Source organism: Stieleria varia, assembly GCF_038443385.1.
In the GTDB taxonomy this organism is placed as follows: Bacteria; Planctomycetota; Planctomycetia; order Pirellulales; family Pirellulaceae; genus Stieleria; species Stieleria varia.
The window spans coordinates 1211103-1268773 of the sequence record NZ_CP151726.1; the positions used below are offsets into that span (position 1 = coordinate 1211103).

General features: G+C 56.5%; 42 protein-coding genes (2 of these 42 cut by a window edge). 19 read left to right on the forward strand and 23 right to left on the reverse strand.

What is annotated here, in order from left to right; genetic code table 11:
- Positions 1-30: the beginning of a leucine-rich repeat domain-containing protein gene (locus Pla52nx_RS04205; RefSeq protein WP_231741977.1), read on the reverse strand. 1329 nt of this gene lie to the left of the window's left edge; only the first 30 of its 1359 coding nucleotides appear in the window; its start codon is at positions 28-30; its stop codon lies off the left edge, out of view.
- 469 nt (positions 31-499) lie between these two features.
- On the opposite strand from Pla52nx_RS04205, the gene Pla52nx_RS04210 reads away from it, so the two are divergent.
- The 3 genes from Pla52nx_RS04210 to Pla52nx_RS04220 all read left to right on the forward strand — a co-directional run bounded on the left by Pla52nx_RS04210 (position 500) and on the right by Pla52nx_RS04220 (position 3683).
- Positions 500-1915: a Gfo/Idh/MocA family protein gene (locus Pla52nx_RS04210; protein WP_146520080.1), complete on the forward strand. Its 1416-nt coding sequence runs from the start codon at positions 500-502 to the stop codon at positions 1913-1915.
- Between the two features lie 386 nt (positions 1916-2301).
- Positions 2302-2868 (forward strand): sigma-70 family RNA polymerase sigma factor, encoded by a 567-nt coding sequence (locus tag Pla52nx_RS04215; RefSeq protein WP_197454583.1) that lies wholly within the window; start codon positions 2302-2304, stop codon positions 2866-2868.
- Positions 2868-3683, forward strand: a complete 816-nt coding sequence (locus Pla52nx_RS04220; RefSeq protein WP_146520078.1) for an anti-sigma factor — start codon at positions 2868-2870, stop codon at positions 3681-3683. The genes Pla52nx_RS04215 and Pla52nx_RS04220 overlap by 1 nt, the downstream gene beginning before the upstream one ends.
- Positions 3684-3730: 47 nt before the next feature.
- Here Pla52nx_RS04220 and Pla52nx_RS04225 read toward each other — a convergent pair whose 3' ends face one another.
- Entirely contained in the window at positions 3731-4765 is a 1035-nt protein-coding gene (locus tag Pla52nx_RS04225) for a nucleoside hydrolase (RefSeq protein WP_146520077.1), read from the reverse strand.
- A gap of 147 nt (positions 4766-4912) precedes the next feature.
- Positions 4913-6493, reverse strand: coding sequence for a serine/threonine-protein kinase (locus Pla52nx_RS04230; protein WP_146520076.1), 1581 nt, complete (start codon positions 6491-6493; stop codon positions 4913-4915).
- A gap of 759 nt (positions 6494-7252) precedes the next feature.
- On the opposite strand from Pla52nx_RS04230, the gene Pla52nx_RS04235 reads away from it, so the two are divergent.
- The 4 genes from Pla52nx_RS04235 to Pla52nx_RS04250 all read left to right on the forward strand — a co-directional run bounded on the left by Pla52nx_RS04235 (position 7253) and on the right by Pla52nx_RS04250 (position 13437).
- Positions 7253-8290 carry a hypothetical protein gene (locus tag Pla52nx_RS04235; protein ID WP_146520075.1) on the forward strand — a complete coding sequence of 346 codons (1038 nt, stop codon included), beginning with the start codon at positions 7253-7255 and terminating at the stop codon, positions 8288-8290.
- A 59-nt stretch (positions 8291-8349) separates the two neighbouring features.
- Entirely contained in the window at positions 8350-9810 is a 1461-nt protein-coding gene (locus Pla52nx_RS04240; RefSeq protein WP_197454581.1) for an aldehyde dehydrogenase family protein, read from the forward strand.
- A 40-nt stretch (positions 9811-9850) separates the two neighbouring features.
- Positions 9851-12100 carry a ribonuclease R gene (gene rnr / locus Pla52nx_RS04245; protein ID WP_146520074.1) on the forward strand — a complete coding sequence of 750 codons (2250 nt, stop codon included), beginning with the start codon at positions 9851-9853 and terminating at the stop codon, positions 12098-12100.
- A 146-nt stretch (positions 12101-12246) separates the two neighbouring features.
- A complete protein-coding gene (locus tag Pla52nx_RS04250) occupies positions 12247-13437 on the forward strand; it encodes a hypothetical protein (protein WP_146520073.1) in 1191 nt (396 codons plus the stop codon).
- On the opposite strand, the gene Pla52nx_RS04255 is transcribed toward Pla52nx_RS04250, so the two are convergent.
- The 3 genes from Pla52nx_RS04255 to Pla52nx_RS04265 form a co-directional block, all read right to left on the reverse strand.
- Positions 13412-13831 carry a zf-TFIIB domain-containing protein gene (locus Pla52nx_RS04255; RefSeq protein ID WP_146520072.1) on the reverse strand — a complete coding sequence of 140 codons (420 nt, stop codon included), beginning with the start codon at positions 13829-13831 and terminating at the stop codon, positions 13412-13414. The genes Pla52nx_RS04250 and Pla52nx_RS04255 overlap by 26 nt on opposite strands.
- A gap of 245 nt (positions 13832-14076) precedes the next feature.
- Positions 14077-15702 (reverse strand): LPXTG cell wall anchor domain-containing protein, encoded by a 1626-nt coding sequence (locus Pla52nx_RS04260; RefSeq protein ID WP_146520071.1) that lies wholly within the window; start codon positions 15700-15702, stop codon positions 14077-14079.
- Between the two features lie 139 nt (positions 15703-15841).
- Positions 15842-16261, reverse strand: a complete 420-nt coding sequence (locus Pla52nx_RS04265; RefSeq protein WP_231741976.1) for an ATPase — start codon at positions 16259-16261, stop codon at positions 15842-15844.
- Between the two features lie 322 nt (positions 16262-16583).
- Between Pla52nx_RS04265 and Pla52nx_RS04270 the strand changes: the two genes are divergently transcribed.
- Positions 16584-18155: a PDZ domain-containing protein gene (locus Pla52nx_RS04270; RefSeq protein ID WP_146520069.1), complete on the forward strand. Its 1572-nt coding sequence runs from the start codon at positions 16584-16586 to the stop codon at positions 18153-18155.
- Positions 18156-18161: 6 nt separating this feature from the next.
- On the opposite strand, the gene Pla52nx_RS04275 is transcribed toward Pla52nx_RS04270, so the two are convergent.
- Both Pla52nx_RS04275 and Pla52nx_RS04280 read right to left on the reverse strand, forming a co-directional pair.
- The gene (locus tag Pla52nx_RS04275; protein WP_146520068.1) at positions 18162-20246 is read right to left on the reverse strand and encodes an NAD(P)-binding protein; all 2085 of its coding nucleotides are present in this window, start codon (positions 20244-20246) and stop codon (positions 18162-18164) included.
- Positions 20247-20357: 111 nt separating this feature from the next.
- The gene (locus Pla52nx_RS04280) at positions 20358-21335 is read right to left on the reverse strand and encodes a LysR family transcriptional regulator (RefSeq protein WP_146520067.1); all 978 of its coding nucleotides are present in this window, start codon (positions 21333-21335) and stop codon (positions 20358-20360) included.
- Positions 21336-21438: 103 nt separating this feature from the next.
- Here Pla52nx_RS04280 and Pla52nx_RS04285 point away from each other — a divergent pair, with 103 nt between their 5' ends.
- Positions 21439-23748, forward strand: a complete 2310-nt coding sequence (locus tag Pla52nx_RS04285) for a tetratricopeptide repeat-containing protein (RefSeq protein WP_146520066.1) — start codon at positions 21439-21441, stop codon at positions 23746-23748.
- Between the two features lie 214 nt (positions 23749-23962).
- Here the strand turns inward: Pla52nx_RS04285 and Pla52nx_RS04290 are convergent, their stop codons facing one another.
- The 4 genes from Pla52nx_RS04290 to Pla52nx_RS04305 all read right to left on the reverse strand — a co-directional run bounded on the left by Pla52nx_RS04290 (position 23963) and on the right by Pla52nx_RS04305 (position 28599).
- Complete coding sequence (locus tag Pla52nx_RS04290; protein ID WP_146520065.1) at positions 23963-25417, reverse strand: sulfatase; 1455 nt, start codon at positions 25415-25417, stop codon at positions 23963-23965.
- Positions 25418-25480: 63 nt separating this feature from the next.
- Positions 25481-26152, reverse strand: a complete 672-nt coding sequence (locus tag Pla52nx_RS04295; RefSeq protein WP_146520064.1) for a phosphonatase-like hydrolase — start codon at positions 26150-26152, stop codon at positions 25481-25483.
- Complete coding sequence (locus Pla52nx_RS04300; protein ID WP_231741975.1) at positions 26145-27317, reverse strand: TIGR03364 family FAD-dependent oxidoreductase; 1173 nt, start codon at positions 27315-27317, stop codon at positions 26145-26147. The genes Pla52nx_RS04295 and Pla52nx_RS04300 overlap by 8 nt, the downstream gene beginning before the upstream one ends.
- Complete coding sequence (locus Pla52nx_RS04305; protein WP_146520062.1) at positions 27307-28599, reverse strand: DUF5690 family protein; 1293 nt, start codon at positions 28597-28599, stop codon at positions 27307-27309. The genes Pla52nx_RS04300 and Pla52nx_RS04305 overlap by 11 nt, the downstream gene beginning before the upstream one ends.
- 200 nt (positions 28600-28799) lie before the next feature.
- On the opposite strand from Pla52nx_RS04305, the gene Pla52nx_RS04310 reads away from it, so the two are divergent.
- On the forward strand, positions 28800-29927 hold the full coding sequence (locus Pla52nx_RS04310; RefSeq protein ID WP_146520061.1) for a zinc-binding dehydrogenase: 1128 nt from the start codon (positions 28800-28802) through the stop codon (positions 29925-29927).
- An 8-nt stretch (positions 29928-29935) separates the two neighbouring features.
- Here the strand turns inward: Pla52nx_RS04310 and Pla52nx_RS04315 are convergent, their stop codons facing one another.
- Positions 29936-30319 (reverse strand): hypothetical protein, encoded by a 384-nt coding sequence (locus Pla52nx_RS04315; protein ID WP_146520060.1) that lies wholly within the window; start codon positions 30317-30319, stop codon positions 29936-29938.
- Between the two features lie 380 nt (positions 30320-30699).
- Between Pla52nx_RS04315 and Pla52nx_RS04320 the strand changes: the two genes are divergently transcribed.
- Entirely contained in the window at positions 30700-31914 is a 1215-nt protein-coding gene (locus Pla52nx_RS04320; RefSeq protein ID WP_146520059.1) for a two-component system sensor histidine kinase NtrB, read from the forward strand.
- Between the two features lie 78 nt (positions 31915-31992).
- On the forward strand, positions 31993-33387 hold the full coding sequence (locus Pla52nx_RS04325; protein WP_146520058.1) for a sigma-54-dependent transcriptional regulator: 1395 nt from the start codon (positions 31993-31995) through the stop codon (positions 33385-33387).
- A 276-nt stretch (positions 33388-33663) separates the two neighbouring features.
- Here the strand turns inward: Pla52nx_RS04325 and Pla52nx_RS04330 are convergent, their stop codons facing one another.
- From Pla52nx_RS04330 to Pla52nx_RS04340, 3 genes are all read right to left on the reverse strand, one after another.
- Positions 33664-35118 carry a sulfatase family protein gene (locus Pla52nx_RS04330; RefSeq protein WP_146520057.1) on the reverse strand — a complete coding sequence of 485 codons (1455 nt, stop codon included), beginning with the start codon at positions 35116-35118 and terminating at the stop codon, positions 33664-33666.
- Between the two features lie 46 nt (positions 35119-35164).
- The gene (locus Pla52nx_RS04335) at positions 35165-36625 is read right to left on the reverse strand and encodes a DUF1501 domain-containing protein (RefSeq protein WP_146520056.1); all 1461 of its coding nucleotides are present in this window, start codon (positions 36623-36625) and stop codon (positions 35165-35167) included.
- 69 nt (positions 36626-36694) lie between these two features.
- Positions 36695-39139 carry a PSD1 and planctomycete cytochrome C domain-containing protein gene (locus tag Pla52nx_RS04340; RefSeq protein WP_146520055.1) on the reverse strand — a complete coding sequence of 815 codons (2445 nt, stop codon included), beginning with the start codon at positions 39137-39139 and terminating at the stop codon, positions 36695-36697.
- Between the two features lie 479 nt (positions 39140-39618).
- Here Pla52nx_RS04340 and Pla52nx_RS04345 point away from each other — a divergent pair, with 479 nt between their 5' ends.
- Complete coding sequence (locus Pla52nx_RS04345) at positions 39619-40743, forward strand: XylR family transcriptional regulator (protein WP_231741974.1); 1125 nt, start codon at positions 39619-39621, stop codon at positions 40741-40743.
- Positions 40744-40755: 12 nt separating this feature from the next.
- Here the strand turns inward: Pla52nx_RS04345 and Pla52nx_RS04350 are convergent, their stop codons facing one another.
- Together Pla52nx_RS04350 and Pla52nx_RS04355 are read right to left on the reverse strand one after the other, a co-directional pair.
- The gene (locus tag Pla52nx_RS04350; protein ID WP_146520053.1) at positions 40756-42423 is read right to left on the reverse strand and encodes a hypothetical protein; all 1668 of its coding nucleotides are present in this window, start codon (positions 42421-42423) and stop codon (positions 40756-40758) included.
- A gap of 58 nt (positions 42424-42481) precedes the next feature.
- Positions 42482-43252, reverse strand: a complete 771-nt coding sequence (locus Pla52nx_RS04355) for an ABC transporter ATP-binding protein (protein ID WP_146520052.1) — start codon at positions 43250-43252, stop codon at positions 42482-42484.
- A 324-nt stretch (positions 43253-43576) separates the two neighbouring features.
- Between Pla52nx_RS04355 and Pla52nx_RS04360 the strand changes: the two genes are divergently transcribed.
- Entirely contained in the window at positions 43577-44833 is a 1257-nt protein-coding gene (locus Pla52nx_RS04360; protein WP_146520051.1) for an MFS transporter, read from the forward strand.
- On the opposite strand, the gene Pla52nx_RS04365 is transcribed toward Pla52nx_RS04360, so the two are convergent.
- Positions 44830-46350, reverse strand: a complete 1521-nt coding sequence (locus Pla52nx_RS04365; protein WP_146520472.1) for an ammonium transporter — start codon at positions 46348-46350, stop codon at positions 44830-44832. The two genes, Pla52nx_RS04360 and Pla52nx_RS04365, sit on opposite strands and share 4 nt — an antisense overlap.
- A gap of 516 nt (positions 46351-46866) precedes the next feature.
- Here Pla52nx_RS04365 and Pla52nx_RS04370 point away from each other — a divergent pair.
- The 5 genes from Pla52nx_RS04370 (at position 46867) to Pla52nx_RS04390 (ending at position 51557) form a co-directional block, all read left to right on the forward strand.
- Positions 46867-48897: a hypothetical protein gene (locus tag Pla52nx_RS04370; protein ID WP_146520050.1), complete on the forward strand. Its 2031-nt coding sequence runs from the start codon at positions 46867-46869 to the stop codon at positions 48895-48897.
- 235 nt (positions 48898-49132) lie between these two features.
- Positions 49133-49597, forward strand: coding sequence for a hypothetical protein (locus Pla52nx_RS04375; protein ID WP_146520049.1), 465 nt, complete (start codon positions 49133-49135; stop codon positions 49595-49597).
- Positions 49594-50034, forward strand: coding sequence for a TadE/TadG family type IV pilus assembly protein (locus tag Pla52nx_RS04380; RefSeq protein ID WP_146520048.1), 441 nt, complete (start codon positions 49594-49596; stop codon positions 50032-50034). The genes Pla52nx_RS04375 and Pla52nx_RS04380 overlap by 4 nt, the downstream gene beginning before the upstream one ends.
- A gap of 14 nt (positions 50035-50048) precedes the next feature.
- Positions 50049-51113 (forward strand): vWA domain-containing protein, encoded by a 1065-nt coding sequence (locus Pla52nx_RS04385; RefSeq protein WP_231741971.1) that lies wholly within the window; start codon positions 50049-50051, stop codon positions 51111-51113.
- A 24-nt stretch (positions 51114-51137) separates the two neighbouring features.
- The gene (locus Pla52nx_RS04390) at positions 51138-51557 is read left to right on the forward strand and encodes a TadE/TadG family type IV pilus assembly protein (RefSeq protein ID WP_231741970.1); all 420 of its coding nucleotides are present in this window, start codon (positions 51138-51140) and stop codon (positions 51555-51557) included.
- Between the two features lie 6 nt (positions 51558-51563).
- On the opposite strand, the gene Pla52nx_RS04395 is transcribed toward Pla52nx_RS04390, so the two are convergent.
- The 4 genes from Pla52nx_RS04395 to Pla52nx_RS04410 form a co-directional block, all read right to left on the reverse strand.
- On the reverse strand, positions 51564-53168 hold the full coding sequence (locus tag Pla52nx_RS04395; protein ID WP_146520047.1) for a tetratricopeptide repeat protein: 1605 nt from the start codon (positions 53166-53168) through the stop codon (positions 51564-51566).
- Positions 53165-54886, reverse strand: a complete 1722-nt coding sequence (xrtU, locus tag Pla52nx_RS04400; RefSeq protein ID WP_146520046.1) for an exosortase U — start codon at positions 54884-54886, stop codon at positions 53165-53167. The genes Pla52nx_RS04395 and xrtU overlap by 4 nt, the downstream gene beginning before the upstream one ends.
- 32 nt (positions 54887-54918) lie before the next feature.
- Positions 54919-57420 (reverse strand): redoxin domain-containing protein, encoded by a 2502-nt coding sequence (locus Pla52nx_RS04405; protein ID WP_197454579.1) that lies wholly within the window; start codon positions 57418-57420, stop codon positions 54919-54921.
- 148 nt (positions 57421-57568) lie between these two features.
- Positions 57569-57671, reverse strand: the 3' end of a protein-coding gene (locus tag Pla52nx_RS04410; protein ID WP_146520044.1) for a hypothetical protein. The gene runs 299 nt beyond the window's last position; 103 of the gene's 402 nt are visible here — the last part of the coding sequence; its start codon lies off the right edge, out of view — the gene reads right to left on this strand; the stop codon is at positions 57569-57571.

Sequence of the window (57671 nt, forward strand, 5' to 3'; positions counted from 1 at the left end):
CAATAGTGACGGCAAGAAACGGGCGAGCATGGAATCTCAGGTGCGAAAGGAACGGGGGAAAATGCGGGAGTCGAGGCGACAATGGGCCGGAATGGGGGCCCGTGTGTCAAGGTTTAAGTGTAACGTCCATGCCGAAGCTGGCAACGAAAGGACTTTTTCCCGGCACCGGCCCATCAGGCGAATCGGCACCCTGTTTCGACGATTTCCTTGTCAACTCCACCATTTTGCTTGTCCCTCCGCTGGATTCCCGTTGGCAGAGAACACGGCGTATGCCGGGTTAGGCACCCCAAAACGTTGTTTAATGAAGCCGACTTTGCTATGTTAATGGGCGACGGGGACTTGTTCCCAACCTACCACTCCAATCGTCGCCGGCTGACCGTCTATCGTTTCTGAGCAAACGGTTCCGTTTAGACCATTCATGCTAAGAAATCCCTTTGCCTGAAACCGTTGCTGCGGCGATCACCCCCCACTTACCTTACTGCTAGAGGAATCAACGTTCATGGCAAATAAATCTACTCGTCGTCGTTTCATCGGCCAAACCGCCGCGTTGGGCGTTGCCGGTGTCGGCTATTGGGCGGGAACCAGCCCGGTATTGAAGGCTCAAGAGTCGGCATTGCAAGGCCTCAGCGCTGCATGCATCGGTGTCGGCGGCAAGGGTGGCAGCGATACCAGCCACATCGCAGAACAAGGCGTGAACATCGTCGGACTCTGTGACGTCGACGGCGGCTCATTGCAAAAGAAAGGTCGCGAGTTCACTTCGGCTGAGCAGTTCAATGATTTCCGCGAGATGCTCGACAAGATCGGTGAGAAAGTCGACATCGTCACCGTCAGCACGCCTGACCATAACCACGCCGCAGCAGCCATTCGCGCGATGCGGATGAAGAAACACATCTACTGTCAAAAACCACTGACGTGGTCGATCCGTGAAGCACGGATGATGCGTGAAACGGCTGAGGAGATGGGCGTCATCACTCAGATGGGCAACCAAGGAACCAGCGAAGACGGATTGCGAACGGCTGTCGAAGTCATCCAGAGCGGTGCGATCGGTGATGTCGCCGAAGTTCACGTTTGGTCCAACCGTCCCATTTGGCCACAAGGTAAGGGACGCCCCGCAGGCAGCGATCCGGTACCAGAAGATTTGAACTGGGATGCATGGATCGGCCCCGCCCCGATGCGTCCCTTCAAAAAGGGTGAGTACCACGCATTCAATTGGCGCGGTTGGGCCGACTTCGGAACGGGAGCTCTCGGTGACATGGCGTGCCACACAACCAACATGCCCGTCATGGCGTTGAAACTGTGGGACCCGGTCGCCGTCACCGCCGTCAAGAACCCCGGCATCTTCGAAGGCGAAACGTATCCGGCCAGCAGCGCCCTGTTGTTCGAGTTCCCCGAACGCGAAGGCTTGTGCGCCTGCAAGTTCTACTGGTACGACGGAGGCGAATTGCCCAGCAGCGAACTCATCAGCCAGTTGCCCCGCCGTCAGCGTCAAGCTCTGGAGGAGCAACTCAAAGGCACCTCGCAGAACAAACAAAGCGGCGCGTTGGTCGTCGGCAGCAAGGGCATGGTGTTCTCGCCCGATGATTACGGTGCCAAGTTCTACTTGTTGCCCGAAGACAAGTTCGTCGACTACAAAGAACCCGAGCAAACGCTGCCTCGGATCCCCGCCAAACTTTCGGGCGACCAACGCCAAAAGTGGGAATTCGTCAGCACCGTCAAAGGCGAGTACGAGCCGGGCACCATGTCCAACTTCGGCTACGCAGGCCGCCTGACCGAAACCATCCTGGTCGGCAACTTGGCGTTGCGTGCAGGCGAAGGACAACGCATCGAGTGGGATGCAAAGACACTGACCAGTGCCAACGTCCCCGCCGTCAACGAGTTCGTGCAACGCGAGTACCGTAAAGGCTGGGAAATCTGATTTCCTCAACCACTCGAGTCGCAACACTCGGGCATTCTCACAATCGAAACGGCGTGCCCTCAACGGTCACGCCGTTTTTTTATGCCCCATATGACCGAAATCGACGGCTTGGCCTAGCCTGGGCTGTTCAACATTTGGGGTCGCGTCCCGATTACCCCCCCCTTTTCCGTATTGCTCGTTGCGTATTGCTCGTTGTTTGAGTACTCCCCGACATGGTTGCATCCGCTCGCGTCTGGGCTGCGAATGGTGTTCTGTTGGGCCGACCACGCCGAAAACCCATTGCAGTCACGGCCGATCAGGAGAATCGATAGGATGAACGTACAGCCGACTGCGAAACACTGAGTGGGCGAGGGATGTCAACAACGCAAAAGGTGGAAGACGTTTTGATGAGTGACAACATGGATACAGACAATCCGATCTTGCCTCGGATCGCCGCGGGGGATGAGTACGCCGTCAGCGAATGCTTGGAACAGTTCGGCGGCCTGGTCTGGTCGCTCGCTAAACGGATGTGCCCGGCCGACGCGGAGGATGCGACGCAGGAGATATTCATTGAAATCTGGCAAAAGGCTTCCACGTTCGACCCGTCGCGTTGCAGCGAAGCAGGTTTCATTGGGATGATTGCCCGTCGACGGCTGATCGATCGGCTTCGACGCCTGGGACGAAACCATGTGACCTCGGCGTCGGATGAGATCATCGAGGTCGCGTCGCTGGAGAACGTTGATCGAGTGGAGCTTGCCGACGAAGCAGCCAAGGCGGTCGACTGTATGGAAAAATTATCAGAGCGACAGCAAGAAATATTGACGCTTTCGATTCATCACGGAGTCTCACAGGCTCAGATTTCAGGCCGATTGGGTATCCCACTTGGCACAGTGAAATCATATGGCAGACGTGCGTTGATTCAACTGCGTGACTGCATGCGTCGTCCTGCCGCCCAGGTCGAAGGAGGTGTGTGATGAGCGATACGCTAAACCCATTGAATCCAGATCAACTTGAACTCATCGCCGGTCATGTGCTGGATGATCTTTCCGACACCGAAAAGCAGCAGATTGGCGAGATCTGGAATGATGCCGTCGAAGCCGAGTCTGACAGCCTGCACCTCACGGCCGCGAGCATTCAAATGATTTTTGACAATCCGCCCGAGATGCCGGACGATCTCAGACGCATCATCTTGACCGATGCGCAGGCATTTTTTGCGGAACAGAGAGTGTCGCCAGCGGAGCATGGAGGCGAAACACCCGCTGCCACACTGGCCCTCCCAACGCCGAAGGTGTTGCGTCGTGAGTGGGTTGCATGGCTGGCTGCTGCAGCGGCGATTCTGCTGGCCGTCGGCAGCTGGATCGGCAATCGCCCCTCCCAAGTCACCGATGCTGTTGGTCTACGTCGTGCGCTAGTGGCCGAGGCATCGGATCTGATTGAAGTCGCTTGGTCTCCCGGAAAAACTCCGTTTCCAAGACCCGTTCAAGGCGACGTCGTCTGGAGCAACGAGGCTCAGGAGGGCTACATGCGGTTTGTCGACATGCCAGTCAATGATCCGACCCAGCGTCAGTACCAGCTTTGGATCATCGATCCGGCGAGGGACGATGAACCGATCGATGGCGGCGTGTTCGATATTTCCTCCACGGGTGAACTTGTGATTCCGATTCACGCGAAGCTGAAAGTGTTGCAGCCGGTGGCGTTTGCCATCACTATCGAAAAGCCTGGCGGGGTCGTGGTTTCAACGCAAGACGACCTGCCGCTGCTTGCGGCGGTTCCATCCACCGAAGCGTGATCAGGATTGGAGATGACCAGGATTGGAGATAGGTTGCGTCGGTCGGCTCAATCGCCTGAAGTTGGCGGTTGACTCGACAACAGTGTCAGGGCTTCGACCACTCGCGGCTTTTGATCTTCGCGGATGATCAGGTGGCGATCGCGACCTCCCGGCATGGCGTTGAATGTCGTCAGGCCGTCCGCTCCCACAGAGACGTTGCCGTCAGCAGAGAGGTCAAAGTATCCCGCTTCGGGACGAACCGCATAGAGCACCGAGGTCAAATCCCAAGTCGGGCGATCGTGCGGCGGCGGAATGTACAGCGTGTAGGCTTCCGGCAGCGGGTGATGCTTGACGTAACGGTAGTCGGATAAAATGCTTTGGTGTGGATACCGCAAGTTGCGGCCGATTTCAAAACCACTCCAAACGATCGGCGTCGGCCATTTTTCGCAGAGCTTCGTCGCCGCCGGCAAGTCCTTCACCACGTTGTACTCTTTGTGGTCGTACAACTCTCCTTTGTCGTTCTCGATTTGCGTGAACGCACCGGCCATGATCGACAACAGCCGAACCTTTTGCTTGACCAAATCCGTCCCGGCCAACGGGCTGTGTTTGTCGGCTGGTGAAGTCAACAAGTTGGCAAGGTTCGTTGAAAAGCCGACTTGGCAGATGACGACGGATCCATCGTCCGCACCTGCCAGCACATCGCGAAGCAGAGCGACCGCGTCGGGGGCGTCTTTGCCCGACATCAGATCGTGCGGATAACGCAGCTTGCCATTATCCATTGCTTCGGCCAACACATTGAACTTACCAGGTTCAGGAGTCACGCCGCTGCGGCACACGCCGATCGGGATTCCGCCACGACCATAAAACGTGTTGACGCAATCGACGAACGGCGCGGCCAGTTCGTGATCCTTGGTCGTCGTCACCGCCAAGAGTTCGCACTCGCCGCGAGATTGCAGGGCGTGAATCATCCCCAAAGCCAAGACGTCATCGCAATCATTGCCGATGTCGGTGTCGAAAATCAACGGCACAGGTGCCGAGCCGTCTTGCGCGATCACGTGCAGGCAAACGAAAAAACAAAGCGACAAAGCGAGAAGGCATCTCATGTGATAAACCGGCTCCAAACAATGGTGATAAACATGGCGGAGGAATACGTCTTGCAGAATCGATCCACCGACTGAGAGGAACTCCCGCAAAACTCACGAGCAGACATTCTATCATCGCTCACCAACCGAGTGATCGTTCCTAGTGCGTCAGTCTTCCTCAGGAGCCAGATACTGGATCCCATAAAGTTGACGTTCCGTTTCACTCAGCGGCGTGCCCCACCGTTGTTTTGCCATTTGCACCAGTTCATCGGTTGTCTCTGGCAGCGAATCGGAGGGAGCCGCTGTCGTTGGGTTTGTGTCCGAGTTCGCATCCGACGAAGCCGCTCCAGAGAATCCAGCGCGGAGGCGTTCTCTGAGCAGATCAATCATCTCCGCCGGCGGTGCAAGGCCGCGTTGGCCGGCCAGATCGATGGCAGCCAGTGCCAGTTGAATCGACAACTCCGGTTTGGAGTCTTGTAGTCCACTCGCCGAGGTCGCCAGACGATTGATCTCAAATTCGGCCAGCTCATTGGGTCGATCCGTTGATGCGGAAATGTATTTAGACGTCAGTCTGCGTTCGGTCGTCAACAGAAGGGTCGCTCTGTCCAGTTGGTCCTGTAGTTCCAGGACATCGTTTCGAGCACGAAACAAAGCGACCAAGACGGCGGCCGTCATCAGCACCAGCAGCATCGCTGCGCTGCCCGAGACGCTGGCGAACAGCACGTGTGTTCTCAACATCATTCGCGCTTGACGTATCCATCCGGGCGGTTTTGCCAAGATCGGCTCGCCGGCGATGAATCGACGCAGATCTTCGGACAGTTCGTCCGCCGACGCGTAGCGATCCGCCACGCTTTTGCTCAAACATTTCAACGTGATCACTTCCAAATCCGCTGGCACGCTGGCGTTGAGGGCTGACGGTGGCACCGGCTCGCGCGAGATCACTTGCATCACCACGTCGACGGGCGAAGCCGCTTGAAAGGGCGGGCGTCCCGTCACCATTGCATACAGCACGGCTCCGATGGAATACACGTCCGCTGCGGGACCGATCGACTGCGTCGAACCACCAGCCTGCTCGGGCGGCATGTAGTGCGGTGTGCCGATCAGTTCGCCCTGCTGGGTGACTTCACTGCCACCGCCGATCAACTTGCTGACGCCAAAGTCGGTCACGCGAACGGAGTGGGTGCGATCGATCAATATGTTCGCCGGTTTCAGATCGCGATGAATGATCTGATGTTCGTGTGCGTGCCCGATTGCATCGGTCAATTCCTTGGCAATCCGTGCGGCTTCGGCGGACGTCAAGGGACCGTCACGCAACCGCTCCGCCAAACTTTCTCCGTCCACGAGCGCCATGGCAAAGTACGGACGCTGATGCCATTGCCCGACGCTGAAAACCGGCACGATCCCGGGGTGGTCCAATGCCGCAGCCGCACGAGCTTCGTTGGCAAAGCGTTCACGATACTCGGCGCTGACGTCGTCCCCCGCCAGCATCATCTTGATCGCGACATCGCGTCCCAAAGCGGCGTGCTTGGCTCGAAACACCACCCCCATCGCGCCCCGAGCAACTTCACCCACGATCTCGTACTGGTCGATCACCGTGCCACGCTCGGGCAACGCCAACTTCGAGTCATTCTCAGCAGCGGCTCGCTCGATCGGCGCTGACATTGGCGCAATGGTGACCGCATCCAAATCGGCGACGCCGTCGGGGTCTATGGATTCTACGAAGCTTTTGTCACGTGAGTCCTGATTCAATTCAAACGCCTGTGAACAGTCCGCCTAGTGAAAAATGCCGCCTAGTGCATCGTCCAGTCTTAGAACGTGGGTTCGGTAGATGAGCCGTTTTGGCGTTAGCCACGGTTTTCGTGCCACAACCGTGGCTAACGCCAAAACGGCTAACCCCAAAATCAAGACCGGACGATGCACTAGTGAAAAATGCTGCCTAGTGCATCGTCCAGTCTTAGAACGTGGGTTCGGTAGATGAGCCGTTTTGGCGTTAGCCACGGTTTTCGTGCCACAACCGTGGCTAACGCCAAAACGGCTAACCCCAAAATCAAGACCGGACGATGCACTAGTGAAAAATGCCGCCTAGTGCATCGTCCAGTCTTAGAACGTGGGTTCGGTAGATGAGCCGTTTTGGCGTTAGCCACGGTTTTCGTGACACAACCGTGGCTAACGCCAAAACGGCTAACCCCAAAATCAAGACCGGACGATGCACTAGTGAAAAATGCCGCCTATCGAAATGTGTACCGAGTGGGCAAGCATTTAGACGTTAACGAGCATGCGGCATTGCGGCAACATGCGTGACCGCCCGCTTTATCGAATCACAGACAGATATTCATGAAAACTTCCACGACACGCTTCTCGACATGCTGGCGCATCCACGCCAGCATGTCGAACCGCTACGCGTCACCTGAATCTCGATGAGAACATCGGGTTAAGTTCTGTTGATTCGCTATCGAGGTCACTGCACGATCTCTCCTCTGAAAAGTACAACCCTGCATTGAGAGAATCATGGGAGGAAAATACGAGACAACATCCATGCAGGTTAGCAAGTCCAAGTCTGGGATCACGCGCGACGGCACACGATTCGTCGTTGTCTACAAGTTGCAGGATGGCGGTTATTCCGAGCCCATCAAGCTGCGAATCGATGATGCGATCGGAATCGCAAAACGATTTCGCGATCACCGCAAAGGAGATCGCTCACGAAGCATCAGTGCATCGGCGGCCAAGTACGTCTACAAGAAAATCAGTGAGAAAGGATTGCTGACAGACGAGGTATCTGCGAATAGCGAAGACCCCGCGCCATTGCCATCTCACGACACGCCTGATGCCAAGTCAAATCTGAAATCGGATTCAATGTTGGCTCCCGTTTACCTGCCCTACTTGGAGGTGAACCGTGAGCCTCAGGTGAGTGATGAAATGGTGGATCAATTGGCATTCTTGCTCAGCGGAATCGATCCCGCTGCGCGAAATGATCCGAAGTTCGCCCGCTCGGGAGTGACGATGCGAGATCTAATCCAACAAACTGAGGTCCGAGTCAGCACGAGCAGATTGCTGTACACAGATCATCGCTATGTGCTGATCCATTTGCGGAATCTCGACGACGACGCGTTTCGAGCCAAATGGAATGAGGCGAAGGAACAACCGGGGGGACAGGACGCAACGGACCTGATCAAGTTGACGCGGCGATTGGAGAAACTCGATCTGGAAAACGCGAGCGAGATCGCCAAGAATAGCGAAGAAGCGGAGCTGATTTTGCAGATTCAGTCGCGTGCGGTCGACCTTTTGGTGCGCCGTTATCGACGTACGCAGCGAAAGCTTGATGAAATCAATCGGTCGGATTCCAAACCCGCCGTCGATACACGGTCTCAAGGTGGATGGCTCTCTCGCTTGAATTTTTTCAACAAGAAGGAATCGGAGGTTCACAACAAGCCGGTCCCAGTTGACGAGGCAGCGCACATGGCTGCGAGGGCCTATCTGGACCACTGCGTGCAACTGGGGCGAGTCCTACGGACCGACGTTGCCAAACGCGCGGTCGCCGATCAATAGCAGCGAGCGTTCGGTGTATAGTTTGCCAATGATGGTGGAGCGGACGATGTACGCCGCACATGAGCAACTGGCAACGCAGAGAATTCTTTATGCAACGCGTCGGACACTGGATCAACGGTACGCTGCGCCCCGCGACGCAGAGCAGTTCGTTTGAGGTTCGCAATCCGCTGGATGACAGTGTCTATGCAATCGCTGCTCGTGGCGATCTGTCGGATGTCGCCGACGCCGCTGGATCCGCCAGCGAGTTTGCAGCCGAATATGCGAGATCAACGCCCAGCGATCGCGAGCAATGGTTGATCACGGCAGCCGGGCTGCTGCAGCAACGTGCCGACGCATTCAGCGAAGTGCTGATTGACGAGATCGGCTCCTCGATTTCCAAGGCACGAATGGAGATCGGAATTGCGGTGCGAAACCTGACGGCGACGGCCGCGATGGCTCGCCAAGTCGGCGGCAAGATTTATCCGACCGACGGCATCGGCCGCTGGAGTCTTGGATTTCGAAAACCGATCGGCGTTGTCGCGGGCATCACCCCCTTTAACGTTCCCCTGATCAAAGGGGTCAAACACAGCAGCATGGCGTTGGCCACCGGCAACCCCTTTGTCTGGTTGCCGTCGGACCAGGCTCCGGTCACAGCCAGCATGTTGACTCAGTTGTATTGCGATGCCGGAGTGCCGCCCAACGCATTGCAGTTGGTGTTGGGGCACGGAGTGGAGATCGGCGATGCGTTGGTCACCGATCCGCGTGTTGCCGCCGTCGGCTTCACCGGCTCCCACCGTGTCGGACGTCATGTTCAGCGTCTCTGTGGCGAGAACGGCAAACGCGTGACGTTGGAACTGGGGGGAATCAATCCGTTGGTGGTCTGGGAAGATGCCAACATGGAGGCGGCCGTGAAAGCCGCACTGTTGGGTGGATTCTTATACCAGGGCCAGATCTGCATGGCGTCCAGCCGCGTGATCGTCCACCGCAGTCGGCACGACGAGTTTGTGAAGCGGCTCTGTGGGGCCGCCCGAGGGTTGCCGATGGGTGATTTGCGAGATCCGACGACGGTGATCGGGCCGATCATTTCGGAAAAACAACGCCAGCGGATTCGGGAATTGGTCGCTGATGCAACACAAAAAGGGGCCAGAATCTTCTGCGGTGGCCGTTGGCACGAAAATAAACTCGAACCTACCGTGCTGTGCGGTGTCACTGATGACATGCGTCTGCATGCCGAAGAAGTATTCGGCCCTGTCGTGACGGTCTCTGCCGCCGACGATTTTTCCGACGCGCTCTCCCAAGCCAACGCGACTCCGTTCGGGCTGGTCGCCTCGGTTTTTACCGAGAATCTGGATTTGGCCATGCGTTTCGCGGACCAAATCGACGCGGGGATGGTCCACATCAACGCGATGACGATCCAACAAGAACCCCAGGTTCCCTTCGGCGGAAACGGCGAAAGCGGATTTGGACGCGAAGGCTTGGAAACGGGCTTGGACGATATGACCCAATGGAAATGGGTGACTCTCGGCCCCTCAAATCCCTAGTGCCGGTGTTGAAACGGCGACGGCACGCTATGTTTTATCAATGGAAATATCACAAGAAATCGCCGATCGCGTCATGCGATTGGTCGTCTCGCCCGACTACCGACCGTCCAAACCCAAACAGATCGCAGCGATGCTGGATCTGGATGCCGACGGTTATCGTGAAGTCAGGCGGGTCATCAAACAGTTGGTCCTAGAAGGCCGATTGCTCTACGGATCGAACCACCTCGTCATCAGCACCGGCGCGGTCGGCGGCCCACAAGACCGCGTGCGAGGCATCTTTCGCACCGCAATGGGCGGCGGATTCGGATTCGTACGTCTCTCCGACAGCGGTGGCGAGAAAGTCGAAGAGGATCTCTTCGTACCGCCGGGTGAAACCGGTGGCGCACTGGAAGGTGACCTCGTCGAAGTCAAAGTGCGTCCGGGACGGCAAGGCAACGAAGCATCGGTCGCCAAAATCCTGCAACGCGCTCGCCGCCAATTTACCGGAACGTTCCGCGTGCAAAACGGCGAGTCGGTTGTCTTCCTGGACGGCACGCCTTACGACAAACCGGTCAGCGTCGGCGACGTCCGTGGACTACCCATCAAAGACGATGACAAAGTGTTCGTCGAACTGGTGCAGTTTCCCGATGACAGCGGTGCCGGCGGTGAAGCAGTCATCCTGGAACGTTTGGGCAGCAGCAGCAATCCGGCGATCGACACGCTGACCATCATGCGTCAGTACGGTCTGCCCGATGAGTTCTCCGAAGAAGTCCTGCAGAACGCGCGAGAGCAATCCGACGCGTTCAACGATGACGTGGTCCCCGAAGGCCGGCGGGATTTCACAGAGATGCTGACCATCACCATCGATCCGTTCGACGCCCGTGACTTTGACGATGCGATCTCGCTGCAACGCGAAGACGGACGCTGGCGTTTGTGGGTTCACATCGCCGACGTCAGTCACTTCGTCCAGCCAGGCAGCAAGCTCGATATCGAAGCCCGTGCCAGGGCGACCAGCGTCTATCTGCCCGACCGTGTCGTTCCGATGATCCCCGAGATCATCAGCAACCACTTGGCCAGTTTGCAGCCTGATCGCATTCGATTGGTCAAGACCGCGGAGATCGAATTTCAAGACGATCTGACGATCACGCACAGCGAAGTTCACAACGGGGCAATCCGCAGTGACATGCGGCTGAACTACGAACAAGTCGATCAGTTCCTGGCAGCGCCGGAGGAGCATCGCGAAAAGTGGGGTGACGCGATCTGCGACTTGCTGACCGACATGCACAAGCTGGCGATGCAGATTCGCAAAAAGCGATTCAAAGGCGGTTCGCTGTCGATGGACATGCCGGAGATCAAGCTCGATTTGGACAAGGCTGGCAAGGTCAAAGGCGCCTACCGAACACAGCACACCGAGAGCCATCAGATCATCGAAGAGTTCATGTTGGCGGCCAATCAAGCCGTCGCGACTTGGCTCGATGATCTGGAGTTGAACTTCTTGCACCGTATTCACCCGCCGCCCGAGCGACGTAAACTGCGGCAGCTCAGCATGTTTGTCAAGGATTTGAATCTTGGCATCGAGAGCGTCGAAAGCCGTTTCGAAATCCAACGCGTGCTGGACAAGGTCGCCGGAACGCCGCTGGAGGATGCGGTCAACTTTGCCGTGCTCAAGAGCATGAACAAAGCGGTCTACGGCCCTCAACGCGAAGGTCACTACGCGTTGGACATGGAGCACTACTGTCACTTCACCAGCCCGATTCGTCGCTACCCCGATTTGACCGTCCATCGCTTGATCCAAAACCTGTTGGACCAAAAAAAGACACCGGACGACTCCTATCCCACGATGCTGAAACTGGGGCATCACTGCAGCGACATGGAACGCAACGCGCAGCAAGCGGAGCGGGAACTGATCCAGTTGAAACTGCTGCACTTTCTCAACAAACACATCGGCGAGACGATGAAAGCGGTGATCAGCCGCGTTTTCGCTGACGGGTTGCACGCTCGCTGCATCAAGTTGCCGGTGGACGGTTTCATCCCCGTCACGACCCTGCCCGACGACAAGTATCGTTTCGAAAGACGAGGTCAGATTCTGTCGGGATTCCGTGAAGGCAATCGTTTTCGTTTGGGCGACGAAGTCACCATACGCGTTGCCAAAGTCGACTTGCAATCGCGACAATTGTTCTTTGAGATGGTGACAAACCACTCCGCAAAATCACATTCCTCCAGCCACAAATCGAGCAAGTCGCCCAAAGGCACTTACAAGGGTAAGCGGAAAGTCGAACGTCGCGAAAAAAAGAAACGCCGTAAACGCTAGTGCCAAAATCATTGTTACCAGCACGAAACGCAAGCGAGTGATTCATGCCGCTTTGTTCACGCGCTTGCGCTTCGTGCTGGTATTTTTGCATCTTTTCCAGTCAAGGTCCATTCACGAAACGCAAACGCTAGTGGGCAAGCTGTCTGATGAGCGAACCAGCAATCTTTGTCTTCGTGCAAGGAAACGAGAAACGTTACTTTTATGACCAATGGGCCGCGCCCGTCCTGGTCCGCGAACTCTTGTGGGGGCCGGTCGCCTTACAACAATGGCTCACCGAAGACGAAGAGCTGGAAGACTGGACCGACGAAATATCCGGCGGTGCCGTGGTCGATTTGGTCACGCGTGATCTGATTTGGTACAGCGATACGTCCGCATATGAGATCCAGCGGATGCAAGACGTGATCGCTCGACTGATCCGAGCAGCGTGGCCAGGATTCAACGTTCGCTACGCCACCGATGGGGCGATCGAACTAGCACAAGCCGCGGGCGAGACCGACTGGGACGACGATGAATCGGAGCCGATGTCGCGTCCGGAGTCGATCGACGAAGCCGCAATGGAGGACGAGAACGAGGGCCTGCTAGCTTGGATCACGCTGATCGATGAAAGCGAACGAGTGTCGCACCTCCACGTCACGGCGTTGCCGTTGGATTTCATCCGTGGACCGCAGCATTTTCTGTCCGCACTGCAAGACGAAGTCGGCGACGAAATGCCAGAGGAGATGGTTTGCCAAGAAGGCGTCTGGATCGACGTTCCCGCCCGCCGAATCGGCCTGTGGGGTGTTCACGAAACGACCAAGCTGCTTGATGATCTGAAACGCAACTGGCAGGGTTGGCAAGTCGATTGGATCGAGCATGGATACGAAGAACAGTGTGCGGTCAGCGGCCCGAGCGGAGAACCGATCACCGACGCACAAGTCCTGCGTCTGATCACAAGTGTGCTGCTATCGACCGACCGCTTTGACTTGCGACAGTTTTATCGGATGGCAGGCCAGCAATTCAAACGGTCCGCGCGGCGCGCCACGGGATGCTTGACCACATTGCTGTGCATGCCATTGATTATCTATGCCTTGCTCAGCGGCAATTGGAAATGGCCGCTTATTCTGGTCACCACCGTGGTCGTGCTGGTAACGCTCTTGTTCAAATCGATCGAGATCGCCATCAAGCAGAAATATTCGCAATCGCAGTTGGGCGATCGGGGAGCGGATCGAAACCCGAGCAGAGCCCCGGCCGCGGGACCGCTGGGCCCGGATCAGCGACGTGCCGCACTGGACAAAACATTGCGCGCCGCCGGGCTGCCGAGCTTGGCTGAAATCAACGAGAGTCCGTCAATGCTTTGATGGCGGAAAAGACCCAGCCCATCAGTGATCCAGACGTGCCTTGGGTTTCCTCCAATTTGCCAGCAGCCTCCAATTGCCGTCGCACCTCCCGGATCTCCGAAAACTCGCCGTGGTCCAACCACAGACCTTTGCACTGGGGACACATGTCGATCAACACATCTGTCTGCGGATAATGGAATGCACGCATGCGATGGCACCCCTTGGGGCACATCCGCAACGAGGGTCGTGAATCCGAGGGAGGAGCCAGATCGGCGGTCGCAACGCTCAGCACATCGGGCATCTCATCAGCGTCGAACCACGCCCCATGGCAGGAAGGGCAAACATCGATCGCGACCTTGCTCGGTCGGAGACTCTTGGTCACCAGTTTCTCGGTCGAACATTCCGGACACTGCACGATCAGATTCCTTGCGTTGAGATTCGGTCGGCCCCCCAGTTGAGATTGTGACTCAATCCCACTGTCTCATGCAAGTGTGTGCGAAGGTAGCCGTCACTTCTCCCGGAGCAGCTGGGAGAGGTAATAGTTGCGCAGCGAGGCACAAAGCGTATGGTTTGTGTTTGGGCGGATGGTGGTGTTCGTTTTCGACTTGGAAAGTCGAACGACAATCGTCGCTCGACTTTCCGAGTCGATAGCGTGCCCCATCAAGCAGCTTCGCCGACCCAGCTATGAATGATTTGAGCTGCCAGATCGGGATGCGCGTCGACGAGTGTGACGAGTTGTTCACGAAGATCTCGGTCGGGATCGTCTCCCGGCGACTGCAGTGAAACATTCGGCACGGACGAGGACGTTGATTCTGTTCGACGACGCCGAAAGAAAAATCCGACTGCGCCCAGCAAGACAACAACGCCCCCAATCACAACCCAAATCGTCTGTGGGGAATCGAGGCCGGCTGAATGGAAACCATCCAATCCGCCCTGCCACCATGCCACCTCCGTGTGGTTGGCGGCGTTTGCTGACGGATCGTCGGGAAACGCCCAGACCTCAATCGTCGATGACTTGGGCCTGCAAGCCATCAAAGTGGGACGAATTGCGTGATCAAGATTCTCCTGCGTTTCTCGCTTGAGCTGCTGCCACTGTGCCGCAGTCAATTGCAATGTGGACGATCGCATTGCATCTACAGCAGCAGCGTTTGGCAATCCTTGCTCTGCACCAGAGATGTCGATCCCTGGAACACGCAGCGATGACGAGTAACGTTGCTGCCACATGTCGCGAAAATATCGCTCGGGCAATCCGATCGATACCTGAACATTTTCGATTCGATGATTGGACGCTGAATGGACCAAGGGCGTGGAGCCAACGGCACTGCCTGATTCGGGACTCGAGCTTGCCAGTCTTGCCGAACGATTGCCGCGAACTCGGGTCACCGCCGTGAACAGATTGGTCAACAGGCTATCATCGCCAACCGTTTGATCGGAAACGTCTGACGCGTTTAGGTCAGCCACATCGACAACTTTCGCGACCGAGGCTGGGAGATCGACCGACTCCATTTGAACGCTGACCGAGACCCGGACATCTTGGTAGCGATCCAACAACCGCGTGACCTCTTGTTCAATTCGCGATTGTTCTTCGATGCGAAAACGCACTGCTGGATCGCTGATCGTCGCGATGGTCTGCTCAGCGTTTTTGTCCAAGACCACGACGTCCTCGGACGACATCCCTGCATAAGACCCGCGAATGAAATCTTGGATCATACGGATGCGTGCTGCTGGCAGAGGTTGATCGCCGGCGGGACACACAACCACGCTTGCGGATTGCGTCATTCCACCGGCCAAACCACGCGAGCGTCCTTCGTCATAGACCACGTTTGCCCATTGGATGTCATCAAACGCCGCAAGTTGATTTCCCAGATCTTGTGCTTTGGCGTGCAACTGTCTGGCGCGACGCACGGAATCGGATTCGAAGAAACTGGTTTGGTTGATCGCGTCTTGGACACGACTTCGCAGAGCAAGCGGCAAGGCTTTGGATTCGTTCAACGCTGCCAAATACTGATGCCGCGATTCAGTGGGAACCAGCAAGCAACCGTCCTTTCTCTCCCACGCATTCAGGCCTGCTTGGCTGAAGGCAAGCTCGGCTTGATCCAACTCGTTCTCACCAAGACTGCGGCCGCCGAACAGTGGTTGGCTGGATTGCGGCTGCTGACCTTGAGCCCACCACAACAAACCAACGAGCATGGTCACCGCGATCAACAACGTGACGATCCGTGACTGAGTCGGCATGGACTCAAACGTCGTTCGAACTTGTTGCGATGATTGTCGAAGGACGCTCATAGAGGCTGGGGAAGTCGTTCAGTCACGTGGGAAATGCGGATGATGCGAAACGTTGGGCAGCGACATGATGGACGAAGCACACGATGGAAATCGCAAACCCACGAGGGTGCAACGTCGTGTGGTGGAGAAGCGTTTCCCGTCAAGCAGCCATGCGTCGCTGACCGCTGGCACGAGGCAAACAGATCGTCACTGCGGCGCCGCCTTGCGGACAGTTCTGCCATAGCAGTTTTGCGTCGATCGCGGCCGCCACCATCGGCAGACGTTTTTCTCGCTCCTCAATACGGCAACCGGTATCGGCCACCTCCAGCTCAATGCCCTGCGACGTCTCACAACCGGTGAATGTCAGGTCGCCGCCGTCGGGCATTTCAGCAAGTGCTTGAGCCGTCAGGACACGGAGCAACTCCGCGGTTTGCTCGGGGTTGGTCGGCACGGGGATCCCCGTCGGGATATCCATTTCGAGGCACACAGGTGCTTTATGCGCGATCAACATCGGCGCAGTGACCGTCTCAACCAAAACGGCTAGCGATCGACAAGACTGAGGATTGATCCAAGTGGCCATCATGAACTTCCCTTTTTGCGTCCGAACGGCCAGATTTGGCTGGCTTTGGTGCTCAAAGGCAGCGTTTTAGGACGAATTCGGCGTGACTATTCTGACTTCATTGGTCGTCGATACCTGTTTGGCTGCCCTGATTGCAAGATGAATCATGGGTCTGACGCACAATTCCACCGGGTGAAAAATTCGTGGCGGTTTCTCTTTCCAAGCGATCGGCATATGATGAGGGCTCGCAACCCACCTGTCCCAGTCGTGTTTACGCCAAAATCGCGTGCGTCCTGAGGGCAGAATCGAACGAAGACATCGAACGAAGACTTGGTGTGGACTGATGAAAACTCGACGCTGGATAGCCATCATTACGGTCTCCTTATTGATGCCATTGCTGCTGCCCGAATCGGGGCATGGCCAAGGACTCTTTCGCCGCTTGAGAGATCGGCTTGCTCCACAGATCCTGCCTCCCCGAGCCACTCCTCTGCCACCCCGCGTTCCGCTTCGTACCACTCCTGCTGCACCACGCACCACGACGCCAGCGACGGGCACACCACCGCTAACCCGCACCGCACCCAGCACCGCTGCCAACACTGCGACGCCATCCACACGCAGCAGTCGGTCACTCAGCACTGCGTTGCCGCGAGCCAGCCAGATCAATCCGACTCCCGGTTCGCCTGCATCCCCAGTGGCTCAAGCCAGTGCATCGTCACCAGCGCCAAACCCATCCGCACCAAACACGTTGGTGCCAACCAAGCCTCTGGAAATGTCCAATCTGGGCGGCTCCATTTTGCAACCGTTTGACGACACAGACGGATCATCAACAGACGAGACACTTCGTCCGACCATCGGCATCCAAGCCGTTGAGGCTAACCCTGGCTACCCGGGCATCCAAGTCGTTGAAATCAAAGAATACTCACGAGCCGACGAAGCCGGACTTCAGAAAGGTGACTACATCTTCGCGATCGATCAGGTTGCGACGCCATCGCTGGCGAGCGTCGTTGAGGTGCTGGGCAAGTATCAGCCCGGCGATACGGTTCGCTTGCGAATCGGACGCGATGGTGAAGTGGCCGACCTCGATGTTCCTCTCGTCGCGTCTCCAGCATTGGCGACCCTGGCCAAACCGCCTGTCGCATCGCCAGACTCAGGCACGCAAAGCGATCCGCTGTCGCCTCGCATCGGTGCCGACGTGCGCAACATTCCTGGCGTCCGTGGTGTGGCCGTGACCGATGTGCAGCCCGGTTCGCCGGCTCAGCAAGCCGGCATGCAAGTCGACGATCGCATCATCGCGATCGATGGACAGATGATTCAAGACACGGCAGCTCTCGCAGAGATTCTGACAACTCAGCAGCCGGGTGACTCCGTTGAACTGCAATTCGTGCGTTCGGGTCAATTGCTCAGTTCCACCGTTCAATTGGTTTCCCTTGCTCAACTGCAGCAAAAAACACTTGATGCCCCATCAGATGAAACACAGGGAGCAGCGGCTGCCGGAGAAACATCTGAAACCGCCCACGCAGACGATCATGAATCGGCCCAACCGTCATCGAGCAAAGGCGGCTTGCTGAGCGGAGTCGGCTCGGTACTGGGTGGCATGTTCGGCAAGAACGGCAACACACCCAAGCCTGCCGCACCCGATGCGGCTGCGTCACCCGCCGAGTCGCCCAGCGAATCAGATCCGCTCGCCTTGCCCGCGGATGACACGATGAGGGCGCCTGAAATCGTCGACGCCTTTGAAACCCTGCCGATTCCCGTCCCCGAAGCGATCGAGCCCGCGGCTCCTGCGTCGCAGGACGGCCTGCCCGAGACCGCCAGCAAGGACGACCTGGAGAAACAAGCCGAGGTCGAACGTTTGCGTCAAGAGCTCGAGGACTTGAAGAGCAAGCTCAAGGAATTGGAAAGCGACAAGGACTGATCCTGGCTACTCTTGCGGGTCGATTCTCACGATTTGGACGTGGAAGAATTTTTCGATCGCAGTCTGCTGATCAAAATCCTTGTCCTCTTCCATCTTCGGCAAGTCCTTCCAGTGAACGATCGTGTGACGCTCCTTTCGCTGCGTTGTTGCTTTCTTTCTCGCTGACTTCGCTGCATCTTCTTCCTTGGAACCTTCCACCAAACCGGGCGGCAAGGGTGGCAACGGCGCGTATCGCCAGCCGGTCAACAAACGTTCTGCGATCCACCGATTGTGTTCGACCTCTGCTACTTGCTCAAGCTGTTTGCGTGTTCGCCGCAGTTCGGTCCACGTACCCGATTTTGTTTTTTCAGTTGCACCGGCGTCGGCAGAATGAGAAAGGTCATATCGGTGCCCCAGCACGCGGCCTTTGAAGGGCGCGTGCCCGGCGGCGGCCAGATTGGTATGCCGCTCCCAGTAGGTCAGCTCCGACCACAGCGATCGTGCTTCGTCACCGTATTTTTGACTGTAGCTGCCGTTGATATCGATCGCTAATTCGCGCTGTCGCGAAGCGGCGATGGCGTTGTAGCACAATACTTGATCGGTCTTCGCCCACGGGATCAATTCACATCGATAAGGACCGTCGCTGGCTTGTTTGTTGGATTCAATGATCGCGTGGTGCAATGCGATGTGTTGCGTGACCGACACAAAGATCGGGATCTTGTCATCCCCCCAAGGACTCGCCACAGGCCCTTTTTCGAGCATCTCAATGGTATCCCGCAGCCGTTGCGTCAGGTTCGCGTTGTGGCTTTCATCATCGGTGCAAACGACCAGAATGGGCAAGCAATCCTCACGGTCCAGCAGATACTCCACTCCGGCAATCGTGTCGTCACAAACCAGCTCGCTGCCCGCCTCCACAAACGCCGCGTTGCAAACAAAGCTGACCCCGGGTCGCGACGTCGGTGAGCGCCGATGGATGGGGGCATCGTAGGGGCCATCCCACTGATCGGCGAGTGCAGGTAGGTCCCAGCCCTTCGGTCCCGCCGGCTGGCGTTGACTCAAATCGGGGGCGAATGCGGGATAACGTGACAGAAAGGATTCCCTTTGCTTCGGATCATCATGCACGATCGTGACCCGTGAACGTTTTCGGTTCTCCAAGTGGACCAGTTCACCGATCTGAAGCGCAAGAGATTGCCCCTGTTGACCGAACCCGAACAACACAAAATGCAACGTGCGATTGCCAAGGTCCCGCGGCAAACGATCGGCCAACGGACCAATCAGCATCTCGGTCGCCGCTAATTCTTGTGGGACAAAGAATTCCACTTCGACACGACTGTTCTGGCTGCTGTAACTCAGCTTGCTGGTCGCCTCCACCAATTCAGGATTGTCCATGTGCGCAAAGCACCGCAGGACACGGTGGCGTGGTCTCGGGGTATTGGGATCCGCATTAGGATCCGTCTTGGGTGCAGGATCCAACTTGCATGCGATTGATGTCGCCAGGGCAACGACCGCAGCATTGGTGTTGTCCGATCCTGTCATGCCGAACAACTCGACCGCCCGATCGGGATGCGCCATCGTCATGGTTTCATCGTCTGTCGCATCCCGAACCAGCACCAATGCGCCGAGTTCCCTCGCGTCATCGAGGTAGGTGTTGTGAGGATCTTTCTCAATCACCACGATCTTCTTCTTATGATGCAACTGCCGAACCAACTGCATCCCCACGTCGCCCAATCCGCAGATGATCACGTGGTTCCGAACCCAGCGTAACTGGCCCGCTTGAATTGCGTCGCTGAGCAACACAAAGTTCAATTCGATCAGCAGGACGGTCCACAGAATGACCGCGCAACCCAAACCCAAGGTCCCGCAACTGTTCTTTGGCACATCCTGCAGATTCAGCTTGAAAGTATGAACCGCAGTCATTACCGCCGAATGATCTGTAGCACTGATGAATCCTAAAAACAGAATGGCGATGGCCAACAAAAGCGTGGTCAGTCCCACATGACGTCGGTACCACCGCCACCACGGCCGAAGTCGCAGGATGTGCTGCTGGGCCACGGCAAAGACCACCAACGCAATGACCAAGATCACCAAGATCCAATCAAATCCCTCTGTCATGCTTGCCTCTACCTTTTCCTGTTGTGACCTGTGCACCGGGTGTCAATGTACCCAATTGCTGTAATAAAAGCAATGAATTGCCTGATTCATTCAAATTGCGATATCCTCGCTTCAGCGTTTCTTGCAGATGGCCAACAGGGATTGCCGCAGTGACTCGCCCTCGGCACTCAATCGCGGGGTGTTTTCCTCGGGGAGGATGCCATAGATCAATTTCATGCGAGGGGTTTCCAGTGACGAGGTGTCCAGCGGCTTGGGTTTCTTGAGCCCATCGGTCGCGTCGACGGCCGACTTGGTGACCAAGCCGATTCCCCAGCCGTCGCGGACGAACTGCATGATGGTCGGCCAACCGCCGGCCTGCACGACAGGTCTCAGCGCGGGGGTGACTCCGCTACGGACCATGTTGTGCTCCAGTTGTCGCCGGACCCCAGAGTCTTCTTCGGGAATGACCAGCGGCAACATGTTCAGCGATTCTAGCGAAACCGATGCGCGATCCAGGTCGTCAAACTGTTTTCGAATGGCCGCTGGCGCGTCCTTGCCGCAGACGAGCATCCACGGATCGTCAAAGAGATGGTCGATGCCGATGTGACGACCGTATCGTTCTTCGATGTCGGCTTCCCGATGAGACACGATCGCCAAGTCGTAGATGCCCGTTTCAACGCCTTCGATACGTCGCTGGCCTCGGGGAGTGGAAAGTCGAATTTCGGTCTCCGGGTGATTCGCACGAAAATCGTCCATCGCCGCGATGACAAACGTCTGCGCGGCCAACTGTCCGCAGGCCACCGCAACCGGTTCTGAATCGGTGACTCGGCTGCTGACATCGCTGTGTACCAATCGCGAAAGTCGGACGATCTCTTTCACGGCCGGCCACATCCGCTCACCTTCGGAGGTCAACTCCCAGGTCTTGCCCTGACGATGGATCCACGCAAAACGGACCTGGGGGTGTTTCAGTTGCAACAGAGCCAGCCGCTTGGACATGCTGGGCTGATTGATCCCCAATCGATCGGCCGCCTCGGCCGCGTTCCCGTCGCATTCGATCAGCGTCTGCAGCGTTTCCATCATGTCCAGGCTCAGTCGGGACGGTCGAGGCATAATCAATTAGCATTCGGAGGAGGCTCGGAAGTGTTACGATTGACCAGTCTAACGACGAGCGAACCAATCACAAACATTTCCCAACCGCGAAAAACACCGCGACATGTCATCTGCATCACCGGCATCCTCCCCTCAGCACGCAACGGATCGTGTTTTCTGGACCATTCAGGCCATGCGGGCTTTTCGGACGGCGATCAGCAAGCAGGGGCTCGCAGCGACCGAAACGGAACTCTACGGCATCTGCAATTCGTTGCTCCGATCGGCCTTTCCCGATGCGACCGTTTTTGTCTTGGATCGACTGGGAGGCTTTGATCAGAGCAAGCTGCAGCATGTGCTGACCGTGGAAGTCTTTCAGGACATACCGGCGGCCTTGAAGCAAACGCCTTTGCACGAGTTGCCCGAGAACTCACATCAGGCTCACGTGATCAAGATCGGGATTCAAAAGAACCTGGATGACGAAGTTCGTGGCTGGAAAGCGATTTGTCCGCACGGACTGCATCATGATTCGACCCTGCTGCCGCTGTACGATCTCCCCGCTGTGGTCGAGGATACCAGCGGTGCCCAATGGGGCGCCGTCATGTACGCCAATGCGACACGAACCATTGGCGATGGAAAGGTCTCGACGCTCGAATCCGTCACCTTGAACGCTTGCCTGCACGGCCTGCCCAAATACCAAGACGTCGCCACCTGCATCCGCCGCGTCTTGTCCCGCATGGAAGACCATGTCTATCGCCGTTCCCGGGAAGTCTCGCTGGAAACACTTTCACCGGAAATGTTGCTCGGTCATTTATGTCACGCTCCATTCAATGATCCGATTGCCAAGCCAAATGATCCGACTGCCCTGCAACAATCCAAATTGGGATGGTCGTTTCGACTGTGGCAAACCCAAGTCGAAAACCTGCGCGTCGTCCGTGACACCAGCCGCTGTCTCTATCAGTTGCATTCGGATCTGCAGCGTCACGGTGATTCGCTTGCTCCCCGAAACCCCATCGACGACTTGCAGGATTTGATCCGCACAATGCTCGCGATCGCAAACGACGAGTTCACCGAGTCGGCACCGTCCGCGATGAATCTGGACCAGTTGGCGGGTTGGCTGCCATCGTTGATTCGTGGCTGTGCGCACGGTGATCTGCATGGTCGCAATGTCTTGGTCGGGTGTTATCGAGACGATGTCGACAACCCAACGGTGTTCGATTACGAACTCTCGCGGTCGGACTTATTGATCGGCTGGGACTTTGTCAAATTGGAATGCGAACTGAAATCCCGATGCTTGATCACGATGTACGAAAAACACGACATGCAGGGTTTCATCGCCGCTGTCTACGCATTTGAACAGAAACTGGCCGAAAAGACGGCAGAAACACGAAATGTATCGTGGCACCAATTGCTCTCTCTCCCCGCTGACACTCCGGAGTCTCGCCTGCAGCACCTGTTGCTGGCCATCCGTCAAGAAGCAGCCCATTCATTGGACCGAGATGATCGCCGGGGTGAGTGGTATCAAGAGTACCTGATGTTGCAATTGATTTACGGCGTTTCAACGGTCCGCTATCAGCAGAGTCCACGAATGAAGACGGCCGTCTACATCGGTGCCAGCGTCGCCGCATCACGAAGTCGATGGACACGCTTGCTGACGCAGTGGGACGCCTCCCGTTTTGAAATCATCAGGGACCGCTCGCAAAGCGACGACTGGCAAATGCCGCAACCGCTGATCGGCTGGAGAGCGGGATGCGAGGTCGCTAAGGCTTGGATCGCCACCAATGATCCCCAACGACACGCCGATGCCGAACGACTGTTGCGTGAACTGATTGCCGAGTTTCCTCACGCGGAGGAACTTTGGGAACACCTCGCGTTTGCCTTGCTGCAACTGGGACGCGTGGACGATGCCAAAAAATGCCTCAACGATGCGCTGAGACAATTTGAAGTCCACACGGAGGAACTGTTGTGCCGACTCGGTCGCATCGAAAAGGATGAGGCGCACAAGCATTTTCACGCCGAGCGATGGAGCGCTGCCATGTCACACTTCGAAGCTTCCTTTCGCCACTACAGCGATGCGGAACACCTGGAGCGAGGGCACTACCCGGCCATCAATAAAGCGGCCACTCGACTGTACGTGGCCGCTTGCCTGAAACACCTCGGGCAACCCACGCACGCCGAAAGAGACCTGGAGATCGCAAGAACGATCGCACGAGATCTGATCGAAACATTTCCCACTTGGCGACCCGTTACAGCGGAAGACGAATTATGGCACTTGGCCACCGTGGCTGAAGCACACGCGATTGCCGGAAATGATGCACAGGCCGATCAGTACTACGACGCCGCGTTACAACACAAACTGATCCAGCCATCCAGCCGCGAAAGCATCACGAGGCAACGCGAGCGAAACGCAGAGCTGATCCGACACTGTGCCGGTTGAACACTGTGCCGGTTGAACACTGTGCCGGTTGAATACTGTGCCGGTTGAACACTGTGCCGGTTGAACACTGTGCCATCCGGGGAGCGGCAACGCTCCCGCTCCTGTCGCATCCGGTAATGGGATTCGCCAGAATCCCCATCGCAAAGGCTGGGTGCCTGAATCCACTTCGCCGTTGATTGATGATGCGATCCCCATTTCCTCTCTGCCGCTCACCCTACCGATTCCACGGTTGTTTCACCTTGGTCTCGTCAAACTGCTTCTTGGGATCGAAATGCGGGTTTTCAGTTGGAATGGGCGTGGGGATGGATTTCAGCCACGCATGGAGTTTGGCGCTCATGGCGTCGGCGCGTACACGTTCCATGCTGGCGAGATTCGTCGTCTCGCCAAGATCACTGCGCAGATTAAAAAGTTCGAGTTTGCGTCCGGGTAGGTAATGCAAGTCGCGATCAAAGGAGTCGCCGAAGTACTCGATGAGTTTCCAATCGCCCTCACGGATGACCGCGCAGGGCGTGGCGGCCCAGCGGAGATCGTAGAGCGGCATGTGGAAAAAGAGCGGTCGCTCCAGCAGTCGCTCGCCCTGCAGCAGCGGGATGAGATTGACGCCGTCGTAATCAGACTCCCCCTCATCACAACCCGCCGCAGCGAGCAAGGTCGGCATCCAATCGGTGACATGGATGGGTGTGGAGACCGTTTGGCCAGCCGCCACCTTCGCCGGCCAACGCAACATGCAGGGCACACGGATACCGCCCTCGTAAGGTGTACCTTTCCCTGCACGCAGCGGTGCGTTGTCGAACTCCTGACGGTTGATCGTCAAGGTTTCGCTGCCGACATTGAAAACCGTGCCCAGACCGCCGTTGTCGGAGAGAAACACGACGATCGTGTTCTCCCGCTGCTGCATTTCATCGAGCGCCGCCATGAGTCGACCAATGCTGTTGTCGAGATGCTCGATGGCGGCAAGGTAAGTGGCGTTGAACATACCTGTCTCCGGCGCGCCGGCTTCACGATATTTTTTCACCAGTTCCGCTGGAGCGGAAACGACGCCGTGAAGTGTGTGATGCGAAAGGTAGAAAAACCACGGCCGTTCCTGACGCTCGCGGATGAATGAGATGGCGGAGTCGGTGAGATGGTCGACCCATTTGTCCCCTTCGTTTTGCGACCCTGGGCCACGTGGGGCGACGAAGTCAAATCCATAAGCGTCAGCAGACTTTAACTCGACATAATTGCCATCGACGCCGTTGGTGAGATGCCATTTGCCCGCCATCCCGGTCGCGTAACCGTGCCCGCGCAGCACTTTCGGCAGCGTCGACCACTCACGCGGTAATTGCTCGCGAAAGGCGGGTTCCTGTATCCGTGCCCAGGGCTGGCCATACCAGGGAATGACATGCCACATTCCACTGCGCGCCGTGTGTTGCCCGGTCAGCAACGCCGCGCGGGTCGGCGTGCATTGCGGCATGACATACGCGTCCGTAAACCTCACGCCCTCATCAGCCAGCCGATCCAAATGTGGCGTCGGCACCTGTTGCGAACCATAGCAGCCCAGCGTGGGCCAGCCCTGGTCATCGGTGAGAATGAACAGGATGTTGGGACGCGTGGTTTCGGCGGCGCTGGACGAAACACACCCAACGCAAATTACGAAGGCAAGGAAAAACGCAGCAGCAATCAGCTTCATCGGACGAAGTTCAAACGGTGGTGCAACGAGGCGGAACTAGAACGCAGGGGCTTCGTGTGCTGGTTACTCCGTGAACGGCAGCAATTCTTTCAGGCTGTGTATCACGGCCGTCGGATGGGCTTCCCACAACTGAGCTTCCGTTTGCGCACCGGTCGTGATTCCGAACGTCTGTCCGCAGTTCGCATTCTGGCCTTCTTCGATATCGATTTGTGAATCACCGATTTTCGCAACGAACTCGCAAGACTCAACCCCCGTCAATGCCATGGCCTTGTGAATCATTTCTGGACCGGGCCTACCGTTGACAACATCACTGGCGGTGACCAATCCATCAATGTCTGTGCCGACAACCCATCCAATTTTTTGAACGAGCCCTTCCGCAGTCAAGCGGTCATAACCCGTGTTCAGCACGACCTTGATGCCGCGTCGACGCAGATCGGCAAAGACTTCTGAGGTTCCCGGCTGCTCACGAACGTTCAGATCAGCGTAGGCTTGCTTCAATCTGACTTTGAAGTCCTCAAAAATCGCTGCCACTTCATCGTCGCCGTGTTGCTGACCATCCAATGCCAGGACATCGCGTATGGCTTGCGATTTTTCCTTTCCCGCACCCGCCGTCTGAACCTGTTCTTGGGTGAAATCATAGCCGGTCGCGTTGATGGCAGCTCGAACGGTTTTGTAAACGACATTGTCTTCATCCACCGTGGTGCCAGCCATGTCGAACACGATGAGTTTAATCATGGTAGAGCTCCTGAAGATGGTGCTTAGCAAATCCGGCGCTGCTGGTCATGCCCTTGCCACCGATGCCTGTGACGATGTGAATGTTGTCATCGATGGTGCGAGTGAAAATCCCCGATGGGTGTTTGGTCTGACAGTAGACACCCGCCCAGGAAGCTTCAATGTCCCACGACGGCAAATCAAAAATCTTCTTTCCTTCGGTGATGAAATACTGATTGATCTCCTGGCGGATTTCAAAGTCAAGTTCATCGATCTGGCTAGCTGGCGAATACTCGTGAGAATCTCCCAGGATGATTCCGCCCTCGGCTTCCTGTTTGAACAGAATATGCACGCCCCAGCGTTTTGAAAAATCATCTTCGGGTTCGCGCGATTTGATCTCATTCCAAGACGGACATTGCGCAAAGCATTCGTACCGGCGGATCGAAAGACCGGTCAAAACATTTCCCGGCAAAGTAGCATCTGGTTGCGACCTCAGTTTCAGCATTTGCAGCTTGACCGCAACCAGGTCGCTGGCGGCGAACAGTTGAGGATATAACGTCTGGAACTCACTGCCGCTACAAACAACAACTTTCTTTGCAACAAACGTTCGCCCATCGGTACATGTCGCTGTGACACGGCCGTCCTGATTTGTACTGAGATCACAAACCGCCGTTTGAAAGCAACTGCGAAACTGCGGCGTCTGCAGCAAATACTGGTGCAACCGGTGAATCATCATCCTTGGATTGACGGACACTTCGTCCGGAAAAAAAAGTCCGCCGACGCAGTAGTCAGCGCGAAGCTGCGGATAGCGGTCTCGACACTGTTGAACGGTCCAAAGCTCAGAAGCATAGCCATTTTCTAGATTGATCGCCGCCAGCTCTTCAATCAAAGCGAGTTCTTCGTCGTTGGATGCAATGTAGATGCTTCCCAACTGCCGCACAGAAATATCAAACTGCGACTGAATGGCCTTGTAGATCCTCAAGCTTTCAATGCCAAACTGCTGCCAGTGCGGATCCATTCCAGAAGGCACGACCTGCCCAAAATTCCGCACGGTTGCCGACTTCGGAGCGGCATTCCGCTCCAGCAGTGTGACGCTCCGGCCTTGTTGGAGACCGTGATAGGCGTGAAACGCTCCCAGGACTCCGCCGCCAATCACAAGTAAATCCGTTTGTTCGTCGTCAGCTTTCAACACAAGACTCCTTAAGTCGGCGATGGAAATGGACCACCAAGACTCCGGCCACGACGGTCGAGAACACTGAAATCCCGACCGACGCCCAAATCATCAACTCCAGAAAGTTGACGTTGTCAGAGGCCGAATTCTTGAACAGCATCACTCCCACGTACGCAAGATAACCGAGCGCGTCAGCCAGATACAGCAGGTAGCCAATGGTGCCGATTTCACGAAATGCCGCCAGCATTCGCTCGAACACGGTTGTGTGAAATGCAACGTACGGAATGTACATTCCAAATCCCAACAGAACCATGAACGACATCGGCGATAGCCATCCGGCACGCTGGCCATAAATGGAACCCAGCACGATCGCAAACCCGACACACAGCAGCCCCACGGACGACAAGAAGGCTACTCGATTGTTGCGAATCAGGATCGTCAGCCCATTGATCACCACAACGCCCAGCATGACCCAGAACTCTGATCGAGCAAAAACGTCTGGTTGATCATTCACGCCCAGGCCCTGCCAGATTTCCACAGCAAAGTCGTCGCGAATGCTGCGAACAATCGTCAACAACACGTAAATCAACAACAGCCCAACGAGCCCGAATGCATGTCGCTGAAAAAATGCCGCACGATCCGCTTTCCTCATCGGGGCTCGTTTTGACCGCAGGTCCTCATCTTCTGCAGACGGTGGAGGAATCTGACTTAGCATCCAGACAAAGAACAGCAATGGGACCACAAAGATCAAACCCGTCAGGAACGGCATCCAGTAGGTGTCGACGCCATGATCCTGGATCAGACTGCGACCGACAGACTTCACGAATCCGGACGCCATGATAAAACTTGCGCACAATCCCGCAGACAGCGACTCCGTGAGCTGACGGCCCTCCAGATAGCCGATCACTAAGCCAAAGATGACTCCCAACGGCAAACCGTTCACGAACAGCCAAATAAAGTTCCACGGCGCTGGGGTGAGGGCAAACAACAGCAGTGCCAGTTCGGCAATCCCGATCAAGATCAGAATCGCTACCGCGCGATATCTTGGCGGCAATTCGGAAACAAACTTGATGCCAAGAAATTTCGACAGCATGTAGCCGGCAACTTGAGAGGTGACGAGCACTGTCTTGAAGGCAATGCCCAGCCAAACGGTATCCTCGTACGTCGCAGCGGTAAATGGCTTGCGAAACGCGTACATGCAAAAATAGGTGCCGAACGCGGCAATGATGCAGTAGACCGAGAACGCCGCTGGCCGTGCATGGGAAAGTCGCTCGCGTACCCAGTTGTCGTTGAGTTGCATAGGATATGATGAGCGATGTGGGCTACATGCGGACTGCGTGCGGACAGCGCTATTGCTGTCGGGGCTATTGCTGTCGGGGCTACTGCTGTCGCGTTCGTACACTAGTCTAGCCATCTCGCCCTGAGCTAGGCCCAATGCCGGTGCCACCAGATGTTAATTTTTCATCAATGTGAGGCGAGTTCGCTTGAACAGAAATCTCTATGACGCCATTCACCGTTGAATTTGATTCTGAGAGCCGCACGTTTCATCGACGTGAGATCCCGGAACCTAGCCTGAGACCGGGCGAAATCCTGATCCGGGTCACTTGCTGTACGATATGCGGCAGCGATTTGCACACCTACAACGGTCGCCGCGGTGCGCCAGCGGATTGTGTTCTGGGGCACGAGATCATAGGCGAAATTGTGCAGTGGAGCGGCAGCGAAGCGATCAATGACTTCCACGGCAAACCCATCCGAGTTGGACAACGCGTCACCTGGGCCATGGCCGTGGGTTGCAATGAATGTTTCTTTTGTCGAAACAATTTGAGCCAAAAGTGCGAGTCACTGTTTAAATACGGACACGAAAGCGGTGGGAACCATCAACGATGCAGCGGACCAACGGGCGGACTCAGCAACTACTGCGTGCTGATCCCGGGTACTCCGCTGATCCCGGTTCCCGATTCTCTGACCGATGAAGTCGCTGCTCCCGCAAACTGTGCAACGGCGACCGTTTGCGCAGCAATACGAATGATCAAGGAGACACATGCGATACGCGACGCCACCCTATTGATTGTCGGCGCAGGCATGCTGGGGTTGAACGCGATTGCTCAGGTTTGCGAAGCGGGGGCAAGCCAGATTGTGATTGCAGATCCCAGCGGTGCCCGCGCGGACCAGGCACGAGCGTTTGGTGCCACGCATTGCATTCATTCAGGCGATCAATCGGAGATCGAGTCGGTACTGAAATCGATAACGAATGGGCGTGGAGCGGACATCACGATGGATTTCGCAGGCGTGAAGTCGGCCGTGGAAACCTGCATCGCTGCGGTACGAATAGGCGGCTGCGTTCTCTTGGCGGGCAGCGTGTTTCCCTCTGCTGATATCCCAATCTCACCCGAATTCATCGTTCGTCGAATACTGACCATTCGCGGTCTGCACAACTACCTTCCCATCGACCTGGACAGTGCTTTGCAGTTTCTGGATCGAACAGTCGATCGGTTTCCGTTTGCTGATTTAGTCACAAACACGTTCTCGCTCACGGAAGCACAGGCTGCCTTTGACTACGCAAACAAGCATCGACCAATCCGTGTCGCGGTAAAGCCTGAGAGGAAGCACGTGAGCGTGGAAGTTTGATGTTGAGCTTAACGACCTAGGAGCTCGGGGCGTTGGCCGAGTTGCCAATTCGAAAAATCGTATTGCGGTGTGATGGGTTGAGTAAGTGCATCAGGAAAGATGATGAGGTAGGCCAACACCAACATTGCGGGCAGAACGAATGCCATAACAAGCAGAAAAATGAGCTTGCTGAAATACCGATCCTCGTCACTTGCCGAGTACTCGTCATGAATCACCGACGAAGTCACGCGGCTGACGGGTTTCCCCGCTTCAACTCGCTTGCTGCGTCGCGTTTGTTTCTCTTGGGGTATCTCGTCCGGGCGGTAACTTGGCGGCGAGTTGGGAGCAACAGGTTTGGTGGTGGCGGGCAGTGGTTTCGCGGGCAGTGGTTTCGCGATCAGTGCGGGTACCATCGGTTTGTCCTCCGTCAAAGGATGGGGAATCAGGACGGCAAACTGAAGGAATTCATCCGTTAATCGCGAGCGTGTTTGCCGCTTTGCAATACAAACAAGCTTGGCGACATGGCTTGGACGCGAACTTGTCTGATCGATGGCAGAAGAGATGCAATTGGCAGGCCATTGCTGAAAACGCGTTGTTTTGATGCTTTTTTTGCGTCATCCTGGCTTAAAACGTCGCATTGAGTTACCGAAACGTCAACGTCAGTTGACGCGGCGGGCGAACGTCAATTTGATCGCCGGAAATCTGACGATGCCAAATGGATCGCGGGCAGGATGCCCTCCGCACAACCGCTCGGCGCATCGACCGCTTTGAGGGTGCCAAGTAGAATAGCCCCATGAACACTTCTGAACACACTCGATCACAGAGTTTGCCTGCTCGGGGTGATCCGATCGCCCCGAGATTTTTCCGCGCAATCGCTGAAGGGACCGTTGACTGGGAAAGTTGGCATTCCAATGGTGGCGAAGTGTTGTGGGTCAACCAAGCGGTGGAGCGCTTCACCGGTTACTCGCCCCGTGAGTGCTTGGAGATGCCCGACTACCCGTTGCCGTTGATCGCACCGGAGGATCGCGACTGGATGGAAATTAAGTTGCGGGGGGCCGCGGCCGGTACGACGGAAAACAATGTGGAGTTCCGCGTGTTGCATCGCGATGGCACGATGCCTTGGATGGCGGTTTCCTGGCAACCGATGAACGATGTCGACGGGACGCCTCTGGGGTTTCGCGCGAGCGTTCGCGATATCATTGAAAAACGTCGGCTGCGTGAGTTGCTTCGTCTGCAGAACGAACACTTGGAACAATTGGTCCAGGAACGCACTGCTCGCGTCGCGGAGTTGGAGAAACACCGCGCCAAGATGCAGCAGTTGGCGGCGCTCGGCGAGTTGGCGGCCGGCGTGGCTCATGAGATCAACAATCCACTGGCCGGGATTAGAAATTCATTATTGCTGATCAAACGAAATCTCTCGACAGACATCAAGCATTTCGACAAGTTCGACTTGATTGACCGCGAGATTGATCGCATCAGTGGCATCACGCACCAGATGTATCAGCTCTATCGACCCAGCCAACAACAATCCACGCAGTTTTCGCTGCGCCAAACGATGGACGAGGTGATCTCGTTGTCCCAACCACTGGCTCGAAAACAGAAAGTCGATGTCGCGGTAGATTTCGTATCGCTAGAATCGGCGAACGAGCTGGAATCGGACCAAGTGACGCTACGTGAGGGAGAGCTGAAACAAGTCCTGCTCAATTTGGTGCACAACGCGATTCAGGCTTCGGCCGCTGGTCAGAGCGTTGAAGTGAACATCAGGACGATGAAGCGTTTCGTGAACATAGAAGTCGTTGACCAAGGTTACGGAATCGCGCCGGAGCACCTCCAGCAGATCTTTGATCCGTTCTTCAGCACCAAGACCGAGAAAGTCGGCGAAGGCATGGGGCTGGGATTGTCAGTGACCCGTAGCTTGGTCGAAGCGATGAAAGGGACGATTGAGGTGCAGAGCAAGGTCAACAAAGGAACACGATTCAAATTGACTTTGCCACGTTGTTTGAAGTGAGCAGTGCTACGACAGACTTGCAGCCTGTCGAGACGGACAGGATGGACGCGTGTCGCAACTTTTTTCTAATTTGACTGAATGAACGAACCACCCAAACGCATCCTGATTGCGGACGACGAACCGCTATATCGTGACACGACCGCTGAACTGTTGCGTGACGAAGGTTACGAATGCATTTGTGTCGAAGATGCTAACGATGCAATTGAGATTTTAGAGGGGCATTCGTTCGACCTGATCCTGTCTGACTTGAACATGCCCGGCAATTTGAAGCTGGAACTGTTGAAGCAGGGACGAACGAAGTATTCGCATATTCCGATGATCGTCGTCACCGGTGTGCCGTCGGTCCCAAGTGCAATCGAAAGCGTACGTTTGGGGATCGCGGATTACCTTCTCAAACCGGTCAAGTTCGACGAAATGCTCTCCGCGGTTGAGCGAGCCATCCATTCCAAACAAATAGACCAAAGCAATCTGTTGCCGTCGACGGACTTCACCAACTCGTCCAGTTCCACAACATTCCCCGAGATTATCGGCCAAAGCGAGCCGATGCGTGAGTTGCTGGAGATCGTCGAACGAGTTGCGGCCAGCAATACCAACGTCCTGATCACCGGCGAAAGTGGAACGGGAAAAGAAGTCGTCGCCAAAGCGATACATGATCACAGTCCGCGTGCAAATCACCCGATCCAAGTCATCGATTGCACCGCGGTTCCCGAATCATTGTTTGAGTCGGCGCTGTTCGGACACATCAAAGGTTCGTTTACCGGGGCGGTGAAGGATCAGGAGGGATTGCTGCGTCGATGCGATGGTGGAACCGCATTTTTTGATGAAATTGGTGAGCTTCCTGCGACGTCCCAGGCAAAACTATTGCGTGTGATCCAGGAGCAAACGTTTACTCCGGTCGGCGAGAGCAAACCGGTCCGCGTCGACACACGTTTCATTTGCGCAACCAATCGCGACTTGCAGAAGGAAGTGGACGCCGGTCGATTTCGACAGGATTTGTTCTATCGGTTGGCAGTCATTCCCATCGAATTGGCTCCGCTGCGAGAGCGGGGTGATGATGTGGTTCTGCTGGCCGAATACTTCTTGGGGCAATTGCGCGCCGAGCATAGCCAAGTGACAAGATTCTCGTCCCACGCGCTGGATTGTTTCCGAACCTATCGCTGGCCGGGCAACATTCGCGAACTTCGCAATGTCATCGAGCGGGCCGTCACGCTGGCTCGCGGAACCGAGATCGATGTCGATGACTTGCCGCGACAACTCTGTGAAAATGAAGTCAGCCCGATGCCCGCAACGGAGTTGTCTGAAATCTCACGTGACGAGGCACTCGATCATGCGGATCGAGAATACTTGGGGGTGTTGCTGAAGAAGCATGGTGGAGTGATCGCCAGTGCGGCCCGGCAAGCGGGACTGTCACGCCAAGGGATGAACAAACTGCTCAAGCGTCACGGCATGCACGCAGATGAGTATCGCACGTAAGTCGGCAGCAACTCCTGCTCACTGGCATCCTTTGGTCGGGCTTGCAGGCTATCGATTCAGTGAGCCGCAACGCGTTGGCAACCGGGCCTACCGCATTGCCCGGTGCCTTACGGCTCACGGCACATGGCTCACGGCTCACGGCTCACGGCGTTTGGTAGCGTCGTCCGTTTAGATACGTTGAGTTGTTTGGGACTGAACGCCTCTTTGCGTGAAATGCTGTGATTCCGTCGCGTTTGTGCGTTGGCGACTTCGTTGGGGCCAATCGCATCATAGGGCTCACCGGCCTGCGGTCGGTTTTTGTGCCGCCTTTGTTCGATAACGGTGCTGGCCCGACTTGGCGGCTTTGTGGGTCTCGTGGGTGTCCTGGTCGATGCCTGGATCGCCTTGCTCGATCAACCATCGATCCAGCTCCGCGCTCAATTCGCCTTTCTTGACCGCAAGGGATTCACTGCCGATCAGATTGTTCATCTCGTGTGGATCTGATTGCAAGTCGTAAAGTTCTTCGGCGGGGCGATGCTGATAGCGTTGAATCAATCGATAGGCTTCTTCGTTGTTCCATGATTCGAACACCCAAGTTTGCCAGTACAGGTTGTTCAACTTGCCGTTGCCATTGATCCCCATCAAGTGTTTTTCGATGTACAGGTTCTCCGGCGTCAGGTTGCGGATGTAGTGATACTGGCCGTCCGTGATGCTGCGGATCGGATACGGGGGTCCTTCGGGAACATTGTTGTGGACGCCATAAACGAACTTGCGATGCTCGTTCGTTTGCCCCTTCAGCACATTGAGGAAACTCGATCCATCCAGTCCATGTTCCGTCGGTTTCGAGCCGGCCACGTCCAGCAACGTCGGCAGCACATCGGCATACTGGACCAAAGCGTCGGTTCGGTTTCCTGGTTCAATCACGCCTGGCCAGCGTGCGATCAGCGCGGTGTGGACACCGGTGTTGTAGTTGGTCCACTTGTTGCCGGGAAACTGGGACCCTTGTTCGGAAGTGAACAGTACGAGCGTATCTTCTGACTTACCCGAAAGCTCCAGCGTTTGGAGCAGCTCACCGACTTGACCGTCCATGTAGGTGATCTCTGCGAGATAACGACCGAACGCGCGTCGTGTTTCCGCTGTGTCGGCGATATTCTGTGGCAGGTCGATTTTGTTGGGCGGATAGGCGGAGGCATCACCCATCACCCATGGAACGTGTGGCTCCACGAGGGCAACGACGAGACAGAACGGATCGTCACTGCGTGTCATGAAATTCGCAGCCGCAGCAATCTCGTGTGCTTTGGTGGGATCCCGAACACAATTTCCGTCAAAGCCGTCCACGGATTCAAACGGAAAGGTTTTCGGCGGCCCGACGTGGACTTTGCCCGCGATCCCCACTCGGTAACCAAGCTTGCCCAGCAATTGCGGCATCGTTTCCAGATCATTCAAACTCGCCGAATGATTCCACGTGCAGCCGTTGCTCATCGGGTAGCGTCCGCTGTAGAGCTCCGCGCGGCACGGCTGACACATCGCGGCGGCGAGGAAAGCTCGGTTGAAGGTCAGTCCCGACTGTGCCAGTTGATCAAGATTCGGCGTCTTGGCATTGCGGCCACCGTACAACGGTAAATCGTTGTAGGTGCAGTCGTCCGCCATGATGATCAACACGTTGGGCGGCCCCGTCTGAGCACTCCAAGCCGTGGAATTCAAGGCGACGAAGAATATCGCGGCCAACGACAACAGGGACAGTTTTGACATGGATCGGCTCATGTAGGAACAGCAAACGCGGACGGACGAGAGCGTATCAGGCGATGATTTCGTGGATCGGCTCAATTTCTTCGACGCCGACGAGCTTTTGATCCAAGCCGCTGTAGAAGTACGACAGGGCATTGGGGTCCAAGCCCATTTGATGCAGGATCGTTGCGTGCAAGTTCTTGACGTGCATCGGTTTTTCCACGGCGGCGCTGCCCAATTCATCTGTCGTGCCGACGCTGACGCCACCTTTGATGCCGCCTCCGGCCATCCACATGGTGAAACCATACGCGTTGTGATCGCGTCCACTGCCGTTGGCGTACTCGGCGGTCGGTTGGCGACCGAACTCACCTCCCCAAACCACGAGGGTTTCGTCCAGCATCCCGCGTTGCTTGAGGTCTGTCAGCAGGGCGGCGATGGGCTTGTCGGTTCGTCCGGCGTGTCGATTGTGGTTGACCTCCAGGTCGCCATGAGCGTCCCAGTTGTCATCGTTGTGGGCACCGCCACTGTAGAGTTGCACGAAGCGTACGCCACGTTGAACGAGACGGCGTGCGATCATGCAACGGCGACCAAAGTCATTCGTTTCGCCTTGATCGACACCGTACATGTCTTTGGTTCGTTGGTCCTCTTGTGACAAGTCAACGGCCTCGGGGGCAGCGGACTGCATCTGATACGCCAGTTCGTAACTGGCCACTCGGGAGGCGAGATCGGAGTTGCTCTCTCGCTGGGCCAAGTGACGCGAGTTGGCGGACTGAATCGAGTTGAGCAGGTCACGCTGAATCTCAGGCGTCATGTCCTTGGGTGCTCGCAAGTTCAAGATCGGTGAGCCATCGGCGCGGAACACCGTTCCCGCGTACGTGGCCGGCATGTAGCCGCTGCTCCAGTTCTTGGCACCACTGATCGGGCCGCCTTTGGAATCGAGCATCACCACGAACCCAGGCAGGTTCTCGTTCACCGAGCCGAGACCATAGTTGACCCACGAGCCCAACGCGGGGCTCCCCGACAGGATCTTGCCGCTGTTCATCATCAGCATCGCCGAACCGTGAATCGGTGAATCGGCAGTCATCGAATGCATGAACGCGATGTCGTCAACGTGTCCCGCCAAGTTGGGGAACAGGGTGCTGACCCACTTGCCGCACTGGCCGTGCTGAGCAAATTTCCAACGCGGTTCAACGATTCGACCTTGGTTGCGGTGACCACCGCGGCCAAAGGTTTTCACATCCACGGTCTTTCCGTCCATGCCCAGCATCTTGGGTTTGTAGTCGAACGTGTCGATGTGGCTGGGGCCACCGTACATGAACAAAAAGATCACCGACTTTGCTTTGGGGGCAAAGTGTGGTGGCTTGGCTGCCAATGGATTGACGAATCCAGACTCGGAAGCACCCGCTGTGGACAGCAGACCCTCACGCGACATCATCGACGCAAGGGCCGCTGCTCCAAAACCGGCACCGGATTGCCAGATGAATTCACGACGCGTGCGTCCGCAGAAATTTCGTTTGCCAGGATTACGCATGGGACATCAGGGGGAATGCGTTGGTGGGAAAAATTCAATAAAGGGTTGGATGTGTTTGACAGCGGGATGTCAATCGACAAACAGAAATTCGTTCCAGTTCATCACGGAAACACAGTAGAGTTGGACCGCGCGCTGACGTGGCAGTTTGTAGTGGTTCTGCAAGCGATCGATCAGCTTTTGGCCTTCCGCGATTTCTTTCTCGGTCGCCTCGCGGGCGAGCACCCGACGGACCGTTCTGCGGACGACTTCCGCGTCTTCGCACTGCACCGCATCGATCACGTCGGCCAATCGACGGCCTTGCTCGTGTACATCATCGCTGTTGAGCAGCGAAAGTGCCTGCGCGGGCTGCAGCGTCATAAAGCGGGCTTCGCAAGTTGAGTCAGGATCGGGGAAATCGAACGCCGACATCAACGGCGTGATCAGTGAGCGTTTGACATGAATGTAGACACTCCGCCGATTCTGTTCTTCTTCACTGGAGTTGCCCCAACCCTCGCCGGGGCGTGACTGTCCCGCTAACACTTCTGCGGAAAGCGACGGATAGAAACTTGCCCCGTAGGTGGTTCGGTTCAGCGAACCGTTGACCGCCAGCATCGAATCGCGAACTTCCTCAGAACTCAGCCGACGAGGATCAAATCGCCAAAACAGATTGTTGTCTGGATCTGCCGCGGCGGCATGTTCGTTTTCTGATGTCGACGACAACTGATAGGCTTGACTGTTCATGATCAATCGGTGCATGGACTTGAGTTTCCACCCGTCGTCGATGAACCGCAGTGCGAGATAGTCCAGCAGATCGGGATGCGTCGGCGGTGTGCCGAGTTTCCCAAAGTTGTTCGAACTGCGAACGATTCCGCGACCGAAATGGAACTGCCAGATCCGATTGACTGCGACGCGGGCGGTCAGTCGGTTGTCATCGCTGGCGATCCAGTCGGCCAAGATTCGGCGACGTCCACTGGGTTGAGCAGCGTTCTTGGGTTCGGGGATCTCCGGTGCTGCTTGGCCATAGATCGACGGAAACGACGGTGTGACTTCGTCGGCGGGTGAACCGGGGTTTCCGCGGAAGAGCACAAACGTCGGCTTGTCGATGGGTCGATAGGCTGCCAAGCCCATGACACGCTCGCGCGGCGGAAGTTCCTTGGCGACTTTTTCGTTCTCCTGCAACCGCTTTTTCAGGTCTTGATATTGCGTCCACTGTTCATCGCTCAAGTGGTCTCGCAGTTTCTCTTTCAGCACGCGATTTCGTTCTCGCTTAGGACCTTCGGTCGCCCGTTGATCGGGTGCAGGCATCTTCACGATTCCCGCCTGTTCGATCTCCGTCATCGAACGCTCGATTTCCTGACGTTCCTTTTCGTTCTCCTCGTAACGACGATTCAGGTCAGGCGAGGAAACATCGATTTGATTGAACCCATGGGGATCACCGCGTCTGCCGTGAGGTGTCAGGTCCTCCAGGAACGACAGCATGCTGTAGTAGTCGGCCTGTGGGATCGGGTCGATCTTGTGATCGTGACAGCGCGCGCAGTTCATGGTCAAACCCAGGAACGCTTGGCCGGTCGTCATGATGATGTCGTCCAAGCCGTCGAAGCGAGCTTGTTCTGCATCCACCGGTTCATCGTCCCAGATTCCCAAACGGTAGAAACCCGTCGCGGTCAATGTTTCCGTCGTGACGTGATCCAGCTCATCGCCGGCGAGTTGCTCGCGGATGAATTGGTTGTACGGTTTGTCGTCGTTCAAGGAGCGAATCACATAGTCGCGATACTTCCACGCGTTTTCCTTCACGCCGTCGCGTTCAAACGAGTTGGTCTCCGCGTAGCGAACCAAGTCCAAGTAGTGACGCCCCCAGCGCTCACCGTAGTGGGGTGATTCCAACAACCGGTCGACCAACTTTGCGAACGCATCGGGAGAAGCGTCGTCAAGGAATTGTTGAACTTCCGCTTGAGTGGGCGGCAATCCCGTCAAGTCGAAATACGCCCGGCGAATCAGTTGCCGTTTCGATGCCTGCGGATTGGGCCGCAATTTTGCATCCGCCAAGCGATGGTAGATGAATGCATCGATGGGGTTTTCGCTCCAACGTTCGTCCGCTACCGCAGGCGGCTGCCGCTGCTGCATCGGGACAAACGACCAGTGGTCGCTCCACACGGCCCCTTCTTTGATCCATGCTTTCAGGATCTCGATCTCCTCGTCACTCAAAGCGTCGCCTTCGGGTGGCATTCGCTCAAACTCGTCCTGCGTTGTGATGCGAGCGATCAGCATGCTGGCGTCAATATCGCCTGGGACAATGGCATGCTCACCCGATTCCGTTTCTACCAGCGCCGCCTCTCGATCACTGAAACTCAAACCGGACTCTGCCGTGTCGGGTCCGTGGCATGCGGCACAGTGCTTTGCCAAAATCGGCTGAATCTGTTGCGAGAAATCAACTTCGGCACCGATGGCGCGGGGAGCACTCTGCGAGGTGGTTAGCCAGCAGGCCAAGACAAACGCAAGCAACGTGTGGTTAGGAAAGGTTCGAGTGTGGAGCATGCTCGGACGTTGTAGGCGAGGAACAGGATAGGCGGGGGGAGGCAGTCGCGGTCGGAGAGGCATTTGGCTGGGAATTTGGCTGGGCCAATGACCTGACATCCTGGGCGATATTGTGACTGTTGCGCCGGTTTTTACCGGAAATCTCCATTAGTTTAACCGGCATGAACGCCAAGGGATCACACCTTGTGCCCTATTGTGACACTAACCGCGACTGCAGCCAATGAGAAAGTGCGGTAAAGTATTGAGTTCTATTCCGCCGCCTCGGCGAAGCCACACTCACAAAAAACGCCGCAAATCAGCACATCCTGTGTTTTTTTGGCACGATTGGGCAATCCGCAGGCCGCTGTCTGGCTAAGATCTATTTCTGCCATCTACTGGCTTCTCATCGTTTCGCCACGTCACGAACCGTCAATTGAATCATGTCCGCGTTTCACCACCCCCGTTGCGATCCACGGCGAGATCGGCCACGGGTGCTATTGATGGTCGAAACCTCCATGGCCTTTGGGCGACGAGTTTTGGACGGAATCAGCCGCTACTTGGTCGAAAACCGACCGTGGTCTGTGCAGCTTGATCTGAGAGAACTCGTGATCTCTCCACCGGCTTGGCTCGAAACCTGGACCGGCGACGGCATCATCACACGTAGCACGACACCTGAGATGATCAGGATCATCGAAAAGCTGCAAGTGCCGACGGTGAACTTGACCGACATCTATGGAGACCAAGGCCTACCGTCGGTCTTGAACGATCATCACGAGATCGGTCGTGTCGCGGCTCAGCACTTGATCGACAAGGGTCTCTCCCGTTTCGCGTTCGCTGGGTTCAGCGACCACAATTGGTCCATGTTGAGATTGGCCGGTTTTCAAAACGAATTGCTGAGCATTGACCCAAGCGTATTGATCTATCAATCCAATTGGAATGATGCGAGGCAGTACGGTTGGGAAAGTGAGCAAGCAGAAATCATCGCTTGGCTAAAGTATCTTCCCAAGCCGATCGGAATCTTTGCCTGTAATGATTTTCGTGGCCGCCATTTGTTGGATGCCTGCCGACAAGCCGACATTTCGGTTCCCGACGAAGTCGCCGTGCTGGGAGTCGACAATGACCACGTGTTGTGCGATTTCTGTGATCCGCCTTTGTCCAGCGTGATTCCATCGGCCGAGCGGGTTGGTTTTGAGGCCGCTGCGATGCTAGATCAGTTGATGCGAGATGAGACGATCAGCAATGAACATGTCTTGATCGCGCCGCTGGGAGTGGCCGAGCGACCGTCCACCGAAGTCCTGGCGATCGATGATCCGGACGTGGTGGCATCGATCCAATTGATTCGCAGTGAAGCCTGCAACGGGCTGAACGTTTCCGATATCCTGAAAGCCGTGCCGATCGCTCGAAGTTCGCTGGAACGGCGTTTTCGAAAATTTCTCGGTCGTTCACCCCAAGCGGAAATTCGACGCGTGCAAATCAAGCGTGCGTCACAGTTGCTGCGCGAAACGGATCTCAATGTGACCCAAATCTCGACGTTGGCCGGGTTCAAACACGCGGAGTATTTCAGCGTGGTGTTCAAGCGAGAGTGTGGTGTGACGCCGGGTAGGTATCGCGATAGCAGTCACTAGACCATCAGTGCATCACTGGGGCGGCATGTCGCAAGACAAGTCGAAACGTCGCCAGCACCAAGCCGTCCCCATCACCAGCATCGCCGCCAGCGTCCAAGTCATGGCGATCGCGCCGATGGCATACACGGGCAACACGAACGCATCGGGCAACGCTTGTTTGCATATCGACATCCAAATCAACAAAGCCGCGACGCACAACGAGATCACCAAGACTTTTCCCAAGAACACGACGTTGGCGCGGATCACCATCACGATGCCTTGAGCGCGTTCATGGTGCGGATAGGTCAGGAACAACGCGTTCTCGGCGGCAAAGGTGCCAACGGCCAAAGCAGCCAACATGCCTGTCCAGACCACAACCTGCGAGACCCCGGGTCCGGTCACCACCGCCGCGATCGCAATCGTCACCCATTGAAAACACAACGTGATCAGCACCGGCAACGTGATTTGCCCGGCAACGGTCGAAAGCGGGCGAAGCGGCAAACCGCGTAGCAACAGCATCCGCCGCAAATCACGGCGAAAGTCGATTCGCAAGGCCGGCGGTGCCAGCAACATGGTACACATGGCGATCCCACCAATCACGTACGCCCATTGGTTTTGAACCCCACCAGTCATCAGCGGTGAGAGGCACAGCAGGGTCGGAACGATGAAACTGAACAGGATCGTCCCAGAGTATCGTCGCACGCTGATGGACTGTCTCCAAATCAATGCCGCCGAATCACGCACACGAGAGGGCATCCAACGCTGGACAGTGCTGATCCAACGGGTTGATACTTCGCTCCAACGCTCATCACCCTTGTGAGTGTTTGCCTTATGAGCATGTGCCGTGGTGGTGCTCCCATAGCAACCGCTCGCCAGTCGTGTTTGCTCATCCAGCAACTGCTGCCGTTGTGACCAGTCGTCAGCCGCAATCAACAGTTTGACGGCCAGCGGAATCGATCCGATCGCCAGCGTCAGCCAAGCGATGGACTGCAGGTTGATTTCGCTCGTCACGGTCAAGCTGGACGAGGCGTACCACGGCAGCGACAGCCACTGAACGGCATCGCAGGATGCCAAACGACCGATGGCTTGAAAGCTGTTCAGCACATAAACGCCCGGCGAAGAGCCCGCCGGGGTGACCAACGCCAGTTGGGCGATGATTTGCATGACTGCCGCAATCCCGACACCGCTCATTGCGACTCGCATGAGTCGTCGCTGGCGATCACTCAGCCCTTCGGACCAACGCTGCCATGTCAGTCGCAGGATTTCCAGCAACAGCAGCGAAACAAAGACACCGATCGCCAACATCAGCGGATAAGGAACATCGCTGGCCAACAGTACCACCAACAACAATGTCTTGATGATTGCTCCGATGAAAACGCCGTTGATGTAATAGACCGCCAAGGAAGAACGTTGGATCGGCGCACCACCGAGCCACAGCTTTTCGGCTTCGCTAAACTCCAAGTCCTCCAATCGACGTGACCATACACAACGAACGGCGTGGTACATCATGTACAGCACCATGCCGCCGGACAGCCATAGTCGCAGTCGCTCGGGATCGGCCGCTGCCCGCGACGACATGACAAACACGCCGTTGATCAGGTACAGAAAGAAGAACGCCAGTGCGATGGCGGTCGCCAGGATTCGACGTGGCGAACGGATGCGGTGTAGCAGGCGTTTGCTGCGGAACCGCGATCGAGCCATAGTCAGTTGTAGCAGTCGAACGTGGACTGTTGGTGAATCCCAAGAGAGATTGAACATTTCAGATGGTCGCCGGCACAGGACTGAGCGGTTGGTTTTGAGATGCCGTTTGCGTATCATCGCTCCGCGTGGCTGCAAAATAGGCTTGTTCCAGATTTCTCGCTTCCGGGTATCGATGACGAAGCTGTTCGACATCGCCGAAGTACTGCAGCATGCCACGTTGCATCACGATCAAGTGCGTGCAGACGTCTTCGATCATCGCTAACAGGTGACTGGAAAGAATCACCGTTGCCCCCGTTTTCGCCCGCTCGACAATCGATTCCAACAGGCAGCGGATGCCCGGTGGGTCCAAGCCGGTCATCGGTTCATCCAGCAGCAAGACTTGGGGGTCAAACAAGTACGCGCAGCAAATGGCGAGTTTCTGACGCATTCCGCGAGAGAGCGTCGTTGCCCCGGCATGAGTCTTGTCCGCCAGCTCGAAACGCTCCAGCAAATCGACAGACTTGCGTTGGTGGTTCTCCACGCCGTAGATCCTGCCGATGAACTCCATGTGTTGACCGACCGACAAGTCATCGAACAATGGCGGATCGTCAGGCACATAAGCGAGCCTTCGTTTCAACTCGATCAAATCGGTTTGCACGCGGCAACCCGCGACGGTGAGGTCTCCGGCCGTTGCCGGAATCAGACCTGCCAAGCACCGAAGCGTGGTCGTTTTGCCCGCTCCATTTGGCCCCACTAGGCCACCGATTTGACCGGGTTGGAGCGAAAACGAAACATTGTTGACGGCGAGGTGACTCTCATAGAGCTTCTGCAGTCCATGACACTGGATCATAAAAACGAGTGGGGTTGGTTGCGGCTGTTCGCCTTGCGGGGGGGCGGCGTTTGACGTGTTTTGATGCCGAGATGATGCTCACAGGGAACGGTACGTCACCATTGCCGTCTCGGCGTGAGATTTCGGGTTATGTCGAATTTGACGGGTTTCTAAACTGGTCGTTGAGCCGAACCATCGACTGCCCCTGTGATTCCTTTCCAACGCTGAGACCTTCCCATCACGCCCCTCAAGACGTCCGCTGAATCGAGCCTTACCGAGGGGGATGGCCTGTCGACGAACCCGTGTTCGCCACCCTCTGTATCACCTGGGCTTCCATCGCCGACAATAACGTCGCCAGACCCGGCGTCACCGTCGCCAGACCCATCGTCACCGTCGCCAGACCCGGCGTCACCTTGGGCTCCCTTGCGAAACCCGGTCTACCGATTGTTCTGGATCGCGTCACTGGTGTCGAACATCGGCACTTGGATGCATGAGATCGGGGCGGGTTGGTTGATGGCTGAGCTCAACGATTCTCCTCAAATGGTCTCTGCAGTCCGCACGGCGATGGCCACGCCGATCGTTTTGCTGGCGATTCCCGCAGGCGTTCTGGCAGATCGAATCAACCGTCGGCATCTGTTGCTGTTGACGCAATCGTTGATGCTCTGCTCAACCGCACTGTTGGCCGTGCTCACTTTCAGCGGTGTGATACGCGAGTGGTCGCTGCTGACCCTGACGTTCATGACCGGGCTGGGGATGACGCTGCACGTTCCAACCTGGCAGGCTTCCATCCCGGAATTGGTGCCACGCAAACAGCTCTCGCGAGCGATTGCATTGGGGAGTATCAGTTTCAACTTGGCCCGTGCCGTGGGTCCAGCGATCGCCGGATCCCTGATCGCATTGCTGGGTGTGTGGGTTGCGTTCTCGATCAATGCGGCTTCCTTTGCGGGTGTCATCGCCGTGTTGTTGATTTGGAAACGCAATCGATCGGAGTCGACACGGGGGCTTTCATTCGGCCGATCACTTTATCAAGGCCTGCGTTACGTGTATCGCAAGCGAGCGATCCGGCACGCTTTGATCAGTGTGCTGTTGTTCGTCGTTCCCGCCAGCGCGTTGTGGTCGCTGTTGCCGCTCGTTGCCAAGACGCAGTTGGAATGGGGGCCGACCGGCTTCGGGGTGCTGGTCGGAATGATCGGGGTCGGCGCGGTGCTCGCTGCTCGTGTGTTGCCGAGGATTCAATCGCGATTCGGAAATGATCGCACCGCGTTGGCGGCGATGCTGGGTTTCGCATTGGGATTATTTTCTCTCGCATCGACAAATCATCCCGTCGTCGTCGCCTTCGCGACCGTGATCATGGGTGGCAGTTGGATGACGGTCCTGACCACGCTCAACACCACCGTGCAGGTGCACCTGCCGGGCCGAATGCGGGCGCGTGGAATGAGTTGTTATCTGACAGCGATTGCGATCTCGATGTCGCTGGGCTCGATGACTTGGGGGACGATTGCGGAACATCTGGACGTGACGGGCGCACAAAAAATCGCGGCCGCAACGATTGTTGTTACGGCCGCGATTCGTACGAGGTTTCGACTCGGTGCCTGGCACTAGCTGAGCATGTAGCCTTCTTCACCGTGGTCGGTGATGTCCAGACCACGCTGCTCTTGCTCGACGGGGACTCGCAATCCGATGACGGCGTCGACGAGTTTCAACAGAATCAAACTGCCCAGGCCGGCGAAGGCAAAGGTCGCCAGAACCGCAACGATTTGCCCGATCAACAAGCTCGGGCTCCCCGACTCGATCAAACCGATCTTTTCGCCTTTCTCCGTAACATCCCAACAAGCCCGGGTTGCGAAGACGCCTGTCAGGATTGCGCCCAGGGTTCCGCCCACACCGTGGACTCCGAACGCGTCGAGTGCGTCGTCGTACTTCAGAGAGTGCTTGAGCTTGCTGCAAGCCCAATAGCAAAGAATGCCAGCCAACGCGCCCATGACCAATGCGGGCATCGGTTGCACGAATCCGGCAGCCGGTGTGATGCACACCAGTCCGGCGACCGCACCACTGCTGGCCCCCAGAACCGTGGGCTTGCCCAGCACGATCCACTCGGTCATCGCCCAAGCCAATGCTCCCGCGGCGGCAGAGAAGTGCGTGGTCGCAAAGGCGCTGGAGGTAATGCCATCGGACATCAGTTCGCTACCCGCATTGAAACCGAACCATCCCACCCACAGCATGGCGGCGCCCAGGGCGGTGTAGGTCAAGTTGTGCGGCTGCATCGGCTCGCTGAGGTAGCCGATTCGTGGCCCGATCAAGATGGCGGCGATCAATGCAGAGATACCGCTACTGATGTGAACCACCGTGCCGCCGGCAAAGTCCAACGCGCCTCCCATGATTCCGCTATCGCCATAGGCCAACGGTCCGCTGTCCCAAACCCAGTGACACAGCGGGCAGTAAATCAGAGTGCCCCACAGGATGGAATACAGAACCATGGCGCTGAATTTCATCCGCTCGGCAAACGCTCCGCAGATCAGAGCGGGGGTAATGATAAAGAACATGCCTTGGAACAGCATGTGTGTCAGACGTGGAATGTCGCCTTCCATCGGAGTGACCGGCTCACCAAGCGTCTCGTCAAACACTCGCTGAACGTTGTTCATGAACAAGTAGTCCGTGTTGCCGATCCAACCGCCGCTGCCACCGAACGCGAGCGAGTAGCCGTAGATGGACCAGAGGACCGTCATCAGTCCCATCAGGAACATGCACTGCATCATCACGCTCAACACGTTCTTGCGACGCACCAAGCCGCCGTAGAACATCGCCAAGCCGGGGGCCGTCATGAACAGCACCAACGCACAGCAAACGAGCATCCACCCATTGTGAGCAGCAAGAGGCGAACCGCTGATTTCGCCGTCCGTCATCAAGACGTCCGGTTCTGCTTCTTCTGTGGCTGGCTCATCCTGAGCAGGGGGAGCGTCTGTTGCGGCAGAGTCAGTTCCAGCAGGCCCGGCATCGTCAGCTTGGGGTGACGAATCAACTGTCTCGGCGGCGACTTCTTGATCTGCGTCCTGCGCGATAATGGTGTTCGGGCACACGACGGCGGTTAGCCCCAGTACCACTGCGAACAACCAGATCATTCGAATCTGACTCACAATATTCACCTCTTTCCAATAAAATTCGTTTACAACCTTGGCAGTAGGAATGCGTACATGATCGGACTTGAGCTGCGAAATCGACCGCCTTTTGACGCGTTGATCGTTGGATCAAAACGCCAAATCAATACCACAGAGTCAGAGCTTGTTGGCGGCTGGGGAAAACGCCGCTCGCATTAACGGTGCCAAGAGGATAGGCATAGACAGCAGTTGGTGGTAGCACTGCATGGTCAGAAGTTTTGCAGCGGCTCTGCATTGAGGGAAGCGAGTGTCTTGAAGCATATGTCCTTAACGCACATGCCGGCGCATAAAGAAACGCAGGTGCCGAATAAACACCTGCGTCTCTAAAAATAACAGTCGATTCAAATCCAACAATTGATAAGGTTCAGCAGCCGAAGGGAACTTCACGAATCCCATGAAGCGGTAGAATGAGAATGATCTCCGATTGTTGAGTAGGTTAAATTCTAGCGAATGTTTTCATTGCAGGGAAGAGGGAATTGAGTGAATCCGACCGACGATTTTGAAAATTCCTCTGCGGGAGCTTCAGGGGTTCCTGAGCTGCTGAGAGTCAGCGACCGAATCGCGATTTTGCCCGTGATTTACGGGAGCGGACAGTTCGCGCACACCGTGCGTCGCTGGCTGTTGGAGTACGATTTCGACTGCGTGGCGGTGCCGCTGCCGGCCTCGTTCCAGGCACCCGTGGAAGCCGCCATTGTCGATCTGCCGCGGCCGTCGATCGTCATTCAACCCGCCCTGAAGTCGTTCGACGCGTACGACCCGTCGTCCGATCCGGCGCCTTGGACGCCCACTCCGTGGGGCCAGGACGAGGAGGAGGAACCGTCGGCCGAGGAGGACAGCGAGGGCGGCGACGAACTGCCCCTGAGCTATGTCCCGGTGGACCCCTGCCAGCCGGTGATCATGGCGATTCGGGCGGCAATGGGAGAGCACATTCGGCGCGAGTACATCGATTTGGAGACGGACCCGTTCCGCCCCTTTTCGACCGTGATGCCAGACCCCTTCGCGGTTCGTCAAGTTTCCCCCGAAAAATTTGCTGCTGCGATCCTGCCCAGCTTGTCTCGTCCGCCCGACCAGCAGACACGACAGCGTATCGTTTACATGGCTTCGCAATTGTCCGATTTGGAACGTCGATACAAAAAAATCCTGCTCGTCACCAGCGTGCTGGAATGGCCGTGGATTCGAGAAGCCTACAACGACATGTTCGCTTCGGAACGAAATGATCAAAGCGAATCGAGTGACCAAGTCAACTTGCCCGAACACGATCTGGTGGAAACTCCCCAACGATACGAGATCGAGCCTCGCAGCGTGATGTTCCTATTTGGTGAACTGCCGTTCATCACCGGCCTCTATGAAAGAGCGCGTCGCCAGCTCGAAGTTGACGATGATGTACAAATCGACGGTGTCAAAGAATTATTGATCGCCGCCCGTGTGTCGTACAAAGAGGAATTGAAACAGTTCGCGCGTCGAATCACACCACTGCATCTGTCAAAGTGCTTGCAGTACATACGCAATCTTTCGTTGATCGATCGGCGGATGACACCCGACCTGATCACCATTGTCACCGCAGCTCAACAAATCATGGGCGACCAGTACGCGTTGCACGTGGCTCAACTGGCGAACCAGTATCCGTATTTTGAGTCGCAATCCGGAAGCGGCCTGTCCGTTGTCCGACTCGGGATCGACCAAGCCCGCTTGCCGGATGGCGAAGTCGTCTCGTTGGTCAGTCGCTTGCCCGGCCCCCCGATCACTTGGCGAACGCTGCAATTGAAACGTCGCCCCTCGGATCCAGAGAAAAGTCGCTGGCAGTATCGCTGGAATCCGTTCACCCATTGCAGCTATCCACCGGAAGACCAACGCATCGAGAATTTTCGCACACGTGTCTTTGACCGCGCCAAAGCGATCATGGGCAATGACTTGGCACGCACTGAAAAGTTCACCACCAGTGTCAAGGATGGAATCGATATTCGCGACACGCTGAGACACTGGTACGAACGCCAGATCTACGTCAAAGTCATCCCGCCCAGCCGCGGCACCCTGGACGCTTGCGTGATGCTGTTCGATTCACCGGCCGATCCACGTAAGTATTCATGGCGTACGACTTGGTTTGCCGAGCACAAGGAGGAATCGACCCTGGCGTTCTTTGCCACTCCGTTCGCCGATCAGCTTGTGGGACCGGGGATCGGGCTGAGCCATTACGGCGGGGCGATGTTCTTGTTTCCGCCGATCGCCATTCGCGACATTTGGAATGACGCCCGCTTGGATTACACGGAGACGCTTGAGGAACGTCTCATTGCGGCAGCTTGTTTGCACTCTCGTGGTCGGCAGATCGCGCTGCTGAGCCATTTGCCCCCCGGCAACGGATGGCGACGTCTCGCCCGTCGACACAAGAAGCAGTTGATTCACGTTCCACTCAGTTCCTTTAGCGACGAGCAAGTCCAGCAGTTGAGGATGGTTCATGTGCTCAACGGGCACGAGGTGCGATCCTATGCGGAAGAATTCATTCGCCGCGTCTGACGGTTCGCTTTCTAACGGTCACGACGATCACGACATCTCAAGGTCGTGATTGATCACGATTTTGTTTCCACGCCGAACGTGACTCTTTTCTGTGTCCTAGGCTCGCAGTGGAGCGGATCGAGGTCTCCAAGATAGGGGCCTGATGATCCGACCGTCCCAGTACCAATGAGATGGGCACCAATAAAACGGTCCGCTGGGATGGTTCAATCAAACACACACTGCAAGCATCGCTCACATGGCATCGATAACTACCAAACGCACCAAGAATCTGGTCGACGCAGAAGTTCAAGGCAGCTTGCTGCGACGCGTCGCTCTTCACTGGGGCGTCTTCTTCGCCTGCAACGCGGTTGCACTGCTGATCTGGATGCGACTTTTTGAGCAACCCGATGCGAGTTGGGGTGACACGTTTGGCGACACGATGCGGCGATTCTTGCCATTCTTGATCATCACCACTGCATTGATTCCCGCTTTCGTGTGGGACACGCTGAAACTCAGCAATCGATTTGCCGGCCCCATGCTACGACTCCGAGCCGCATTGGCTGACATCAAAGAGGGCCGTGCGGTGAAACCGCTCACTTTTCGCGGCAGCGATTTTTGGCAAGAGATTGCGACGAACTTCAACCTTGCCATGAAGTTGGACGATCGCTCTGGCGACACGGATGCCAATGCCGACCAATCCGCCGATGAGGCCGGACAATGAGCCGACGCGATAAGTCATCACATCCGTTCAGCCGACGTACGTCGCGGCGGCGTGGGAGCCACCGAAGAGGCGTTGCCGCGGTCGAGTTCGCCGTTTGCCTGCCCGTCATTGTTTTGTTGGTCTTTGGGTCGATCGAAGCATCCAGTTTCATCTTCCTGAAGCAATCACTCAGCGTCGCTGCCTACGAAGGCGTCCGCGAAGCCGTTCGCGAGAAAGCAACCGACGCGACGGCATTGGAACGTGCCGAAAACGTCTTGACGTCTCGCGATGTGGATGGGTTTCAGGTCACGTTTCCCAATGGAAACATTGCCTCTGCTCAGCGCGGTGATCGAATCGTCTGTCAAGTCACCGCCCCCACACAGCCCAACAGTCCGTTGGCCGGCCAATTCGTAACGAATCGAGTTTTGACCGCCCGAGTCGTGATGGTCAAAGAATGATGGACTCCAAAAACATGTTTCAGTCAACCGATACGGTTCCTGCAAAGCAGTGTCGCCTGCGGAAAAATCAACACGCCCGTTCACGACGTGGTGCGATGTTGATTGTGATCCTCGTCCTGCTGGTCGGATTTCTGGCAACCGTCGCATTCTCCGTCGACGTGGCGCAAATGCATTTGGCACGCACCGAACTACGCTCGGCGACCGATGCAGCCGCCAAAGCAGCGGCGATTGAGTTGTCACGAACCTTCGATGTCAACGAAGCGATTCGTCTGGGCACCGAAATCGCTGCCGAAAACACGGTCAACGGCGACCCATTGCTGCTCGCCGGTGGCGACTTTTCATTTGGACGTAGCGAAGCGGATCGCAACGGCCGGTTTGTTTTTTCCGCTGGCGTTACTCCGAACAACACCGTGCGAGTCAACGGACGGCGAACTGCGGGCTCCCCATCAGGCCCGATTCCGTTGTTGTTTGGCAACGTGATGGGGTTCAGCGAGTTCGAACCGGAAGCCATCGCTGCGGCAACTTACATCGAACGCGACGTCGTATTGGTGATCGACCGCAGCGGCTCGATGGCCGGACGAAAATACCTGGACCTGATCGGGGCCCTGCAGATCTTTGCCGATGCATTGAATCAAACGCCGGTCGAAGAACGCGTCGGTTTGGCTTCGTACAGCAATCGAGGCAGTCAAGATGTTCAACTGACCACGGACCTATCCCAGATCGCCAACGCACTGTTGCGTCTGATACCGGCAGGCACGACGAGCATCTCGCGAGGGATGAGCGAGGGCAAAGCGATCATGGATCGAAGCCGAAATGCCGACTTCGTCGAACGAACGATGATTGTCATGACCGACGGACTGCACAACACCGGCCCTGAACCGCGGGGAGTTGCCACGCAATTGGCCAATGACCGGGTCACGATTCACACCATCACCTTCGGTGCCGATGCAGACCAAAGACGCATGCGGGAGATCGCACAAATCGGCGGCGGAAAGCATTTCCATGCGTTGTCCGCGGCAGAACTTCGGGCCGCCTACCGAGAAATCGCCCTGACTCTCAGTACGGTCATCACCGAGTAAACATCGAAACACGGCATAACGATCATGCACCGAATCCCCATGACACCGACACAGCGATCTCGAAGAAATCGATCAGGAACCACGATGGTGGAATTCGCGATCGTCGCGCCACTGCTGTTCTTGTTCTTTTTTGCCGCATTCGAATTCTGCCGCGTCGCCATGATCCGACACACCGTGGACAATGCCGTCTACGAAGGCTGTCGTGTCGCGATCATCCCTGGTGGTTCCGCCGCAGACGCGCGGCAAAAATCGCAACAGATCCTCGCCACGCTGGGACTGAGTCGAGCCGACATCACCGTCACGCCGGCAACGATCACGCGGGACACGGCAGACATCACGGTGCGGATATCGGTGTCGCTGGATGACAACTCATTCGTGCCCAATCAGTTCGTTGCTGGAAAATCGATCGTTCGCGAATTGACCATGCAACGCGAAGGCGTTTGATTGGTTTCAGTTGCCTGCCCCGCCACTCTGCAAGCGGCGAATCTTTTCGGCTTCCTCACGGTGCAACGCCGCCAGGTCGGCATCATTGATTTCTTCGTACGCAGTGGACAAAGCTTCGTGCGCCGCGGCGCGGCCCCGGACGCCATACTTTAACACAATCTCGTAGTCCGCGATCGCGTCTGTCCACTTCTGCAGCTTCAATTGGATCCCGCCCCTCGTGTCGTAAAACGCCGGAACGGTGTTGTTGATTTCGATGGCCCGAGTGATCAACGCGAGTGCTTTGTCTAGATCAGGCTGGTCCCCATGAGCCTGCGTGAACGCCAAGTTATTGAGAATAACGGGAGTGTCCGGGCTGAGTTTGTCCGCGGTTTCAAACTGCTTAAGCGCTTCCGATGAATTGCCCGCCTGCATTTCGACGATCCCCAGAGCGAAGTGAACGATGGATGTTCCCTCGCCCTCCTGAACCATGCTTGTCATCAAGGCGTGCGCCTGTCGTGCGATCTCCCCGCCGACTCCTGCGATAGCGCCGAGTTTGGCCAGGAAGCGAGGGTCGTTCTTGTTGACCTTGATCGCGGTTTGCAGCAAGTTCAGTCGTCGTCGGAGTTGATCTTCGTCGAGCTCACCCGTGCCTTTGCGGACAATTGGAAAGGTCTCCGACCAGCGAAACAACGCTTCGGCCAGCAATGACCGGAACTCTGGATCCGACGGGACCTGATCGCCATTCATCAGCGTCGCGGCCGCTTCTTTGTACTGATCGTTCAACATCAGACAGAACCCGAGATTGAATCGATTCTGCTCGCGTTGTGTGTCAGTGAGCGTATCCAGTTGCAATTGCGTTCGGTGATAGGCGACGCCACGTTCTGCATGCCGCTTTGATTCCTCCGTTCGTTTCGCGGCAGAGAGTGCCCTGGCCAGTGTGACACGATGCTTATCGTTCAGTTCGACGAGCCGCTGCAACAACTTGACAGCAGCTTCTCCATTTCGTTGATCCAGGCGGATCATTGCCAGACGCTCCAAGGCAAGCTCGTTGTCCGGTTCCTCGACCAGGAGCTGCGCGCAGTGTTGCTCCATGAGCAAGAAAAGTCTCATTCGGGCCTCGAGCTGCAATTCGCTGGGCGACTCGATCGCCGCGCTGGCGACAAGCTCGGTTTGCAATGCGTTGATCAGCCATAGACGAGCGGGCGGGTGGCCCTTTTGATCCAGCGGGGCAAGTTTTCGCATGATCTCCACCGCCGCCGCTGGTTCGTTGGCAGAGTAGAGCAGGACCGCTTGGTCATACTGATCATCCGGTGTTCCCGCAGTGATCCGTTTTGCTTTTTTCAAATACAGGTTTGCGATGGCATCTTTGCCGTTGTTGCGAGCCGCGACGGCATTGGCCAGCAGCTCCTTGGAAGTCATCGTTTCGCCCGACGATCTCCACGAATAGATAACGCATCCCAGCAGCATAAAAATGGCGAGCAACGCGGGAATACCGCTGAGCAACTGGCTGAATCGACGGGTGGAAAACCAGTACGAAATCAATGTACCGGGCACCAAACGCTTCAGCGGCCCAAGCAATTGATAGATCCGCCATGCCGCTCGTGTCAGTGGATTGGGGCCTTCATTGCTCATGGCGACGCATCCTCCGTCGGACCGGATTGCGATGTGGCGGCGTTGTTCGTCCCGGCAGGAGGGAGACCGGATTGTCCGGCCAGTCGGTCGGTGACGATGCCATGCAAATGTTCGAACAACTTCGTCGCGTCCTCCGCTTCACGGTCCAAGAACTCGCCATCCTTGGTCACCCACAATTGAATCTGAAACAGCGTTCGATCGTTCTCCATGCGCTGCCGCAGTTTCCCTAGCGGCCCCAGTGCTTCCGGCGGTGATATCGACACCCCGTCTTTTTCGGTCAAGCAAAATCGCAGCAGACCGCGAGAGACCGTTCCTTTGTAGAAATTGCTCGACAGATAGGGATCTTGTTCGGTCGCCGTCTGGGCAACTTGCGAAACCCCGTCCTGCTGCCAGCCGATCTTTTGGTAGCAGTCACACAGGTCGTGCCATTGCGGAAATGCGAAGTCGACGGCAAAGGTCGCGACGAGTGAATCCTTTCGATAGACCCAAACGCGAGACTGTTGCGCAAAGAGTCGCTCGACATGCTCATCGCGAAACTCGGTCCGTTTCCAACCGCCGACTTCTGTCGGCAAAAGATTTTCATTCAACAGTCGGTCAACATCGTCGATCGATCCGGTGAATGCGATTTCCTGGCCGGTTCGCAACCGATTCAAACCCATCGCTAGGCCCGTCATTCCGATCAACAGAAACAAGATTGAAAAGACACGCGTCGGAGTTCCAAACTTGCCGGGATGTGTCGGCATGTGGAGCGTCTCATCCTCCAGAAAAACGGGTTCAGGGCTGCCCCATTCCACGACCTGGATCCAACGCAGCACCGTCTCGGACAACGAACCGCGGTCGAATTTTTCGGCATCGCCTGGCTCCATCAAGAAACAGAGCAACTGATCCGAACTGACAACCAGTATCACGGCGCCTGTGAACACGACCAAGCCGAGCGCCGTGTGAGGCCAACCGGCAGCCATGTCGATGCCGTAGCGTTCCGAGAACACACCGATCGATACGATTCGAACAATGTTCATCACGGATGCCCACAGTAAACCGCTGGCAACGAGCAAGATCATATGCAGCAGGGAGCGATTGGCCAGCACCGCCATCAACAGGCAAGTTGCCAGGATCGCCATCATGGACACGATCCCACTACAGGCTTCCTCGACAAACAATCGCTGGCTGGGCAATTGGATCGTCGTTCCTTCGACAATGTTAGGAATATAAACCGCTTGCAGAATCGAGGCGCTGGTCGTCGTGGTCCACTGCTGCAGCGACTGTGACAGGCGTTGCTCGTATCCTCCCGGCACCGGGATCAGCAGCCAAAGGATCAACCACAGTCCAAACGCGTTGTGGATTTGAAAACGTTCACGTAGCGACAGCAAAATTCCGCCGACGGAGATCACAAATCCCACTGCGGCAACCCACGGCGAGAAGACAAATGTCCCGAAACCAAACAACCCCAATGCGATGATCCAGCACAAGAACGCACCTTGACGTCGAATCGGCCCCATCTTGCCCGCCGGGATGGGTTCCAGCCGGTTGAAGACCAGGATGCCGAACGCCAGCAGTACCATCGGAAAATGCTGATACTGCTCGCGGCTGAACAAGTTGATCAGGTGAACGATCAACAGGGGCAGGTGCGCCAACGCGATCAGCAACGGCCATCGATAATCGAGCCATAACGTCTCTGTGGGACGCGTGGTGACTGATGGCTCGGTGGGTTGGTTCATGTCTTTGTACAGCGCGCAACGCCGATGATGGATCAGCGTTGGGGATCGAGGTTCAACAATCTCTTGGACTCATTGAGCAAGAAATCGACATCGGTAAAGGGTTCGTAGCTGATGTCTTGCCAGCGGACTCGGTTTTGTGCATCAATCAAGAAGGTTCCGTGCAGTGGCTGGTCTTCGAAGTCATCCCAGCAACGAAAGCTCTTGAAAACCTCTGCCGACGGGTCTGCCATCAGTGGGATCGGCAACGGCTTGTCAAAATTGGTGATCCCCGTCGCCAGTTCCGCAGCTCCCTCCGTGCTAATCGCAATGATTTCAATCCCAAGGTCAGCGAATTTTTCAAACTCGGGGGCAAAAGCGTGAAGTTGTTCGATGCAGTGCAAACAACCGAAACCAAGGTAAAAGATTACGATTCGCGGACGACCACGATATTGTTCATCGGTTACTTTTTGATCATCCGACGACAGAGCCTGCCATCGTGGGGATTGATAGGGCTGCCATGAAATCGGCCCCAGATCACCCAATGGCGGACGACTGCCCAGGTCTTCGGCAGGCGAGGCTTTCTTTCGCCAGTCGCCTTTGATGTCAGCGTCCTCGGCGACTTCACCTAGGCGGGCCAGCATCGGCGTGCCGATGTCCGCGACCGATGCGACGGACCGCAGCTTCTCAAACTGTTTTTTCGCTTCGTCTCGATCGCCGTTGAGCCACAGCAAATGGACCAACACGGCGAGCGGTCGGACTTGGTTCGTGCCTTCTTTCACAGCCTGCTGAGCCAAGCGAATTGCCCCGCCGGCGTCTCCCGCCATCGCCGTCCATTCGGCCTGCGTCGTCAAGTCCACCCCTGCCGACTTGAGATGCTCCGCCAGCTTGCCTTTGTCCTTGCGAACCGCTGCAGCGGCGGCGGCGACGCAGGCGATCGATTTCTGCAAAGATTTCAAACGACTTTGCAACGCGTCACGTGTGGGTGCCGGTTCGGCATCTTCATCGGCATCGTCACCGGCAGCCTCCGCGTCCAAATCGTTTGAGATCGGAGGTGCATCGGCCAAGTCCAACAGTTGTGTTTGGACGGCCAGTCGTCGTCGCTGAAGTGACCGAAGGGTTCTACCCGCGTGCTCGTTGTCGCCCGTCATGAATCTCGCGACTGCCAGATGACACAACCATTGATCTTGCTGCGCAGCGTCATCACTGGGCGTCAAGAATGGACCGCCGGTCTCGTCAATCATTGCTTGCCAGAGACCATATTGAAACAGCGTTTGTTGCAACCTCTCGCGGCCGTATCGTTGGCTGCCTTTCTTGTCCAGCGAATTGTATTTCGGATGCATCGGCAACGAAATTAAATCACGGGAGATCTCCAGGGCTTCGTCCACGCGACCGAGAAACTGCAGATTGCGAACCAGCCATTCATTATTGTGAGCAAAGTTGTGGATCTGGTCGGGCATCAGGCGGGCACGATTCATGTGCTCGTGATCCACCCTCGCTGATGCTTCCTGTTGCCACGCTGCATCTTCGTATCGTTTGAGTTTGGAATAGATGTGACCGGGCATGTGCCACATGTGAGCGATCGCAGGTGCCGACGGGCCGCACTGTGCCGCTGAATGCAATGCGTTTTCCGGGCGTCTGCCGTCCCACAGGTGGATCCGATAGTGGTGCGCCGGATGCATGGGATTCTTGGCAAAGACTTCACCAAGCAAAGCATCCACGGCGTAGTGGCTGGAGATCTTCAGCCCGTTGCGTTCGCTTTGCCAAAGATGCAAGGCAATGAACGCTTTGGCCTCGATGTCATCGGGATGCGAGTCCAAGATTCTTTCCATGTCGTTGGCGTAGCGCGCGGCGCGAGACTTCTTGGCTTCACGTTGCTCCTCCTGTTTCTTCTTGTTGGCTTCCTGCTGCTTCTTGCTCAGTCGCTCTGCCGTGCTCTTGTTCGCCTCGGACTCGGCTTTCGCATCGTCGATCATTTTTTGTGACGGCAAGAATCTTTCCAGTGCGTCGATATAGAGCTGTTCGTGTTTGCCTGCGTTCTTGCGAAGCTTCTTGGCTTCGTCGATCAACCCTCGCGCTCGCGCGTCGTTGTTGGCATTGGCCATCGCCATTCCCCAGTAGGCGATGGCAAGCTTGGGGTCTTCTTTCACGGCTTGGCGAAAGGAGCGTTCGGCTTCGAGAAACCAGAAACCGTGAAGCTGGGCGAGGCCCTGCAGAAAGAAAGCTCGCGCAGACTCCGACTTGGTCGACGTTGGAAACTCCAGCGTGGGCAGACCGTCGATCAACACTGCTGATTGACGCGGCCCTTCATTGAAAGCTTCGCCGTGGTAACTGTGTCCGGCCGAAACGCTCTCCGCAGAAACGCTCTCCGCAGAGTCAGAGGTTTGACCGTGGAGAGTGGCTGGCGAGCCAAGCCAAAAGGCACACATCAGGCAGGACGCGATTGTGAATCCGATCGCCGACCGCCAACGGGGCCACGTGCTGTTTCGCAGCGGAATTTGTTGCAGCGGGACAAGAGAGTGTGGGGCAGGCAGAACTTTGCGTAGGAGAGGAATCATCGGCGGGCGTTTGGGGTGGGCGGTGGGCGAGAGATCGAGAGCATCAACCACATCGTGGCCGTAGTGTAGTTGATGCTCCGTCCCTCGCTCCATGCGTCCCTTGATTCATGCTGTCGCGAATGTGTCCTCTGATGACGATTCCGCCAAACTACTGCGGTTTGTGCCCGAAGACGATTTCAGCGGTGTGTCCGACGCTGAAGCCGAATTCGACGGCATAAGACATCGCGGTCCGCTTCAAAGGAAACAAGGTG

What these genes read in the sequence shown, in the direction of transcription:
- Pla52nx_RS04210 (WP_146520080.1), top strand. Translation starts at nt 500, where the DNA reads ATGGCAAATAAATCTACTCGTCGTCGTTTCATCGGCCAAACCGCCGCG.
- Pla52nx_RS04215 (WP_197454583.1), top strand. Translation starts at nt 2,302, where the DNA reads ATGAGTGACAACATGGATACAGACAATCCGATCTTGCCTCGGATCGCC.
- Pla52nx_RS04220 (WP_146520078.1), top strand. Translation starts at nt 2,868, where the DNA reads ATGAGCGATACGCTAAACCCATTGAATCCAGATCAACTTGAACTCATC.
- Pla52nx_RS04225 (WP_146520077.1), bottom strand. Translation starts at nt 4,765, where the DNA reads ATGAGATGCCTTCTCGCTTTGTCGCTTTGTTTTTTCGTTTGCCTGCAC.
- Pla52nx_RS04235 (WP_146520075.1), top strand. Translation starts at nt 7,253, where the DNA reads ATGGGAGGAAAATACGAGACAACATCCATGCAGGTTAGCAAGTCCAAG.
- Pla52nx_RS04240 (WP_197454581.1), top strand. Translation starts at nt 8,350, where the DNA reads ATGAGCAACTGGCAACGCAGAGAATTCTTTATGCAACGCGTCGGACAC.
- rnr (WP_146520074.1), top strand. Translation starts at nt 9,851, where the DNA reads ATGGAAATATCACAAGAAATCGCCGATCGCGTCATGCGATTGGTCGTC.
- Pla52nx_RS04250 (WP_146520073.1), top strand. Translation starts at nt 12,247, where the DNA reads ATGAGCGAACCAGCAATCTTTGTCTTCGTGCAAGGAAACGAGAAACGT.
- Pla52nx_RS04260 (WP_146520071.1), bottom strand. Translation starts at nt 15,702, where the DNA reads ATGAGCGTCCTTCGACAATCATCGCAACAAGTTCGAACGACGTTTGAG.
- Pla52nx_RS04265 (WP_231741976.1), bottom strand. Translation starts at nt 16,261, where the DNA reads ATGGCCACTTGGATCAATCCTCAGTCTTGTCGATCGCTAGCCGTTTTG.
- Pla52nx_RS04270 (WP_146520069.1), top strand. Translation starts at nt 16,584, where the DNA reads ATGAAAACTCGACGCTGGATAGCCATCATTACGGTCTCCTTATTGATG.
- Pla52nx_RS04275 (WP_146520068.1), bottom strand. Translation starts at nt 20,246, where the DNA reads ATGACAGAGGGATTTGATTGGATCTTGGTGATCTTGGTCATTGCGTTG.
- Pla52nx_RS04280 (WP_146520067.1), bottom strand. Translation starts at nt 21,335, where the DNA reads ATGCCTCGACCGTCCCGACTGAGCCTGGACATGATGGAAACGCTGCAG.
- Pla52nx_RS04285 (WP_146520066.1), top strand. Translation starts at nt 21,439, where the DNA reads ATGTCATCTGCATCACCGGCATCCTCCCCTCAGCACGCAACGGATCGT.
- Pla52nx_RS04290 (WP_146520065.1), bottom strand. Translation starts at nt 25,417, where the DNA reads ATGAAGCTGATTGCTGCTGCGTTTTTCCTTGCCTTCGTAATTTGCGTT.
- Pla52nx_RS04295 (WP_146520064.1), bottom strand. Translation starts at nt 26,152, where the DNA reads ATGATTAAACTCATCGTGTTCGACATGGCTGGCACCACGGTGGATGAA.
- Pla52nx_RS04305 (WP_146520062.1), bottom strand. Translation starts at nt 28,599, where the DNA reads ATGCAACTCAACGACAACTGGGTACGCGAGCGACTTTCCCATGCACGG.
- Pla52nx_RS04310 (WP_146520061.1), top strand. Translation starts at nt 28,800, where the DNA reads ATGACGCCATTCACCGTTGAATTTGATTCTGAGAGCCGCACGTTTCAT.
- Pla52nx_RS04315 (WP_146520060.1), bottom strand. Translation starts at nt 30,319, where the DNA reads ATGGTACCCGCACTGATCGCGAAACCACTGCCCGCGAAACCACTGCCC.
- Pla52nx_RS04320 (WP_146520059.1), top strand. Translation starts at nt 30,700, where the DNA reads ATGAACACTTCTGAACACACTCGATCACAGAGTTTGCCTGCTCGGGGT.
- Pla52nx_RS04325 (WP_146520058.1), top strand. Translation starts at nt 31,993, where the DNA reads ATGAACGAACCACCCAAACGCATCCTGATTGCGGACGACGAACCGCTA.
- Pla52nx_RS04330 (WP_146520057.1), bottom strand. Translation starts at nt 35,118, where the DNA reads ATGTCAAAACTGTCCCTGTTGTCGTTGGCCGCGATATTCTTCGTCGCC.
- Pla52nx_RS04335 (WP_146520056.1), bottom strand. Translation starts at nt 36,625, where the DNA reads ATGCGTAATCCTGGCAAACGAAATTTCTGCGGACGCACGCGTCGTGAA.
- Pla52nx_RS04340 (WP_146520055.1), bottom strand. Translation starts at nt 39,139, where the DNA reads ATGCTCCACACTCGAACCTTTCCTAACCACACGTTGCTTGCGTTTGTC.
- Pla52nx_RS04345 (WP_231741974.1), top strand. Translation starts at nt 39,619, where the DNA reads ATGGTCGAAACCTCCATGGCCTTTGGGCGACGAGTTTTGGACGGAATC.
- Pla52nx_RS04350 (WP_146520053.1), bottom strand. Translation starts at nt 42,423, where the DNA reads ATGGCTCGATCGCGGTTCCGCAGCAAACGCCTGCTACACCGCATCCGT.
- Pla52nx_RS04355 (WP_146520052.1), bottom strand. Translation starts at nt 43,252, where the DNA reads ATGATCCAGTGTCATGGACTGCAGAAGCTCTATGAGAGTCACCTCGCC.
- Pla52nx_RS04365 (WP_146520472.1), bottom strand. Translation starts at nt 46,350, where the DNA reads ATGATCTGGTTGTTCGCAGTGGTACTGGGGCTAACCGCCGTCGTGTGC.
- Pla52nx_RS04375 (WP_146520049.1), top strand. Translation starts at nt 49,133, where the DNA reads ATGGCATCGATAACTACCAAACGCACCAAGAATCTGGTCGACGCAGAA.
- Pla52nx_RS04380 (WP_146520048.1), top strand. Translation starts at nt 49,594, where the DNA reads ATGAGCCGACGCGATAAGTCATCACATCCGTTCAGCCGACGTACGTCG.
- Pla52nx_RS04385 (WP_231741971.1), top strand. Translation starts at nt 50,049, where the DNA reads ATGTTTCAGTCAACCGATACGGTTCCTGCAAAGCAGTGTCGCCTGCGG.
- Pla52nx_RS04390 (WP_231741970.1), top strand. Translation starts at nt 51,138, where the DNA reads ATGCACCGAATCCCCATGACACCGACACAGCGATCTCGAAGAAATCGA.
- Pla52nx_RS04395 (WP_146520047.1), bottom strand. Translation starts at nt 53,168, where the DNA reads ATGAGCAATGAAGGCCCCAATCCACTGACACGAGCGGCATGGCGGATC.
- xrtU (WP_146520046.1), bottom strand. Translation starts at nt 54,886, where the DNA reads ATGAACCAACCCACCGAGCCATCAGTCACCACGCGTCCCACAGAGACG.
- Pla52nx_RS04405 (WP_197454579.1), bottom strand. Translation starts at nt 57,420, where the DNA reads ATGATTCCTCTCCTACGCAAAGTTCTGCCTGCCCCACACTCTCTTGTC.